Annotated in this window: 51 protein-coding genes (2 of these 51 running past the window's edge); 14 read left to right on the top strand and 37 right to left on the bottom strand. The window is 66.6% G+C overall.

Annotation, left to right across the window (positions count from 1 at the left end; translation table 11 throughout):
• Positions 1-428, bottom strand: the 5' portion of a protein-coding gene (locus BW971_RS02510) for a sugar transferase (RefSeq protein WP_327200236.1). The gene continues 967 nt to the left of window position 1, outside the view; only the first 428 of its 1395 coding nucleotides appear in the window; its start codon is at positions 426-428; its stop codon lies off the left edge, out of view.
• Between the two features lie 796 nt (positions 429-1224).
• On the opposite strand from BW971_RS02510, the gene BW971_RS21430 reads away from it, so the two are divergent.
• Both BW971_RS21430 and BW971_RS02505 read left to right on the top strand, forming a co-directional pair.
• Positions 1225-1395, top strand: a complete 171-nt coding sequence (locus tag BW971_RS21430; RefSeq protein ID WP_159441822.1) for a hypothetical protein — start codon at positions 1225-1227, stop codon at positions 1393-1395.
• Positions 1396-1733: 338 nt separating this feature from the next.
• The gene (locus BW971_RS02505; RefSeq protein WP_076476126.1) at positions 1734-3128 is read left to right on the top strand and encodes an NAD(P)/FAD-dependent oxidoreductase; all 1395 of its coding nucleotides are present in this window, start codon (positions 1734-1736) and stop codon (positions 3126-3128) included.
• 120 nt (positions 3129-3248) lie between these two features.
• Here the strand turns inward: BW971_RS02505 and BW971_RS02500 are convergent, their stop codons facing one another.
• From BW971_RS02500 to BW971_RS02480, 5 genes are all read right to left on the bottom strand, one after another.
• Complete coding sequence (locus BW971_RS02500) at positions 3249-4862, bottom strand: TerD family protein (RefSeq protein WP_234974190.1); 1614 nt, start codon at positions 4860-4862, stop codon at positions 3249-3251.
• 269 nt (positions 4863-5131) lie between these two features.
• Complete coding sequence (locus BW971_RS21620) at positions 5132-5782, bottom strand: DUF3761 domain-containing protein (RefSeq protein WP_200799338.1); 651 nt, start codon at positions 5780-5782, stop codon at positions 5132-5134.
• A 700-nt stretch (positions 5783-6482) separates the two neighbouring features.
• Entirely contained in the window at positions 6483-7073 is a 591-nt protein-coding gene (locus BW971_RS02490; RefSeq protein ID WP_083709181.1) for a class F sortase, read from the bottom strand.
• Positions 7073-7738: a hypothetical protein gene (locus BW971_RS02485; protein WP_143690166.1), complete on the bottom strand. Its 666-nt coding sequence runs from the start codon at positions 7736-7738 to the stop codon at positions 7073-7075. Before BW971_RS02485 ends, BW971_RS02490 begins: the two co-directional genes overlap by 1 nt.
• A gap of 136 nt (positions 7739-7874) precedes the next feature.
• Positions 7875-8300 (bottom strand): DUF2255 family protein, encoded by a 426-nt coding sequence (locus BW971_RS02480; RefSeq protein WP_076476120.1) that lies wholly within the window; start codon positions 8298-8300, stop codon positions 7875-7877.
• A gap of 194 nt (positions 8301-8494) precedes the next feature.
• Here BW971_RS02480 and BW971_RS02475 point away from each other — a divergent pair, with 194 nt between their 5' ends.
• From BW971_RS02475 to BW971_RS02460, 4 genes are read left to right on the top strand one after another with little or no spacing between them, the layout of a single operon-like run.
• Positions 8495-10219 (top strand): ABC transporter substrate-binding protein, encoded by a 1725-nt coding sequence (locus BW971_RS02475; RefSeq protein WP_083709180.1) that lies wholly within the window; start codon positions 8495-8497, stop codon positions 10217-10219.
• 5 nt (positions 10220-10224) lie between these two features.
• Complete coding sequence (locus BW971_RS02470) at positions 10225-11178, top strand: ABC transporter permease (RefSeq protein ID WP_076476118.1); 954 nt, start codon at positions 10225-10227, stop codon at positions 11176-11178.
• 4 nt (positions 11179-11182) lie between these two features.
• Positions 11183-12064 carry an ABC transporter permease gene (locus tag BW971_RS02465; protein ID WP_076476116.1) on the top strand — a complete coding sequence of 294 codons (882 nt, stop codon included), beginning with the start codon at positions 11183-11185 and terminating at the stop codon, positions 12062-12064.
• Entirely contained in the window at positions 12061-13740 is a 1680-nt protein-coding gene (locus BW971_RS02460) for a dipeptide ABC transporter ATP-binding protein (protein WP_076476114.1), read from the top strand. Before BW971_RS02465 ends, BW971_RS02460 begins: the two co-directional genes overlap by 4 nt.
• On the opposite strand, the gene BW971_RS02455 is transcribed toward BW971_RS02460, so the two are convergent.
• Genes BW971_RS02455 through BW971_RS02425 form a run of 7 tightly spaced genes read right to left on the bottom strand, consistent with a single transcriptional unit; the run spans position 13717 to position 21546 of the window.
• Positions 13717-15054: an NtaA/DmoA family FMN-dependent monooxygenase gene (locus BW971_RS02455; RefSeq protein WP_234974188.1), complete on the bottom strand. Its 1338-nt coding sequence runs from the start codon at positions 15052-15054 to the stop codon at positions 13717-13719. The two genes, BW971_RS02460 and BW971_RS02455, sit on opposite strands and share 24 nt — an antisense overlap.
• Entirely contained in the window at positions 15051-16142 is a 1092-nt protein-coding gene (locus tag BW971_RS02450; RefSeq protein ID WP_076476112.1) for an LLM class flavin-dependent oxidoreductase, read from the bottom strand. Before BW971_RS02450 ends, BW971_RS02455 begins: the two co-directional genes overlap by 4 nt.
• On the bottom strand, positions 16139-17170 hold the full coding sequence (locus BW971_RS02445) for an aldo/keto reductase (protein WP_076476110.1): 1032 nt from the start codon (positions 17168-17170) through the stop codon (positions 16139-16141). The genes BW971_RS02450 and BW971_RS02445 overlap by 4 nt, the downstream gene beginning before the upstream one ends.
• Before the next feature lie 16 nt (positions 17171-17186).
• Positions 17187-18236 (bottom strand): aldo/keto reductase, encoded by a 1050-nt coding sequence (locus BW971_RS02440; protein WP_076476109.1) that lies wholly within the window; start codon positions 18234-18236, stop codon positions 17187-17189.
• Between the two features lie 10 nt (positions 18237-18246).
• A complete protein-coding gene (locus BW971_RS02435) occupies positions 18247-19422 on the bottom strand; it encodes an acyl-CoA dehydrogenase family protein (RefSeq protein WP_076476107.1) in 1176 nt (391 codons plus the stop codon).
• Positions 19419-20342 (bottom strand): LLM class flavin-dependent oxidoreductase, encoded by a 924-nt coding sequence (locus BW971_RS02430; RefSeq protein WP_076476106.1) that lies wholly within the window; start codon positions 20340-20342, stop codon positions 19419-19421. The genes BW971_RS02435 and BW971_RS02430 overlap by 4 nt, the downstream gene beginning before the upstream one ends.
• A 10-nt stretch (positions 20343-20352) precedes the next feature.
• The gene (locus BW971_RS02425) at positions 20353-21546 is read right to left on the bottom strand and encodes an LLM class flavin-dependent oxidoreductase (protein ID WP_234974187.1); all 1194 of its coding nucleotides are present in this window, start codon (positions 21544-21546) and stop codon (positions 20353-20355) included.
• A 173-nt stretch (positions 21547-21719) separates the two neighbouring features.
• Between BW971_RS02425 and BW971_RS02420 the strand changes: the two genes are divergently transcribed.
• Entirely contained in the window at positions 21720-22793 is a 1074-nt protein-coding gene (locus BW971_RS02420; protein ID WP_076476102.1) for an LLM class flavin-dependent oxidoreductase, read from the top strand.
• A 3-nt stretch (positions 22794-22796) separates the two neighbouring features.
• Here BW971_RS02420 and BW971_RS02415 read toward each other — a convergent pair whose 3' ends face one another.
• The 3 genes from BW971_RS02415 to BW971_RS02405 form a co-directional block, all read right to left on the bottom strand.
• Complete coding sequence (locus BW971_RS02415; RefSeq protein WP_143690165.1) at positions 22797-23399, bottom strand: hypothetical protein; 603 nt, start codon at positions 23397-23399, stop codon at positions 22797-22799.
• Between the two features lie 148 nt (positions 23400-23547).
• Complete coding sequence (locus BW971_RS02410; RefSeq protein ID WP_234974186.1) at positions 23548-23976, bottom strand: DUF294 nucleotidyltransferase-like domain-containing protein; 429 nt, start codon at positions 23974-23976, stop codon at positions 23548-23550.
• Between the two features lie 485 nt (positions 23977-24461).
• A complete protein-coding gene (locus tag BW971_RS02405) occupies positions 24462-24965 on the bottom strand; it encodes a hypothetical protein (protein ID WP_143690164.1) in 504 nt (167 codons plus the stop codon).
• Positions 24966-25156: 191 nt separating this feature from the next.
• On the opposite strand from BW971_RS02405, the gene BW971_RS02400 reads away from it, so the two are divergent.
• The 3 genes from BW971_RS02400 to BW971_RS02390 all read left to right on the top strand — a co-directional run bounded on the left by BW971_RS02400 (position 25157) and on the right by BW971_RS02390 (position 27648).
• A complete protein-coding gene (locus tag BW971_RS02400; RefSeq protein ID WP_076476099.1) occupies positions 25157-25594 on the top strand; it encodes a MarR family winged helix-turn-helix transcriptional regulator in 438 nt (145 codons plus the stop codon).
• Between the two features lie 73 nt (positions 25595-25667).
• On the top strand, positions 25668-27065 hold the full coding sequence (locus BW971_RS02395; protein WP_076476097.1) for an MFS transporter: 1398 nt from the start codon (positions 25668-25670) through the stop codon (positions 27063-27065).
• 25 nt (positions 27066-27090) lie between these two features.
• Positions 27091-27648 carry an isochorismatase family protein gene (locus BW971_RS02390; protein ID WP_076476096.1) on the top strand — a complete coding sequence of 186 codons (558 nt, stop codon included), beginning with the start codon at positions 27091-27093 and terminating at the stop codon, positions 27646-27648.
• A 32-nt stretch (positions 27649-27680) separates the two neighbouring features.
• Here the strand turns inward: BW971_RS02390 and BW971_RS02385 are convergent, their stop codons facing one another.
• From BW971_RS02385 to BW971_RS02350, 8 genes are all read right to left on the bottom strand, one after another.
• Positions 27681-28934 carry an SLC13 family permease gene (locus BW971_RS02385; protein WP_076476094.1) on the bottom strand — a complete coding sequence of 418 codons (1254 nt, stop codon included), beginning with the start codon at positions 28932-28934 and terminating at the stop codon, positions 27681-27683.
• Positions 28935-29091: 157 nt separating this feature from the next.
• Entirely contained in the window at positions 29092-30381 is a 1290-nt protein-coding gene (locus BW971_RS02380) for an LLM class flavin-dependent oxidoreductase (protein WP_083709177.1), read from the bottom strand.
• 22 nt (positions 30382-30403) lie between these two features.
• Entirely contained in the window at positions 30404-31318 is a 915-nt protein-coding gene (locus tag BW971_RS02375; protein WP_076476092.1) for an LLM class oxidoreductase, read from the bottom strand.
• Between the two features lies 1 nt (position 31319).
• On the bottom strand, positions 31320-32564 hold the full coding sequence (locus BW971_RS02370) for an acyl-CoA dehydrogenase family protein (protein WP_076476090.1): 1245 nt from the start codon (positions 32562-32564) through the stop codon (positions 31320-31322).
• 22 nt (positions 32565-32586) lie between these two features.
• Positions 32587-34344, bottom strand: coding sequence for an ATP-binding cassette domain-containing protein (locus BW971_RS02365; protein WP_076476088.1), 1758 nt, complete (start codon positions 34342-34344; stop codon positions 32587-32589).
• Positions 34328-35191 (bottom strand): ABC transporter permease, encoded by an 864-nt coding sequence (locus tag BW971_RS02360; protein WP_076476086.1) that lies wholly within the window; start codon positions 35189-35191, stop codon positions 34328-34330. The genes BW971_RS02365 and BW971_RS02360 overlap by 17 nt, the downstream gene beginning before the upstream one ends.
• The gene (locus tag BW971_RS02355; protein WP_076476085.1) at positions 35188-36174 is read right to left on the bottom strand and encodes an ABC transporter permease; all 987 of its coding nucleotides are present in this window, start codon (positions 36172-36174) and stop codon (positions 35188-35190) included. Before BW971_RS02355 ends, BW971_RS02360 begins: the two co-directional genes overlap by 4 nt.
• Positions 36175-36176: 2 nt before the next feature.
• Positions 36177-37781 carry an ABC transporter substrate-binding protein gene (locus BW971_RS02350; protein ID WP_076476083.1) on the bottom strand — a complete coding sequence of 535 codons (1605 nt, stop codon included), beginning with the start codon at positions 37779-37781 and terminating at the stop codon, positions 36177-36179.
• Between the two features lie 234 nt (positions 37782-38015).
• On the opposite strand from BW971_RS02350, the gene BW971_RS02345 reads away from it, so the two are divergent.
• Both BW971_RS02345 and BW971_RS02340 read left to right on the top strand, forming a co-directional pair.
• Positions 38016-39530, top strand: a complete 1515-nt coding sequence (locus BW971_RS02345; protein ID WP_076476082.1) for an APC family permease — start codon at positions 38016-38018, stop codon at positions 39528-39530.
• A complete protein-coding gene (locus tag BW971_RS02340) occupies positions 39527-40726 on the top strand; it encodes a GNAT family N-acetyltransferase (protein WP_076476080.1) in 1200 nt (399 codons plus the stop codon). Before BW971_RS02345 ends, BW971_RS02340 begins: the two co-directional genes overlap by 4 nt.
• Positions 40727-40769: 43 nt before the next feature.
• On the opposite strand, the gene BW971_RS02335 is transcribed toward BW971_RS02340, so the two are convergent.
• The 6 genes from BW971_RS02335 to BW971_RS02310 are packed head-to-tail and all read right to left on the bottom strand — an operon-like array spanning position 40770 to position 48028.
• Positions 40770-42002 carry a lipase family protein gene (locus BW971_RS02335; RefSeq protein WP_083709176.1) on the bottom strand — a complete coding sequence of 411 codons (1233 nt, stop codon included), beginning with the start codon at positions 42000-42002 and terminating at the stop codon, positions 40770-40772.
• A gap of 16 nt (positions 42003-42018) precedes the next feature.
• Complete coding sequence (locus BW971_RS02330; RefSeq protein WP_159441820.1) at positions 42019-43362, bottom strand: acyltransferase family protein; 1344 nt, start codon at positions 43360-43362, stop codon at positions 42019-42021.
• 25 nt (positions 43363-43387) lie between these two features.
• Positions 43388-44626, bottom strand: a complete 1239-nt coding sequence (locus BW971_RS02325) for an alpha/beta hydrolase (RefSeq protein WP_076476079.1) — start codon at positions 44624-44626, stop codon at positions 43388-43390.
• Positions 44626-45351: a YveK family protein gene (locus tag BW971_RS02320; protein ID WP_076476077.1), complete on the bottom strand. Its 726-nt coding sequence runs from the start codon at positions 45349-45351 to the stop codon at positions 44626-44628. The genes BW971_RS02325 and BW971_RS02320 overlap by 1 nt, the downstream gene beginning before the upstream one ends.
• Positions 45348-46625: a lipase family protein gene (locus BW971_RS02315; RefSeq protein ID WP_234974185.1), complete on the bottom strand. Its 1278-nt coding sequence runs from the start codon at positions 46623-46625 to the stop codon at positions 45348-45350. Before BW971_RS02315 ends, BW971_RS02320 begins: the two co-directional genes overlap by 4 nt.
• Positions 46622-48028: a tyrosine-protein kinase domain-containing protein gene (locus BW971_RS02310; protein WP_076476076.1), complete on the bottom strand. Its 1407-nt coding sequence runs from the start codon at positions 48026-48028 to the stop codon at positions 46622-46624. The genes BW971_RS02315 and BW971_RS02310 overlap by 4 nt, the downstream gene beginning before the upstream one ends.
• A 208-nt stretch (positions 48029-48236) precedes the next feature.
• On the opposite strand from BW971_RS02310, the gene BW971_RS02305 reads away from it, so the two are divergent.
• Positions 48237-49667, top strand: coding sequence for an O-antigen ligase family protein (locus BW971_RS02305; protein ID WP_143690163.1), 1431 nt, complete (start codon positions 48237-48239; stop codon positions 49665-49667).
• 255 nt (positions 49668-49922) lie between these two features.
• Positions 49923-51338: a cellulase family glycosylhydrolase gene (locus tag BW971_RS02300; RefSeq protein ID WP_159441819.1), complete on the top strand. Its 1416-nt coding sequence runs from the start codon at positions 49923-49925 to the stop codon at positions 51336-51338.
• Here BW971_RS02300 and BW971_RS02295 read toward each other — a convergent pair.
• The 7 genes in view from BW971_RS02295 to BW971_RS02265 are tightly spaced (at most 20 nt apart) and all read right to left on the bottom strand, a layout consistent with a single transcriptional unit that may run on beyond the window.
• Positions 51326-52453: a glycosyltransferase gene (locus tag BW971_RS02295; RefSeq protein ID WP_076476071.1), complete on the bottom strand. Its 1128-nt coding sequence runs from the start codon at positions 52451-52453 to the stop codon at positions 51326-51328. The two genes, BW971_RS02300 and BW971_RS02295, sit on opposite strands and share 13 nt — an antisense overlap.
• Positions 52450-53655: a lipopolysaccharide biosynthesis protein gene (locus BW971_RS02290; protein WP_076476070.1), complete on the bottom strand. Its 1206-nt coding sequence runs from the start codon at positions 53653-53655 to the stop codon at positions 52450-52452. Before BW971_RS02290 ends, BW971_RS02295 begins: the two co-directional genes overlap by 4 nt.
• Positions 53652-54764, bottom strand: coding sequence for a glycosyltransferase (locus BW971_RS02285; RefSeq protein WP_076476068.1), 1113 nt, complete (start codon positions 54762-54764; stop codon positions 53652-53654). Before BW971_RS02285 ends, BW971_RS02290 begins: the two co-directional genes overlap by 4 nt.
• A gap of 20 nt (positions 54765-54784) precedes the next feature.
• On the bottom strand, positions 54785-55465 hold the full coding sequence (locus BW971_RS02280) for an acyltransferase (RefSeq protein WP_200799337.1): 681 nt from the start codon (positions 55463-55465) through the stop codon (positions 54785-54787).
• The gene (locus tag BW971_RS02275; protein WP_076476066.1) at positions 55462-56472 is read right to left on the bottom strand and encodes a GDP-mannose 4,6-dehydratase; all 1011 of its coding nucleotides are present in this window, start codon (positions 56470-56472) and stop codon (positions 55462-55464) included. Before BW971_RS02275 ends, BW971_RS02280 begins: the two co-directional genes overlap by 4 nt.
• Complete coding sequence (locus BW971_RS02270; protein WP_076476065.1) at positions 56469-57476, bottom strand: GDP-mannose 4,6-dehydratase; 1008 nt, start codon at positions 57474-57476, stop codon at positions 56469-56471. The genes BW971_RS02275 and BW971_RS02270 overlap by 4 nt, the downstream gene beginning before the upstream one ends.
• Positions 57473-57671: the 3' end of a glycosyltransferase gene (locus BW971_RS02265; protein WP_083709174.1), read on the bottom strand. It continues 1007 nt past the right edge of the window; 199 of the gene's 1206 nt are visible here — the last part of the coding sequence; its start codon lies off the right edge, out of view; its stop codon occupies positions 57473-57475. Before BW971_RS02265 ends, BW971_RS02270 begins: the two co-directional genes overlap by 4 nt.

Below are 57671 nucleotides of genomic sequence, written 5' to 3'. Positions count from 1 at the left end.
GCCGATTCGACGCCTCCCATGATCAAGACGCGTTCCAGATACCGGCGGGTCTTGCGCAGACTGGTGAGATATCGACGCATACCCCATCGCGACGCGAGTAGCACGAAGGTGCCCGCGGGAAACGCCACCGCCAGAAATCCCCGAGCGATACTGAGATTGAACAGCTGGTCGAAGATTGCCAGCCCGCCGAATGTCACAAAAGACGCCATCCACACGCGACTGTATTCGGTGGGGCCACTGCCCAACACCCGCCTGTCGGCACTCTGCACAGCACGCAACGCTCCATACCAGAGGCAGGCCAGACCCGCCGACACCACGATCGCGGGCCAGTGAGCCCGACCCACCGGGGCCGTGAAATGGTCACCGAACCGAACAAGCTGAGCCAGCAACACCGCGAAAACGACTACGAGTAAGTCGATTTGGCGCACACGGACTGAGTAGATGTACAACCACTGCTGCGACCTCGGTTTGACGAAGCGAGCCTCGGACAGCGCTTTCGGACGGCTCGCGGATGAAGGCGAACCGAAATTCCACGACAAGCTTCAAACCCCCTCACACGCTCCGCTTTGCAATCTTCGCTGCCGCGCCATGGTTGTGTTGACCAGAACTTGGCCGTCCACAGGGTTGTTTGCCCCCTACCCGAGTCAATGGACGCATCCCACGAAACCGGTACGCACGACAACAGTAAGCCAGACGTGCCGGATTCGTGCGGTCAGAAGAAGGGTTTGCCTGCGGGTATTACCTACATCACAAATCGCCCTGCAGGGCAGGGTCGCTACGTCGCGCGTAACAGACGAAAATCCCGCACTCAGGCATAAATCTGCGTGCACGGAGTTTCTCCTCAAGGACCGAGAAGAGTCGGCCGCTGCACACGCGTCCACTCATCGCACCCGATGATTTGTGGCAGGTTCGGTGAGGTGGTCGGTCGGCGCATACCCAACGCTGACCGACAGGGGCGATCGACTGCATTTGTCGCACCCGAGGCTGCCAACACCATGAAACGGAGAATTCCGGCTACTCCACATCTCGAGGACCATGTGCCAACCCGCGCCTGACGCTCGAGGTGATGTGAATCATGCTATCCGTTGCACCCATGCAGATTCGCCGTTTCAACGTGAGTGACCAGGTCGGAAGGCGAATTCAAACCTGGCAACAACACACACAATGACATCAACCGGGGTGGGAACGGGTGCCATCAGCGGTTCCCGAAGGCACCATGGAGTAGTGGGTATCTGGGTCGTCGTCGGACTTGTCGCATGGATGGCGTTCTCGCTGATCGCCGCCCTGGTTATGGGTCGGGTGTTGAACGCACGGGATACACGCGATCGTCCCGGTGACGATGCGGAAATGAGCGCTGAACACCAAGTCGTCGATCCCGAACGCTTGCTGGGGTAGGAAGCGTCGACTACGGCGCACACTGAGTAGCACCGGGCGCGAACGGACCTGTGACGGCAATCGGCGTCGTGCTGTGAAGGAGGCAACGCGCAACGAATACAGCGCGGTCACGGCCTCCCGGTTGCAGTCTGGATAGCCGCAGGCCGGTGTGCCGACGTGGAGACAGCGCATGCCCGGTTGACCGGATAGGTGAGCGAGCAATATGCCCGGTGGATGAGCGGCAGTCACTCGTTCGACTCGGAGCGCCGCAACGCATACCTGCCTTCCTGCCCGGATGGCTCACCTGGCCGCCTACCAGCACGTACCTTGAGTGCAGCCGCCAACAGTGAAGGAATCCCGTGACCACCTCATCTGTCGAGCAGACCGCTGTCCCAGCGCACCGCCACCGCGTCGTCGTCATCGGTTCCGGGTTCGGCGGGCTCACCGCCGTCCAATCCCTCAAACGCGCCGACGTGGACATCACCCTGATCTCTCGGACCACCACCCACCTGTTCCAACCGCTGCTCTATCAGGTGGCCACCGGAATCCTGTCCGAAGGCGAGATCGCGCCCACCACTCGTCTGGTGCTCCGTAAACAGACCAATGCGACAGTGCTGCTCGGCGACATCTCCGCGATCGACCTCGAACACCGCACCGTCACCTCCAGGTTGATGACGATGGATTCCGTCATCCCCTTCGACAGCCTGATCGTGGCCGCCGGTGCCCAGCAGTCGTATTTCGGGAACGATCAGTTCGCCACCTACGCGCCGGGGATGAAGACCATCGACGACGCACTGGAGCTGCGTGGTCGCATCCTGGGGGCGTTCGAGGCGGCCGAGGTCACCACCGACCTTGCCGAGCGCGAGCGGCGACTCACCTTCGTGGTGGTGGGCGCGGGTCCCACGGGGGTCGAGTTGGCCGGCCAGATCGCCGAACTCGCCGAACGCACCCTGGCCGGGGCGTTCCGGTCCATCAAACCGTCGGAATGCCGGGTGATTCTGATGGACGCCGCGTCCGCGGTGCTGCCGCCGATGGGTCCCAAGCTGGGCCGCAAAGCGCAGCAGCGCCTGGAGTCGATGGGCGTCGAGGTGCAACTGAACGCGATGGTGACCGACGTCGACTACCAGGGCCTCACCGTCAAGGAGAAGGACGGCACCGAGCGGAGGATCGAATGCGCATGCAAGGTGTGGTCGGCCGGCGTACAGGCCAGCCCGTTGGGTGTGATGCTCGCCGAGCAGACTGACGGCACCGAGACCGACCGCGCCGGGCGGGTGGTGGTGGAACCTGATCTGACGGTGAAGGGTCACCCGTACGTCTTCGTGGTCGGTGATCTGATGGCAGTTCCCGGGGTTCCGGGTATGGCCCAGGGGGCCATCCAAGGCGCCAAGTACGCGACCAAGCTGATCACGAAGTCGCTGACGGGAGAAGATGATCCGGCCACCCGCGCACCCTTCAAGTACTTCGACAAAGGCAGTATGGCGACGGTGTCGCGATTCGACGCCGTCGCGAAGGTCGGCAAGATCGAGATGGCCGGCTTCTTCGCGTGGCTGGCGTGGTTGCTCCTGCACCTCGTCTACCTCGTGGGGTACAAGAATCGGTTCAGCACAGTCCTCACCTGGCTCGTCACCTTCACCGGGCGCGGTCGTGGCCAGATGGCAATCACCAGTCAGATGATCTACGCCCGGCTGGCCGTGGAACGGTTGCAGTCCCAGCAGGCGGAGGCGGCGGCCGCGAAGGACTCCGAAGCGAGCTGAGAACGCGGGGGCGCTGATTGGGTGGCCACGTCAACACCCGAAGGTACGTGGATAAACGAGTGGCCTCTCGAGCCGACCAGTCCCGTCGGTTGGCATCGGCGTCGGTCATCTGGACTGCCGTCAGTCCTCTACATCCACTCCGTGGTCGCGCGCGAGTCCAGCAAGCCCGTCGGCCCAACCCTGACCCAGCGCGCGCAATTTCCAGTCCCCGGCATGGCGGTACACCTCACCCAGAATCATCGCGCGGAACGGTTCATTCCGCGGAGTGAACTTCCACTCAATTCCCGAACAGCTCACGCGGACTTCAAGCCTCGTTTCTGCGAGACTCCCCAATTCGTCGGAGTCGATCGCAGTCACCAGTAACGACCGAGCAACGTCGGTCGGCGCAGCGACGGGACGCAGCACGGCGCGTTCGACCGTTCGGAGCTCCTGACGTGCTTTGCCCATCAGCACCGCGACGCCGTCCGGCTCGACCGGCTGGTTGTAGAACACGAAATCGCGATCACTCCGTACCTGACCGGCCGCGTTCACCAACAGAACGCACAGATCCGTATCGACTTGTCCCGCGGCCGACACGACGACCTCCACTCGGTCCGATGCCGGCTCTGGCAACCGGACGTTCTGACCTGGCGTCAAGACGATGTGGCTCCTCCCCGCTTCGGGAGCAGGCGAGGGGGGCGGCGAGTCCACCGCAGAGTGCTCAGCGCTGTAGTAGTCACGCAGCCACAGAGGAATCGGTGTCAGGGTGAAGGGGTCGTCAACTTGTGCGGGACCAGGCGTGTGTGTGGGCGACGATGCCAGGTGGTCGTCGACGGCCTCCGGGCCGTCAGCAGCAGAGTCGCCGAGATCCTCTGCTGCGTCGATTAGTTCGGAGAGCTGAGGCAACCTGTTGAGCCGCAATGGCTTCAGTGTCGTCGAGTAGTTCCCAGCCGCCGTGACGTTGACGCTGCACTGCACATCTCGTCCCATGTCGAAGATCTTCAGCGCATCATTGCGATCGGACCACTGCGTAGTCTCGACTTCGTCACGCGTCCATGTTCCGAACGCGACCACTCCGAGTCGACCATCCGAGGAGACTCGGGTGATGACCGCTGCGGTGACAGCGGTGATCCCCGGAGCCACCGCAAGTGCCTCGCGGACGCTCGCCACGAGATTGGACGCCAGAATGTGTAACCACCACCCCATCGCCTCCCGCTTGGGGAGCGCTTTCAGCGTTGGCTGCCCGCTGCGGTCAGGACCAATTGTCTGCTGCGGCAAACTGTCGAGGTCTTGCTGACGCATCACGACCGACAGCACGCGTCCGTCGACGCCCACAGCGCAACCCGCGGCAGGGTTGTCGGCAAAGGCCGTGTTCACCGTCTCGATCACGGTGGCCTCGTCGTTATCATGCAAGGCCCTCCACCAGTCGTCGACTTCCGCGACCAGCCGGGAGCGGACCCCCTCAATACGTTGCGTCTCTGTCTGAACGTACGCGGCCGCGTCGTGTTCGGCTGCGACACGTGCCGCCGCTCGTTCGTTGCGCGCGAACCGTCCGACGCCACGCAACCGGATCGCATTCATATCCGCCCGTACCGCCGACTCCGGGATCGGGGGTGGTGGTGCAATGACCGGGTAGACGGGCGCGGGCCACGTCTGCAGGTGCACGCTGACCGATGACATGCGCAGATCGCGTAGCTCCACCATCGCCTGGTGCTTCTGATCTTGCCGCGCAGCCCGTTCGGTAGCTCTTGCCATCTGAGCCATCGAGGGGCCGGTGCGCGTCGACGACCGCCGGGTTGTGGTGCGCCGACCGCGCCCGCGGTGCGACCCACCCAGTGACTGATAGGCATAGAAAGGCCCAAAACCCGTTGAGACCCCAGACCGTCCGCTGCCCACGTGGAGCCGCGCGGCACGCGGCCCGACGGATGCGCGCAACCCCACGAGTGGAGACGCGCACCCGCATCCCGGGGACGCCGACACGAAATCCTAGGGACACGGACTGGCCTGGGGTAGGTACGACTCCGTCAGTACCATTGCGCGACGCCACCGTGGTGTGAGCACGTTCCACTGCGATGCCGACTGTAGCTGACGGACCCGTCCTCGCACAGCGCGCTGGGTCCGCCCGAACTGATCTCCCCTCCTGCGCTGCTCCCCGAATCCGACCCCACAGGTGCGGTGTAGGCGGGAGGCGTGTACGCGGGCGCAGGGGTATACGCCGGCGCCACATGAGTATTGACGTGGTCATCGTCCCGTGGCGGCACGAGCGCCTCGACCGACGCTTCGGACGTCGTCGTGCCCTGGGAGGGCAGCGCACTGGTTTCCAGTGGTGGCTCCGACGTGGCGGTCTCTGACGATGAGGTGGGGGTGTTCGTCGGTGACGCGACGAGCGCAGCTCGAGTGGTCGTCGGCGTCACCACGACCGTCGAGGTGGTCACCGCCACGGTGGCTGCCGTCTTCTGCGGCGCCGGGTCGCTGTGCGGTGTTACCAGTGCGACCACAAGAAAGAAGAGAAACACTGCGCCCACGATGAACGGCCACTTGTGGCGCTTCTTACGCGACGGCGGTGTGGGTGGGCGATCGAAGTTGAATCCGGACAAATCGGGCGGTGGGTACGACATGATCTTGAGGCTTTCTGGATGAGTTGATGCGCACACCACCGGCGCGCCGATCTCCATATCTGTGGGTGCGATCACTCTGTTACAGAGGCACCCATCCCTCAGCACCCGAACGGCCACATGCGTCCGGTGGACAGGCGCCGAGCTGGGCGGCCTCCAGGCACCCTTCGGGGTCATATCGCTGTCGATTCCGTAATGAAACGCGGCAAAGCGCCCTCACCAGCGTGTTCGGCGGGCATCATGCATGTGTGACCGTGGCGCTGATCGCTGTCGGCATTGCCTGCAGGGTGGTGCAACACTGCTCGTTGCCCGGGTGGTCGGCCGGACGATCCACGCACGCGATGCGCTCGACAGGCCGGCGCCGGAGTTACAGCGGGTGCACTGACGCACCTCGGCGACCGCTATCGCTGTCCACCTGGCCAACAGTTGTGATCCGAAGAGACGATGGCGGCACCACTTCGGTCTCCGCTTCGATGGCGACGTGAGTTCTCGTAAGGAGAGACGGAACAAACGACTCGCTCAACGTGCGGGTGCGGCAGTGGCGGTGGGAGCGCTCGGCGTGGGAACCGTCGCGCTCACCACCCACCAGCAGCGTGAGGGGGGACCGCAGCCCGCGCAGGTCGTCGTACGAACGGCTGCCCGGGCGTCCGACGCCGGAATGGTCGTGCCATCGACACCGGTTGCGCCGACCACCACTGGCCGTTGAAGCTCGCCTCCCTGATCAGCCCCCGTCGGAGAACACAAGCGGTCTCACCAGCGGTCAGGCGGGTGTGGCCAGGGTGATGATGTTGTCCTCATATCCCAGTGGGGGTCCGATGAACGGACCACCGCAGGTGACGAGCGCAAGGGTCTCGTCACCATCGAGCCGGTTCAATTCACCGAAAGCATTACTGGGATGGGCTTTGTCGGAGGTCACCGTTCGGGTCACCCGGTAGGTGTGCTGGGCGTGATCTCGGCTCGTGACAGTGACGGTGTCGGCCGGGTGCAGGTCGCCGAAGCGGGATGCAAAACCACTGCCCTGCGCCACGTCGTCGATGTGGCCGGTGATGACGACCGTGCCGTGCCCGGACCCGGGCAACGCGGAGTCGACCCACCACCCCAGTTGATGCACATCTTGCGGCGGCGCCAGAACTCCTCGGTCATCGGTTGCCACGGCCGCGGTGCGCGCGGAGTCATGGCCGATCGTCACGACCTCCGGAGCCGACGCCTCGGTGGCCGTTGCCGCGACCGGCGCCGGGAGGTGTTGTTGCCCGGTGGCGACTGTCGAGTGCGCACCGGAATGCGTCGCGCATCCTGCGGTCAACAACACCGCCCCGCACGTGACCGTGAGCGCACCTACCGCTCGGCCCATCACCGTCGAGTGACCGAACCGGCAGGAATCGACGAGATCAACACCCGGTGGGTCACGTCGCGCGACACCACACGCGATCCGGGTGCGGCAGGATCGGATGTCGGCCGATGGTTCGGGGCTTTCGTGGAGACGCGGGTGAAGGTCACCGAGGCGTCGGTGCCCTCGCCGGGTTTGAGCGTGACGACGGATCCCTCGTGCGCCACCCGATAACCGCTCGGCGCCTGATAGACGTCGACGACGTACTCGGTGCCTTCGGCCCGCACCGGCAGTTGCACCCCGGTCGGGGCGACCACTTGCACGGCGTACCCGTTCATGTCGCTGACGTTGACGATCGCATTCGGTACCAGGGTGCCTGCATCCTGATCCCACGACTCGATGTTGAGCGTGGCCGTGCCTGCTGCGGCCGATGTCTGGACCGGCGTGGTCGGCTCAGGTGACTCCGTCGCGGTCGTCTGCGTCGGAGCGTCGGTCGTTGCCGGGACCTCGGTGGAGGTCGCAGCGGGAATCGACGTGTCCACGGGCGTGGGTGACACCGTGGTTGTGGTGACCGGCTCGGTGGTCTCCGTATCACCCGAGGCGGTGGCCGGACCAACCAGCGCACCTGCCAGCACCGCTGCCGTCATCACCGAGGCGAGCCCAGCTCGTTGTGCCCAAGCGTTTTTCATCATTCCCACCCCAGCTGTCGCCATTGTCGTTCCCGACGCCGGGAACACATCTGGACAGTCGGATATGGCCACAGGCTTCGTTAGCGGCGTTATCAAACCGTGTTGGGGAGGAGGCGATCTCGATACCCCGGCACACTCAGTCGCGCTGACTCACCGGACTCAGCTCCAGCGTGCTCGCCACGGCCTCGTCGGTGACCATGCCGCCCACCGATCGGTCACCGCCACCTCCGTACTTGGCGCGGTACGCGTCGTCGACGGACCGACTGAACCCATCCGGCCCGGCGGACAGTTGCTGCACCGTCACTTCCACGGACACTCCCGGAACGCTGATCCGCGCTCGCCGGGTCCGCACCGCATCGCCATACCAACCCGTGTTGCGGCGATGCCAGGTCCGCACGTACACCGAGCCATCGAGGCAGACCACCCATACCGGCACCTCGATCCGCCACTGACCGCTGCGTCGCTGTGTGGAGATCCGCAGTTCGGCGGTGTCGGCGATCGACTCGAGCTCCTCGGGCGTCCACGGTCGAGTGGCGACCGGACGGGCAGACTCCTCCGGCATCGGACCTCCTCTTCGTACGTCTGGTGATCCACGGTAGCGCGACGAAGCCCACCCCCTTCAGATCGTTCTGAGCACAAGCAGTGACCGAATGACCGATTCGTGGCGATGATGTTTGCCTGCGCCGCCATCGGCCGGGTGGCCGACTCAACCGGCCGCATGTGCACGCGTCCTCCGCTGCTGTCTGAAAGTGACCAATGTCTGATCTTCGTAGTTCCATCGAGAGTGCCGACAAGAACCATCGCCGCCGCTGGCCCTGGTTTGTCCTGGCGCTCATCGTCGTGATCGTTGTGGTGGTGGTCATTGTCGTCAGCGTGTCCGGTGGCAGCTCATCCGACACCGCGTCGTCCGACAACAAACCGGTCAGCGGCGGCACCCTGAATTTCTCATTGATCGACTACCAGCGCAGCCCGGATCCCCAACTCGGAACCAACTACGCCGAATCCCTCATTGCCAGCAACGTCACAGACAAGTTGCTGTGGCAGGACCCGAAAACCGGTGAATTGACCCCCTGGCTTGCGACCAAGTGGCAGTACAACCCGCAGCTCACCGAGTTCACCTTCACCCTGCGTGATGGTGTCACCTTCAGTGACGGCGCACCTTTCAACGCCGAGGCGGTGAAGCTGAACTTCGACCAGTACATCAAGGGTGATGCAGCGTTGGACATCAAGCCCAACGGCGCCCCACTGTTTCCCGGTTACCTCGGAACCGACGTGATCGACGATCACACGGTCAAGCTGCGGTTCTCCAAACCACTGGCCAGCGCGCTACAGGCGACGTCTTTCACCGGTAATGCCGGCCCGGGGTTCCTGTCCCCCAACACACTCAAGCTGACCGGCGCACAACGCTCCGCCGATGTGACCAAGGTCGTCGGTACGGGCCCGTTCGTCTACCAGAGTTGGAAGCCGCAGGTCGAGACCGTGGTGGTACGACGCAAGGGGTACAACTGGGCGCCGCCTGCGCTCAAGCATCAGGGCGAGGCCTATCTGGACAAGATCGTCTTCCGCTCCATCCCCGAGTCCAGCGTGCGTACCGGATCGCTCACCTCGCACGCTGTCGACGCCACCCTCGACGTCGGGACCACGGACGAGAAATCCCTCTCCGCACAGGGATTCAAGATCATCTCCCGACCGGTGTCCGGCACAGCGATCTTCTTCAACTTCAACTCACAGCTCTTCCCCACCAACGACATCGCGGTGCGCAAGGCCATCCAGCTCGGGTGGAACCGTGACGCGGTGACCAAGACCGTGCTCACACCGTCGTATTCGGTGGCCACGTCGGTGCTGCTGCCGTCGGTTCCCGGTTACGTCGACTACAGCAAGTCCGTCCTGAACTACAAGCCGGAGGAAGCAGCGAAGCTGCTCGACGACGCCGGATGGAAGACCGGCCCCGACGGGATCCGGGTCAAGGACGGCCGCCGCCTGGCAATCAAGACGCTCGGGATCAACAACCTGGTGGTCAACAGCCCGGCGTATCAATCCATTCAGCAGGACCTCAAGAAGATCGGCATCGACCTGCAGCTCACGGTTCTACCCATCCCCGACTACACCGCCCAGCAGGCCAAGGCCAAGGCCGATTGGAACATCGTCGCGGCCAACCGCTCCCGTGACGACGCCTCCGTGTTGAACCTGCAGTACAACCCGCAGAACGGCAACGGCAACTACCTGGACGCGAACTCCACCGGCGTCAACGTCGCCGAGGTCACCGACGCACTCGAGCGCATCGAGACCACCCTCGACACCGACCAGCGCAACAAGTACACCGCTGCGGCACAGGATCTGTTGGTCCAGAAATACGCGTTGGTCAACCCGGTCTACAACCCGTCGCAGGTGATCGCCCACGCACCGTCGGTGCACGGCATCGTGTTCGACGCACAGTCCCGCAACACCTTCGTCGACACTTGGAAGGCGGGTGACAAGTAGCCACGATGACCAGATACATCGCCCTGCGCGTGGGCCGCGCCCTGTTCGTGGTGTGGTCTGCCTTCACCCTCACCTTCGTGCTGCTGTACGTGCTACCGGCCAATCCTGTCGACCTGCTGTTCGACCCCGCCTCGATCAACTCCATCCCGCCCGAGGTGAAGGCCAAGGTCGCACACAGCTACGGCTTCGACAATCCGATAGTGCTGCAGTATTTCTCCCGTCTAGGGCACTTCCTGCGGTTCGACTTCGGCACCTCGGTACAGTCCGGGCAGTCGGTGGTCGGTGCCATCGGGGCCGCGTTACCGCAGACGCTGATCCTGTCGGTCTGCGCGCTCACCCTGGCCGTGCTCATCGCGTTCGCGGTGGCGATCGCGGCCACCGCCGGCCGACAGGCCTGGTTGCGGGGACTGATCGAATCCCTGCCGACCGTGGCGGTGTCGGTACCGGTGTTCCTGTCCGGGATCCTGCTGTTGCAGATCTTCGCCTTCCGCCTCGGTTGGTTCCCGGCCTTCGGCAACGACGGCTGGCGCAGCCTGGTGCTACCGACCATCACCCTCGCCGTGCCGGTGTCCGGGCCCATCGCGCAGCTGCTGGTCCGCAGCTTCGGCACCGAACTGCAGTCGGGATACGTGGTCACCAGCTACGCCAAGGGTGCCGACAAGATACAGGTGTTGACCAAGGACGTGTTCCGCAACGCCAGCCTGCCCGCCCTCACCATTGCCGGCATCACGTTCGGCAACCTGATCGCCGCGTCGGTGATCACCGAGACCGTCTTCGCCCGCAGCGGTGTGGGTCGGTTGACACAGTCGGCGATCAGTACCCTCGACGTCCCACTGGTCCAGGGTCTGGTGGTCCTGGTCGCGCTGATCTTCGCGGCCATCAACCTGGTGGTCGACCTGGTCTATCCGCTGCTGGACCCGCGCCTGCGGACTCCGCTGCTGACGGCGGTGGCGAGGTGACACGATGACCGCATCTCAGGTGGAGACCCTCGCCCTGACACCCCCGCCCTCCCCCGTCGGTGCAGGGCTGCGCACCGCGGTGACGGATCTGACCCGTAAGCCGGTTCTTATCATCGCCTGGGTGGTGGTCCTGACCGCGATCGGCTGGGCCGTGGTTCCGGGCCTCTTCACCCACTACAGCCCGTTCGACGGTAACCCGGATGCCAGCTTCCTCGCACCGTACGCGCAGCACTGGTTCGGCACCGATCGGCTGGGGCGCGACATGTTCGCGCGCAGCGTATTCGGGGCCCGCACCACGCTGGCATCCACCTTGCTGGCCGTTCTCATCGCCTTCGGCGTCGGCACCCTGCTGGGACTGGTGGCCGGGTTCGCCCGCGGTGTGGTCGACACCGTCATCATGCGCTGCGTCGACGTGTTCCTCGCCATCCCCAGCCTGCTGCTGGCGATGGTCGTGGTCTCGGTGCTCGGTTACTCCACCTACAACGTCGCGCTGGCCGTCGGGATCTCGTCCATCGCGTCGTTCGCCCGGGTGATGCGCGCGGAGGTGATGACCGTCGCCTCGCGCGACTACGTCCAGGCCGCATACGGGCTGGGGGTCCGGCGGCTCGCGGTGGTCGTCAAACACGTGGTGCCGAATTCGCTGAACTCCGTGCTGGCGCTGGCCGCAGTGGAGGTCGGCACCGCCATCCTCGCCGTCGCGAGCCTGGGTTTCCTCGGGTACGGCGCACCACCACCGCAGCCCGAGTGGGGCCTGCTGGTTTCCGAGGGTCGTGACTACGTCGCGTCGTCGTGGTGGGTGTCGATCCTGCCAGGGGCGTCGCTGGCGATCGTCGTGATCGCCACCCACCGCATCAGCGTCTCCTTCCGAAAGGCCAGGGTCTCATGACCGATCACACCGCCGAACCGCTGCTCGATATCTCGTCGTTGTCGGTGGACTACCGCACTCGACGGCAGTGGGCGACCGCCGTCGACGACGTGGACATCAGCGTGCACGCGGGAGAGTTCGTCTCCCTCGTGGGCGAGTCCGGGTCCGGTAAGACGTCGGTGGTGTTGGCCTCGCTGGGTCTGCTCCCAGGGAACGCGCGTATCCGGCAGGGTCGCATCGCCTACGACACCGTCGACGTCACCGGGTGGAACGAGCGTCGGATGTCGCTGGTACGCGGCAACTACGTCGGCTTCATCCCACAGGATCCCAACACGTCGTTGAATCCCGTCAAGCGGATCGGTCGTCAGGTGGTGGAGGCGGTCCGGTTCAATCAACCCAAACGTCGACCCACGCCGCTGAGGGGCGAGGTGGGCAGGGACGAGGCCCTGCAGGCACTGCGTACGGCCGGTCTGGCCGACGCCGAGCGCGTCTTCGACCAGTTCCCGCACGAACTCAGCGGCGGCATGAAACAACGCGCCCTGATCGCCATCGCGCTGGCAGGCAACCCGAAGGTCATCGTCGCCGACGAGCCGACCAGTGCCCTCGATGTCACCGTGCAGCGTCGCATCCTCGACCACCTGGTCGGACTCGGCAGCGACCTGGGCATCGGCGTGCTGCTGATCACCCACGACCTCGGGGTGGCGTTGGAACGCTCCGACCGGATCCTGGTCATGCGGCACGGCCGTATCGTCGACTCCGGAACCCCGGACGCCGTGGCGACGCAGGCCACCGACGACTACACCCGCCGGCTGCTGGCCGCCGCACCGGCACGACACTCCGGACGGTTACAGCCGACCAGCGGGCGCGCCGACTCCCGTGTCGAGACCGACGACATCCTGGTCGCACAGGGCATCTCGCGTACCTATCGGTCCCGCGTACGTGGGGCCGAGCACACCGTGAATGCGCTCGCCTCGGTCGACCTCACGCTGCGCCGCGGCACCACCCACGCGATCGTCGGTGAGTCGGGGGCCGGGAAGTCGACACTGGCGCGCATCGTCGCCGGGTTGGCGACTCCCGACGCCGGATCCGTGCGGATCGACGGCAACGAGCTGACCACCCTGCGCGGCGACGACCTCCGTCAGGTCCGGCGCAACCTGCAGTTCGTGTTCCAGAACCCGTTCACCTCGCTCGATCCCCGGTATTCGGTGGCGCGGATCATCTCCGAACCCCTCGTCGCCTTCGGTCTGGGCGGTGGCAAGGACGGCCGTAGAGAGCGGGTCGGCGAACTCCTCGATGCCGTGTCCTTGCCCCCGGAGGTCGCTCGGAGGCAGCCGGGCGAGCTGTCGGGCGGCCAGCGGCAACGCGTCGCCATCGCCCGGGCGCTCGCCGTGCAACCCGAGGTATTGGTCCTCGACGAGGCGGTCAGTGCGCTCGACGTGTCGGTGCAGGCGCAGATCCTGCAGTTGCTCGTCGATCTCCAGTCCGAGCGTGGACTGAGCTACGTCTTCGTCACCCACGATCTCGGCGTGGTGCGAATGATCGCCGACGACGTGACGGTGATGAAGGACGGCCAGGTGGTCGAGACGGGTTCCGTCGGTGCGGTGTTCGACGGTTCCGAACACGCCTACACTCGCGAGCTGATTGCCGCCATTCCCGGGACACCGGTGGAGACTTCAGCCCACCTGCGCTCCGCCTGACACCGCCACGCCGCGCGCAGCAGGCAAGCCGAGGCGGCCCCGTAGCGTCGGCTCGGTGTAGTCACGCCGGAACAGGCCACGCTGCTGCAGGATCGGCACCACCAACCGGGTGAAGTTGGGCAGGTCGACGGCGGTATCGGCGGGCATGATGGTGAAACCGTCGGCAGCACCGGCGGCGAACCACTCCTGCAGATCGTCGGCCACCTGCTCGGCGGAACCCACCAGCAGCCGATGCCCCGCACCCCCGGCGCTGGCCACGATCAGTTCCCGCGGGGTGTGCGGTCGTTCGGCGATCAACGCGCGCGTCGACACGGCGAAGCCCGTCGAGAACGCCGACGGCGGGAGGTCGGCGGGCAAGTCGTCCGAGGTGATCGGGTCGTCGGGACCGAAATCGGTTGCCGACAGTCCCAAGCCGTCCACGAGTTGTCTCGCCAACCGTTCGATGGGCAAGGTGTCGGCCAACTCCGCAAGGCGCCGTTGGGCGGCCTCCGCGGTCTCGTCCACCAGCACCACCACACCCAAGGAGACCTTGACGTCGTCGGGGTGCCGACCCGCCGCCCCGGCACGCGCACGGATGTCCCGACGGAAAGCGACAGCCTTGGAACGGGTCTGAGCCACGGTGAAGACCACGTCGGCAAAGTCACCGGCCAGCTTCAATCCGCCCTCCGAACCACCGGCCTGGACCAGGACCGGTCGACCCTGCGGACCGGCGGCCACCGGGAGCGGGCCCGCGACGGAGAAGAACTCACCGTGGTGGTCGATGCGGTGCACCTTCTCCGGGTCGCCGTACCGGCCCGATCCCTTGTCGGCGACCAACCAGTCGGTCTCCCAGCTGTCCCACAGTTTGGTCACCACGTCCAGGAATTCCCACGCACGCCGGTACCGGGTCACCTTGTCGGGATGGTCGTCGAGACCGAAGTTGGCGGCCGCGGCGGGGGTCCCGGTGGTCACGATGTTCACCGCAGCCCGACCCTTCGTCACGTGGTCGAGGGCCTGGAATCGGCGGGCCAGGTTATAGGGCGAGTTGTAGGTGGTCGAGCTGGTGATCACCACACCCAGCTGGTCGGTGACCGCGGCGATATGACCCAGCAGGATCAACGGATCTATACCGCTGCCCGGCGCGTCACCGATCTCTCCCCGCAACGCGGGACCGTCGCCGAGGAACACGGCGTCGATCTTCGCCGCCTCCGCCAACCTCGCCAGCCGAACGAAGTGGTCGATGTCCAGGTAGGCCAACGGGTCGGCGTGCGGCAGTCGCCATGCCTGGCGAAAATGACCGGGTGTCATCAACGACAGGTTCAGGTGCAGACTCACGGTGTTGCCCTTCTCCCGAGGTCCCCCTCTGACCGGGGCGTCCAGCCCAGCGCGGGTGCGAGATCTCTGGCTCCGGCCTCCAGCAGGCGCAGATGTTCGCCGAGATCGGGAACACCGGGTACGAAGCTGATCAGCAGATCGGTGGCATGGCGCAACGCGGGATCCTCGGACAGCTCACCCGCCAGCTCCTCGCTCGGTCCGATCAGGGCGTGATCGGCGACGAGGTACTCCTCCACCGAACCTGTGTGACTCGGCGCCCCCGTGGAACTCCAGCTCTGCCAGCGGCGCACACCGGGAGTGACCAGTCGGATCGCCTCGTCACGATCCTCGTGCGGGTACACCGCCCGCGAGACCTGCACGCGCGGTTCCCGGTCGGTCGGCGCCCACGCCTCCCGGTACGCCTCGACCCACTCCGCCTGACGTTGCTGCGCTTCGCGGGTGGTGCCCCCACCGAACGTGTGCGCACGTGACAGCTGCAACCCGTCCCCGGCGCGGGCCGCCGCCTGCGCAGCCGACTTCGCGTGCTCGGGAGCACTGGTGGTGGCCTGCCACAACCGTGACCGCAACCCCGGCGCGGGTGGGTGCAGGCGCTCGTGCAGCGAGTTGAGCGGGCGGCCGTCGAGGACGTCGTGCAGTCTGTTCACCGACTCCTCGTACAGCTGATGCCGTGCGGTGAGGTCCTTGCCGAAGGCTTCCCAGGCACCGGTGAACGGACCGGACCCGATTCCCAGTTCCAGTCGTCCACCAGCGATCTCGTCCAGGGTCGCGGCATCCTCGGCCACCCGCAGCGGGTCCTCCAGCGGGAGCACCAGCACACCGGTTCCCAGACCGATCCGCCGGGTGTGCTGGGCGATCGCCGCGAGCACCACCAAGGGTGCGGACACGTGCTCGTTGCCCTGCCGGAAGTGTCGTTGGATCACCCACCCGGAGTCGTAACCGAGGTGTTCGGCGGCGACGAACAGTTCGATGGCCTGCCGGTAGGCGGTCGCCGGGTCCAGATCGTTGTCGAGATGCAGGAGGAAGTTGAGGCGGAAGGGTCGTCCGTCGGGCACCCCCGCCCCGATCAGCGCACCGGCGGGTGCGGTCACCGGTTCAGTCCGGTGCCGTCGACGCCGTGCTCGTCGATGATGGCGAGCTCGGCGTCGGTCAACGGCGCGAAGTCCAGCGCGCGCACGTTGTGGTCCAGCTGCGCGGTGGAACTCGCCCCGACCAACGCCGAGGTCACCGCCGGTCGCCGCAACACCCACTGCAGGGCCAACTGTGCCAGCGACTGTCCCCGTGCCTCGGCGAGCTTGTTCAGTTCGGCGGCCCGGCTCCGGTAGGTGTCGGTGATCACGTCCGGGCTGAGGAAGGTGCTGTTCACCGCACGCGCACCGTCGGGGATCGTCTCGAGGTACTTGTCGGTCAGCAGACCCTGCGCCAACGGTGAATACACGACGAGACCGAAACCGTCGCTCTCGGCGAGATCGAGTAGTCCGTTGCGTTCGATGGTGCGGTCGAAGATCGAGTAGCGGGGTTGGTGGACGAGCAACGGGACACCGGCCGCCGCCAGCAGGTCGGCGATCCTGTGTGCTTGATCGGTGGGGTAGTTCGAGATGCCCACGTAGAGCGCCTTGCCCTGTTGCACCGCCGCGGCCAACGCCGCGACGGTCTCCTCGATCGGCGTCGTTTCGTCCGGCCGGTGGTGGTAGAAGATGTCGACGTAGTCGGTGCCGAGGTCGCGGAGGCTGTGTTCCAGCGAGTTCAACAACGTCTTCCGGGAACCGCCCTTGAGATAGGGGCTCGGACCGATGGGGTTGCCCGCCTTGGTCGACAGCACGATCTCGTCGCGGTGCGGTGCGAGGTCGGATGCGAGCACCTTGCCGAAGTTCTGCTGTGCGGCGCGATGCGGCGGTCCGTACCGATCCGCGTTGTCGAAGTGGGTGATGCCGAGGTCGAAGGCGTGCAGGATGATCTCGCGCTGCGTCTGGAACGGGTAGTCCGTTCCAAATTTCTGCCACAGTCCGAACGAGAAAGCCGGCAGGTCGAGACCCGACTTCCCGGCCCGCCGGAAGGTGCTGCTCTCATACCGGTCCGGTGCGGCGGTGTAGGTGGTCTCGAATGTTCCGTACGACATGTCTCGGTTGAACCTTTCAGAGGGTGACGGGTTGCGTCGCGGGATTGTGACGTAGCGCCTCGGGCTGTAGCGACGGGGTGTCGACGCCGGTGTCGCGTTCGACGAACTGGGTTCCCGGGGCCACGATCTCGTCGATGCGGTCGAGGGTGTCGGCGTCGAGCACGGTGGATGACGCCCGCACGTACGCGTCGAGGTGTTCGGCGGTGCGCGGGCCGATGATCACGCTGCTCACCGCGGGATGTTCGGTGGCGAATCCGATGGCCAGGTCGACCAGGGTCAGCCCGCGGTCCTCGGCGAGACGGGCCAGTGCATCCGCCGCCTCCAGCTTGCGTCGGTTCTGCGCCGCCCCGATGTCGAAGCGACCCGGGATCAGCGCCGCCCGAGCCGATTCGGGTTGCTGCCCGTCGACGCGGTACCTACCCGACAGCCACCCCGCGGCGAGCGGACCGTAGGACAGCACCCCCACGCCGTAGGCGCGGGTCACCGGGAACACCTCACGCTCGGCACCCCGCACCAGTAGCGAGTACGGGAGTTGTTCGGTGTGCGGTCCGATGAGTCCGTACTTCTCGGCCAACCAGTGCGCCTCCACCTGGCGGTGGGCGGGGAACACCGAGGTGCCGAAGTACCGGATCTTGCCCTGCGTGATCAGGTCGTTCAGGGTCTGCAGGGTCTCCAGCAGGTTGGTCCGCGGGTCGGGTCGATGCGCCTGATAGAGGTCTATGTGGTCGGTGCCGAGCCGACGCAGACTGTCTTCCACGGCACGCACGATCCACCATCGCGAGTTCCCCGCGTGACGCGGATCGTCACCCACCTGACCATGGAATTTGGTGGCGAGGAACACGTCGTCGCGACGACCGCTGATCGCCTTGCCGACGATCTCCTCAGACCGCCCGTCGCCGTAGACGTCGGCGGTGTCGATGACAGAGATACCCGCCTGCAGCGCGGCATCGATGATCGCGAGACTGGTCGTCTCGTCCTGCCACCTGCCGAAGTTCATGGTGCCCAACGTCAGTGGCGTGACACGCACACCGGTGCGGCCGAGCACCCGGGACGGTGCGATGGTCATGATGTCCTCCTCAGAACAGTCCGGTGGTGGGCGGCTCGGCACCGCTGATGTGATACGCGCCGGCGACCGCGGCCTTCCACTGCCGTGGATTGTGGTTGGCCGCCGTCCGGGCGTTGCGCCAGTGCCTGTCGAACCCGAGAGCACGGTCGGTGATCGAGCCGCCCGCCACGTCGAAGAGCAGCTCCGACGCACGCAGTGCGGACTCGATCGCGATGACGCCGGCCTCGGCCACCTGCACCGCGGCCGCCGCGGCCGCGGATCTCGCCACCTCACCGGTCGGTCCGCGGCGATCCTGCAACGCCTCGGCGGCGAGAAGGACCACCGCGCGCGCGGTCTGTGAACGGGCGCCGATCTCCCCCACCGTCTGCTGCACATACGGGTCGTCCGAACTCGACTGCGCGGAACTGTGTTTGATCGGTCGGGCGCGTTCCCGGACGAACTGCACGGCGTCGTCGAGGGCACGTACGGCGATACCCGCCTGCACGGCGGCGAGGTAGAGCTGCGCAAACGATCCCGGCCACGGATTATCCGACCCGACATCCGCGGCACGATAAGACTCCTCGTCGGCGACGAACACCTCGTCGAGATGGGTCGAACCGCTCTGGGTCAGTCGCTGCCCTATCGCGTCGAAGTCGTCGAGGCGGCGCAGACCCGGGCGGTCGACCGGGATGGTGAACCGCAGAGCCTCACCGTCCTCGGTCAACGCCTGTGTGGAGAAGTACGACGCGTACAGCCCACCGGTCGAGTAGTACTTGACACCGGTGACGATGTGGCCGCCCTCGACGCGTCGCGCCGTCGCGGAGATGCTGCCACTGGCACCGCCGGTGCGCTCGTTGGCCGTGCCCGCGAACAGGGCACCGGCTCGCAACCGCGCGAGGTTGGTGTCGCGGAACGGTACGTCCTTCCGCTCGGCGATCTGCTGGGCGACCAGGAAGGTGGGCCGCAACGCCTGCGCCACATTCGAATCCGCACGCGCGATGTCGATGACCACCTCGACCACGTCGCGAACGGAGCCGCCCGCACCACCGTCGGACCGTGCGACCCCGGTCAGCGTGATCCCCGCCTGGGCGAGTTCCCGGACATCGTCGATGGCGTAATCGCGTTCACCTTCGCGGGCCGCTGCGGTCTCGGCGAGGTGAGCCAGGACCTCCGCGACCGACCTCCGCTCGATCGGCAGGGCGGTCACGCGGTCACCGTGGCCGGCTGCGGAAGTCCCAGCAGTGAGCGCAGCGTGCCGCCGGAGTCCGGCGACTGCAGATCCTCCAGCCGACGTATCGCGGCGTGCACTGTGCGCGCGTCACCGGTCGGCGCGACAACCCAACCGTCGACCCCGGCACGAGAAGCCCGCGCCGACAATTCCTGTGGGTCGTCGACGGTGACGGTACGGGCCAGCACCGCGATGTCGGTACGCGTACGCCCGGCGACGTCGGCCGCGGCCGAGACCGCCGCGGGTGCCGTGTCGAGGTCGGTGATCACCACGTCGGCGATGGCGAGCACGTTACCGAGGTCGACCGGATCTGCGGCGACGACCGCCAGCACAGGGCGGCCCTGCACCGATGACGGGCCGTCCAAGGGGCCCGCCACCCGGTAGAAGCTCCCCTGGTGATGCACCGGCCTGATCAGCGCGTCGTCGGCGACGACGGCCCGCTCTTGATCGCCGCGTAACGCGTCGCGGGGGAATGACTCCCACAATGCGGCGAGCAGCTGTGCGTACTCCCGATGCCGTCGAGCCGGGTCGTCGGTCGGCGGACGCGGTGTCACGGCGTCGCTGACCTCGTCACCGCGACCGGTGCGCAGCACCACGCCCGCTCGCCCGTCGGTGGACCGATCCAGGGACAGGATCCGGCGGGCCAGGTTGTACGGCGAGTTGTGGGTGGTCGGCGCGTCGACCAGGAAGCCGAGCCCCGGATACCGTCCAGCGAGGTACGCGGCGGTGATCGACGGATCCACCACCACGGCACCGGGTGCGGAATCCACCAGGCGGATGCCCGTCACGCCCACTTCGTGCGCCACGTGGGTGAGGTGGTCGGCCTCCGTCAGGGACACCACCGATGCCGCGGTATCCGAGACCCGCTCCCCGACCGTCAGTTCCAGCAGAATGCTCATCGGTTGCCCCTCACCCCGCGCTCAACAGATGGCGGTGGGTGATCGCCGGTATGCGTGGTAGACCCAGCCCGAGGTGACCGCGCAGGGTGTTGTGGTCGTACTCCCTGCGGAACAGACCACGGCGCTGCAACTCCGGGACCAACTGCTCGGCGAAGTCGTCGAAACCCGAGGGCAGCACGTCGGGCATGACGTTGAATCCGTCGGCGGCGCCGCGTCGGAACCAGAGCTCGATGTCGTCGGCGATCTGCTCGGGGGTGCCGACCACGATCCGGTGCCCACCACCGCCCGACAGCGTGCGCAACAACTGCCCGAGCGTGGGGTTCTCGCGGACGATGATGTCGTGAACCACGCGGTAGAACGTCTGTGATCCGCCCGCGGAATCGGGATCGTGCAACAGCTCCGGCGGGATGGGTTGGTCGTCGTCGAGACCGTCGAGCGAGAAGCCCAGCTGTCCTCCAAGGCGGGCTCGTGCGTACGCATCGGGCAGCAGGTCGTCGAGCAGGTCGCGTCGGGCACGAGCCTCGGCCTCGGTACTCCCCAGCACGGTGGACAACCCCGGCAGGATCACCAGACCTTCCGGGTCACGACCGAGTTCCGCTGCTGCACCGCGCAGTTCTGTCCGGAAGGCCACCGCCTTGTCGACCTCTTGTTCGGCGGAGAAGACCACCTCGGCGACTCGGGCCGCGAGTTTCTTGCCGTCGGTGGACCCCCCGGCCTGTACCACCACCGGTCGACCTTGCGGGGACACCAGCGCGGTCCGCGCATCCCACGCCGCCACCACGTGCTCGGTGAGCTCTGCGGCGCGGCGGTAGCGGATCGCGTGATCGGGTTCGGCGGAGCGCCCGAAGTTCGCCGCGGCCGCAGCCCCCGCCGTGGTCACCACATTCCACCCCAGACGCCCACCGCTCACGACGTCGAGATCACCGAGACGGCGCGCGAGTTCGTCGGGGTCGTTGTACGACGACGACAGCGTCCCGATCAATCCGATCCGTTCGGTCTGCGCCGCGACACGGGCCAGCACCACCGACGGTTCCAGATTGTTCCCGGTGCGATGTCGGATGCTGGGGTCGAGAACAGGGCTGTCGGCCAGGAACACCGCGTCGAGCGACGCCTCTTCGGCCTTCCGAGCGATCGAGGTGTAGTGGTCGATCGAGTAGCTCGCGAGGCCGTCGGTACCCGGGTATCGCCACGAGCCACCGAACACGCCCGCGTTGAGTATGTTGACGTTGAGGTGCAGTTGCCTGGTCAGAGCGGGATCCTTTCGCTGCGAAGAGCCGCTCGCACCGAGTCAACCAGTGGGCCCTCCGAGCGTCACCGCTTGCGCTCACGGTGAATGCAAGATGACCCGACGGTGATGCCGCCAGTATGTTCGCTGGAATGACGCCATCACCCGATGTCCTCTGGTACATCCCCAACCAGAACGCACCCGGGCACCGCGGTGACGACGCGACCGAGGGTCACAACAGCCTGGCGACCCTGACCAGCCATGCGGTGGCGCTCGAGCAGAACGGGTTCATCGGCGCGTTGATCGGCACCGGATGGGAACGACCAGACACCTTCACGGTCGCCACCGCGCTGGCCGCGCGCACCACCAGCTTCGAGCCGTTGATCGCGATCCGCCCGGGATACTGGCAGCCGGCCCACTTCGCTTCTGCGGCAGCGACTCTCGACAACCTGACCGGCGGCAGGGTTCGGGTGAACATCGTGTCGGGGATCGACAACCTGGCCGCGTATGGCGATCACCACGTCGACCGCGAGGCCCGGTACGCGCGCACCGCCGAGTTCTTGCACCTGGTGCGTCGACTGTGGACCGAGGAGAACGTGACCTTCCACGGTGACCACTTCCACGTGGACGACTCGACGGTCACCCCGCGGATCACCGAACGTCCCAGGCGGCGCCACCCCACGCTGTACTTCGGCGGGGCGTCCGCCGAGGCCGAACGAGTGTCCGCCGCCGAGGCCGACGTCCAACTGTTCTGGGGTGAGACCCTCGACGGTGTCGCCGACCGCATCTCCCGATTACGTCAGTTGAGCGACGAGGTCGGTCGCCGTCATGCCCCACTCGAATTCGGGCTGCGGATAACGACCTTCGTGCGGGACACCACCGAAGAGGCGTGGTCCGATGCGGAGGCCAAGGTCGCAACGATGGCGGCGGCGCGCGGTACGGACTCGTCTGCCACCAATCCACATCGACGCAACGCGGTCGGTCAACAGCGATTGTTCGACCTCGCCGAACGCGGTGACGTCCTGGATGACAACCTCTACACCGCGCCCGGACGGTACGGCGGTGGCGGTGCCGCGACCACCTGGCTGGTCGGGTCGGCGCACGACGTCGCCACGTCGCTGCGCAAGTACCAGGACCTGGGCATCACACACTTCGTCCTGTCGGACACCCCGTATCTGCGCGAGATCGAACGGCAGGGCAACCAGCTGCTCCCGTTGCTGCGGTGAGTCTCAGACGGTCAGGACCCTGGGCGCCGGCGTCAGATAACCGAACGCTTCGGGGTTCAGCGGGATGAGGCTGGTCTCCGACGGCACCCGCCCGTAGACCAGGATGAGCACGGGACCGGCACCGGTGTTCAGCACCGCGGTGCGGTCGGTGGTGGGGTAACCCGTGGGGCGCTGATCCGACGGCACCACGTTGGGGAACCCACTGACGCCGGAACGGCCGTTGCGCAGGTTGACCCAGGCCACGGACAGTTGTGACTTCTCGTTCTCCATGTAGCGTTGGATCACGGTGACGGTGCCGCGCGGATGGTCGATACGGGCGTCGATCTTGTTGCCCAGGAACCCGCCTCGCGGATTCACGATGTTCACCGTGTCCAGTGCCGCCGCCGGGGTGGCCGTCACGGCCGTCGCGGCGACGTCGGCGGGCACCCCGGCTCGGGTCAGGGTGCCCACCACGTCGACCGGTGGTGCGGCCTCGGCCGGAGCCGAGACGCAGATCGAGATGAGGAAGGCGCCGACGGCCGACAGCGCGGCCATCATGAATACGGTGCCACGCCATGCACTGGCGGGCGATGCGGTGGTCATGGTGAAGTCACGCGGATGTGCCATGACCGGTCTATCTGCGAATCAGCTGTGAGTGTTACAGCTCACCCATCCGAACGGCGTGTCGCTACGAGTTTCTGCGTCACCGGAGCATATCTCGACAAGTTGGCCATCGTCCGCTGCACACCGGCGATCTCGTGCACGCCTTGCGCGATCATCTTGCGGTCCATCGGCGAGAGCCGCCGTGCGACCAGAATATCGTTGCTCGACGGCAGGCCGATCTGAGGCGGCCAGGGTCCACCGAATCGGCGAACGACGCGGCGGAGTCGATGTCGGATCCGCGCACTGCTTCGCGACGTGCGTTGCTACGCAGCGAGAGCCAGGCCAACTCCGCACCGTCGAGTTCTTGATGCCGGTTCAGCACAAGCTCCAACGCCCGACGTACCACCGCGTCGTGCACCAGCGACAGCACCGTGGTCACATCGAACGACGGTTGCTCTCGTCTCACCAGATCGGTGACCAGGTGAGGCATTCGGCCGGCCTGATGCTGCAGATCCTCCACCGTGCGCGCATGGTCGATCAACCCACGCAGCGACATACTCGGACCGGCCGGCGCGGCGATGAAGTCGGATGGCAACACCACTCCACGCACCTCGCCCGACGGGTTGAGCACCGGTAGTACGTGCAGCCGCGTCGGTCAAGATGCCGTAGGTACCGTCGGCGGTAGGGATGACCACGTAGTCGTGTTTGCGGTCGACCATCATCGCCGCGGGTGCCGTGCCCGGCGTTGGACGGGGTGCGACGACTCCGTGCGGTCAGCCGCCTGGCGAGATCGTCTGCGCCACCGGGTGTCGCGAACAGTGCGCGGGCCGTGGACACGGGGATCCGACACAATCGCACTGGTCCCACCGCGACGGCCAGCGGACCGTCCTTCCCACCGGACAGCAGCGACGAGACACCGACGATGCCACCTGGTCCGGGCGGCTCGTCGGGACCGTCGGGCGCGAAACTCTCTGTGTTCCACAGCTCCACCGTTCCCTGCGGAACCACGGAGAGGTCCTCGGCGGGTGCGCGGAAGCCGTCGAAGATCTCCGCACCGGGCGTCACCCCGGCTCAGGGTGCCCGCCGCTACCTCAGAGTGAACGTGGCGCGGCCGGGGATATTGGGCAGCGGGGTGACCGCACCCTCGTCGTAGCGGGCGTAGGTCGTGATGGTGGACTCGACCTTGCCGACACCGGGGCCGTAGCCGAACCCGTCGAGGACACCGTCCGGCGCGCCCGCGATGGAGCCATCCGGCAGCACCGTGTCGATCTGACCGTCGTGGGAGCCGGTGGTGGTGTTCTTCCAGTCGACACCGACCTTGAACGTTCCGCAGTTGAACCCGAACCGCTGCACGTGCGCCTTGACCCGGTAGGTCCCCTTCTGCGCGCCGGGGATCTTGGTGGCGTCGATACGGGCGCCACACAGGAATCCGGGTGTGACGGTGAAGGTGGGTGAGTACTGCACGGTGTCACCGGGGGCTGCCTGTGCGGCACCCGTGCCGACCACCGCCGCCCCGGAAGCGGCGGCGACGCATACGGCCAGGGTGGCGGCACGTCGTCCAAGGGCCCGTCGAGCCGAAGTGTTCGTCATCGTGATCCCTCTGTCGAATGGATGGTCATCACCGGGCCCGACTCCCGATCACAGACGGACTATCGCAGGGGCCTGACAGGTGGTTAGCAGGGTTTACTAAGCGGTTATGCAGGAGAGGCGCGATCGTGATCGGCGGTCGTGAGGACCGACCTCGATTGACAGGTCAGACTTGCAAGTCTAGCGTTCTAATCATGGCCGACCACGACGACGACATCCGCGAGACCGCTTTCGCTGTGCGCTCCGCGGTCAGCCTGATGTCGCGGCGCGCACGGGAGAGCAACAAAGCCGAGCTGGGCCTGCCGGAGCGCGCTGTGCTGTCGCGGCTCAATCGTCACGGACCCGACACCACGGCCGGCCTGGCTCGGTGGGAGGAGATCAGCCCGCAGTCCATGGGCACGCGCGTGGTCTCGCTCGAGGCGCGGGGGCTGATCTCGCGCGACCCCGACCCCGACGACGGCCGGCGGATCATCGTGACCATCACCGACGAGGGGCGAGACGTGGTGCTCGCCAGTCGCGGCCAGTTCACCGACCGCCTGACCGAGGTGTTGGCCGAACACTTCAGCCTCGAGCAACGAGAGCTGATCGGCAGAGCCGCACCGCTCATCGAGCATCTCGCCGAACTGCTCTGACCCACATCGCCTGGCGCGACGCGACCATCGCAGGGTGGCCGTGAGACCTCGCACGCCTGCCGAGGAGGCACCCATGTCGTCATCGACTATGTCCGCCGTGACGGAGAGACCGTTCTCCTGGCGGTTCACCACTCCGCTGTATTTCGGTTCGACCCTCAACCCGATCAACAGCGCCCTGATCGCCACCGCCCTGGTTCCCATCGCCCACGGCGTCGGGGTGCCCATCGGTGAGACCGCGGCATTGGTCTCCGCGCTCTACGTCGCCACGGCGATCGCTCAACCCACGGCCGGCAAAGCCGCCGATGTCTTCGGGCCTCGACGGGTGTTTCTCACCGGTCTGGTCATCGTGCTGCTCGGTGGGCTGGTCGGCGGTTTCGCTCCGAACCTGGCGACTTTGCTGGTCAGTCGAGTGATGCTCGGGCTCGGCACGTCCTGCGCCTACCCGTCGGCGATGTTGCTCATCCGGCGACGTGCGCAGGTCGCGGGGCTGGACGCGCCACCGGGTAATGTGCTCGGCCGTCTGCAGATAGCCGGGATCGCGACCGCATCGCTGGGCCTGCCCATCGGCGGTCTGTTGGTGCAGCTGTTCAGTTGGCGTGCGGTGTTCTTCATCAATGTGCCGGTGGCCATCATCGCGCTCATCCCCGCACTGCTGTGGGTCCCGAAGGACGGTCCCATCACCAATCGCCGTCCTCGACAGGTCTGTTCGGCACTCGACGCCACCGGCATCGTGGGCTTCGCCGCCGGGATGGTCACCCTGCTGTTGTTCCTGTCGTCGCTACCCGATCCGCGGTGGCTCTATCTGATCCTGTCGATCGCCGTGTGGATCGTGTTGGTGTGGTGGGAGCGCCGCGCGGCCACCCCGTTCCTGGACGTGCGGTTGCTGGCCGCCAACATGGCCCTGAGCCGGACCTATCTGCGATTCGCACTCACCCAGCTGTGCGCCTACACCGTGCTCTACGGCATCACCCAGTGGTTGGAGGCCACCCGCGGACTCTCCGAGCTCAGCGCCGGCCTGCTGCTGCTCCCGATGACGGTGATCTCCGGACTGGTGGTGGCCGCGGTCTCACGGCGCAACCTGATCCGTCCGACGCAGATCCTCAGCGCGACCTGCTGCATCGTCGCCGGCGTCGCCACCCTGTTCCTCGGCGGCCCCGCGTGGTTGGCGCTCACTGTGGTGGTGGTGGTGATGCTCGGTGTCTCGCAGGGCTGCGGCACCACCAGCAACACCATGGCGCTCTACACCCAAGCGCCGGCCGAACAGCTCGGCACGGCGTCGGGGCTGCTCCGCTCGTCCGGTTACCTCGGCTCCATCGCCTCGTCGGCGGTGATCGGCATCGTGTTCCACGAGCACCCCAGCAACGCGGGCGTCGGCAGCATCGGCTGGATCATGCTGGGCACCAGCGTGCTACTGCTGACGATCGTCCTCGCCGACCGCACGCTGCCCTGGCGCGCCGAGTCCCAGTCCTGAAACACCCACTCATGAAGGAGAAGAAGTGACCATCACGACCATCGACCCCACCGCCGCGCTCATCGTCATCGATCTGCAGCAGGGTATCGCCGGTGCACCGACCATCCACCCGTCACACGAGGTCGCAGCTCGGGGTGGCGAACTCGCAGCCGCCTTCCGCGAGCGCGACCTGCCGGTGGTGTTGGTGTCGGTTTCCGGCGTGGCTCCCGGTCGCACCGATCAGGGCGGCGGCACCACCCGCACGTTCGGTGCCGACTTCGCCGATCTTCTTCCCGAGGTGAACCAGCAGCCCGGTGATCACACCCTCACAAAATACCGATGGGGCGCCTTCGAGGGGACCGACCTGCTCAACACCCTCCACGACCTCGGCGTCACCCAGGTGGTGGTGGTCGGCATCTCCACCAGCGCAGGCGTCGAGTCCACCGCACGTTCCGCGCACGGCCACGGTTTTCACGTCACCATCGCCACCGATGCCGTCACCGACACCAACGCGAGCGCACACGAGAACAGCCTGACCGCCATCTTCCCGCGGATGGCGGAGACCGGCACCGTCGCCGAGATCATCAACGCGCTCCCACGGTAGGTGGGGGTACACGAGCGACGTCCCGCTCCGGGCTACTCCAAGGCTATCGGCACGATCGCAAGCATCCCCGGTACGACGATGGCCAGGAACACCGCGATCGCCAGCAGCCTGCGGAACAGGATGTCCTGATAGTCGATCGTGCTGTTGGCGATGATCAGGGTGCCGGCCACGTGGATCGGGTTCATCACCATCAGCGCGGCGGGCACGCACACCGCGGCGGCCACCCAGAACGCGATGCCCTGGTGACCGAAGGTGCCAAAGGCGATCGGGGTGATCAGCCCCAGCACGCCGAGGGTCGAGCTCTCGATGTTGCACAGCAAGGCCGTGAGATACGCCAAGACGAGGATCAGCAGGGCGCCGCTACCGAGATGCCGGAGGATGTGCGCGATCGAGTCGATGGTCCCGATCTTCTGCATCAGCCCCAGATAGGTGAGCAACCCGCACAACAGCAGGATCGACTGCCACGGAATTCTCTGCAGCAGGGCACGTTCGGAGGGCCGGAAGGCGATCTGCAGCAGCACCGCGAGGCACATCGCGGTCACCCCCACGTCGTACTTCGCCAGCACCACCAATAGCAGGAAGGCGAGCAGGGCGATCCCGCACGAGGCCATGTACCACGGGTTGCGGGCGGCCTCGTCCTGCTCGGTGTCGGCGGGAGCAGGGGTGGCCTCGAACGGTGTGCCTCGGCGTCGGGCGATCGCGGTGACCACCTGCAGCAGAGCCACCACCACGAAGGCGACCGCCACGGACACCGCCCACAGACCCCACTGGGGGTAGCTGACGTTCAGCTTGGACGCCGCCGATCGGACAACGGCACCGGTGGGGTTCAGCGGGGACAGCCCGGCACAGTTGGCGGCGATGATGACGGCCAGCTCGCAGAGCAGAAAGGTACTGCGCGAGCGCACACACATGTGCGCGACGATCGGTACGAGGAAGGCGATGGGAGCCGTGGAGAAGGCCCCGGCGGTCGAGAGCGCACCGGCGATCAGGAATCCGGCCCAGGGCAGGAGTGCATGCCGGTCACCGATCGCGCGGTAGACCCTGTCGACGAGGAACCCCAGGGCGCCACTGCGCTCGAGATGGGCGAAGAGCAGCGACACCCCGGCGATGAGCACGAACAGATCGCCAGGAAACGCCTTGTACATCTCCTTGGCGTCCAGACCGGACAGTGCCAACACGGGCAGCGCGGCAGCGAGCGCGAGCACACCGATGTTCATCCGACGCCAGATCGCGAGGACCAGGACCACGACCAACAGAACCAGTGACAACGACTGCGCGACGGACACCGACGTCCCCTCCCGACCAGGCTCAGGCCACCGCGCGGATGCCGACGACCGCCTCGAACTTAACCCCGTCGACTCGTCGGGCGGCACGATTCCTCGCCGACGATCCGACGCCGCGCCGGTTCTGCCGTGATAGTCCCTTAGGGAGTCGGCCGCCTGCTCAGAATGTGGGAGTCGGCGACGCCGCCTGCAGATGCCCCCGCAACGTGAACGTCTCGTATTCGTGGCGGTACAACCCACGCCTGCGCAGGATGGGGACCAGTTCGTCGGCGATCACCTCGAGCCCGTCGACCAAGATGTCCGGTTGCAGATTGAACCCGTCCACCGCACCCGCGTGGAACCAGTCCTCGATGCGGTCGGCGAGTTGCTCCGGCGTCCCGACGAAACCGGCGTGACCCGAACCGGTGTACCGGGTCTGTTTCAGGTACTCCCGGACAGTGGGGCGCGTCCGGCGGATCTGCGCCACGATGGACTCGCGGAAACCGAGGCTGCCCACGAAGGTCTGCGGATCCGCGGGCGCGGCCAGCACCTCCTCCGGGAACGGTTCGTCCAGTTCGAGTTTCGACGCGTCGAAGCCGATGGCCTGGGACAACCACTGCACCGAATACGACGCCGGGCTCGCGTCGTGCAATTCATCGCTGCGCCTGCGGGCCTCCTCCTCGGTGCTACCCAGGCTGAGCAGCAGGCCAGGCAGGATCTTCACCGCGTCGGGCGACCGGCCGTTCTGCACCGCAAGCTGTTTGACCAGCCGGTAGTGTTCGACCGCCTTGTCGCGGGTCAACTCGGCGGCGAACACCCCCTCGGCGACGCGGCCGGCCAGCGCCCGACCCCGTGGTGACCCACCGGCCTGGAAGACGACGGGATGCCCCTGCGCCGACGGCGGCACCCGAAGCCGGCCCTCGAGTTCGAAGAAGCCGCCACGGTGGCGCACCGTCTCCCCTGTCGCCGCGGACTCCCACAGCGCCAGGGCTACGTCGACGAAGTCGGCCGCCCGTTCGTAGCGGTCGTCGCGGAGGGGGACGTCGGGCAGCCCGAAGTTGCGCGCGGCGGCCGCCCCCCGGGTGGTGACGACATTCCACGCCGCCCGACCACCGGACAGGTGGTCCCAGGACAGCAGCCGCTCAGCCAGCTCGAAGGGGTCGTTGAAGGTGGTGGATGCGGTGGCCACCAGGCCGACGTTCTCGGTCGCGGCGGCGACGTGTCCCCAGTTGACGGTCGGTTCCAGGCGGATCGGGTTCGCGTCGTAGCTCGGGTCGCCCAGCAGCGGTCCGTCGGCCAGGAAGACCGCGTCGAGCGTGCCGCGCTCGGCGGTGCGGCCCAGGCGCACCCAATAGTCGGGGTCGACGAAGGCGTCGTCGGACAACAGTGGTGACTGCCAGGCCGAGGGCAGGTAGCCCAGCACCAGGGCGTTGATCCCGAGGATGACGTGCCCGTCACGGCGATCGGTCATCGGTGTCTCCTCTGCTGCCGGGTCACAGCGCCGGATGTGGTTGCGGCACCGGGAACGCCGCCCGTACGGCAGCGGGGCGTCCTGGCGCCATGGGTAGGTCCACGGCCGCACGGATCGCGGTGCCGAGCCCGATGGGACGCAAACCGACCGACAGCAGTCGCTCGGCCTCGTCGAAGACCACCCGCAGTGGGTCGGTGGGACCGGGGCGTAACAAGATGCCACAACAGTCACCGGAGGGCAGATCGGCACCCAACGCGACCTCCCGGACGTACCCGCCGGACCCGATGCTGAGATCGATGCCGGGGTCCACCGGTGCGTCGTCGCCGTACCACCCGATCACCGACACCCCGGCCGCTGGTGTCGGCGCGTTCAGCGGGCCGGCGATCGAGAAGACGTCGTCGAGGTCAACGTGCGCGATCCGGTCGGCCTGTATCAGGATCCCGGTCTCGCGGTCGGCGACGATGGAATCGAACGGCCAACTCTGCTCCAGGGCACGCACGGCATGCGCGGCGGCCAACGCGGTGTCGGCGGTCAGCGCGACGCCGTCACCGGTGGTTCCGCGCCAGGTGCCGCGGACACGATCGGTGCTCGGGGCGTACCTGTCGCTCTGGCCGATCACGAGACCGCTGCGTCCGCCGGACAGGTGACCCAACGACGTGACCCGACGGGCCAGGTTGTACGGGTGGTCACGGTGCGCGGCCGCGGCGATGAGGAACCGCGCGCCGCTGGTACGCGGGCCCAGGATCGCACCGACCGCGCTGGCGTCCAGGGTCTGCTCGGCCGGCTCGACGAAGGGGTCGATCCGGTCCAGACCGAGGACCGTAAAACCCAAAGGCAGGGCATCCCATCGACGCAACAGCGCGTCATCGGAGGTCAACTCCACCAACTGTGCGCCGTTGAGCCCCAGCGCGAGATACGGTTCGGCGTGACCGCTCATCTCAGTCGCCCTGCCCACCGCGGCCGAGGGCGGCGAGGTTCGGCACCGGGTCCTTGTCGTTGACGATCCAGTCGCCGAGGATCCTGGCCTTGTAGACCCGCGGATTGTGTGAAGACAACGTTCGGGCGTTGCGCCAATGTCGGTCCAGCAGCAGGTTGTCGGAGACGCCCGACGCACCGAGGGCGTCGAACACCTCGGTGGTGGCCCGCAACGCGGCGTCGATGATCACCAGCTGCGCCTGCGCGGTGGCGACCTCGGCGGTCAGCACCCGCTCGCCGGGTAGGTCGCGGTCACCCGCGGCGTGCGCCTCGGCAACCCGATCGAGGGTACGGCTGGACCGATCCAACGCCGCACCGGCGGAGAACGCGTAGGCCGAGAGCTGACCGACGATCTGCAGCAGTTGTGGGTCGAGCGCCGGGGTGGGATCCAGGGCCGCCGGGTAATTGCGCCCACGGGCCCTGATCGCGGCAGTGCCGTCCCGCAGGACCGCTCGGGTCACGCCGGTCAACACCGACAGCATCGCCGTCTGATAGAAGTGACCCTGGTAGACGAACCGATCGGTGGCCGGGAAGACGTCGCCGTCGGCTGCCGGAACGTCGCGGTAGTTCGCGGTGCCGCTCGCGGTGGTGCGCTGGCCGAACCCGGTCCAGTCGTCGACGAGTTCGACGCCGGGGTCGGCGCGGCGGACGAGTGCCGTCAATGGGGTGCCGTCGTCGTCCTTGCCCAGCACGTCGAGCCAGTCGGCGTACAGACTGCCGGTCGCGTAGAACTTGGCGCCGTTGACCACCCAGCCGTCCCCGTCCCGGCGGACCGTCGATTTCAGACTGGCGAAGGTGCCGTTGTTCGCCTCGGTCCAGCCGCCACCGACGAATTCCCCGTCGAGGAAGCGGCTGATCCACCGGTCGTTCGCCGGGCCTGCGGTGGCGTTCAGTCGGTCTTCGACGAATGCGAGATGGTTACGCCAGATGTGTGCGACGTTCGCGTCCGCCTCGGCGAGATCGGCGAGCAGCGCGAACGTCTGCTGCAGCGACGCCCCGAACCCGCCGAACTCCACCGGGATCCGCACGCGGCCCAGACCTGCCCCCTTCAACCACTCCACCTGTTCGTGCGGGAAGGTCCGCTGCCGTTCACGTTCCACGTTGCCGGCGGAGATCTCGTCGAACACCGACCGGAACCGGGCCGACAACGCGTCGTCGGTCGCGGTGGGTGTGCGCAGGTATGTCTGTGCGGTGGCGGTCGCGGTCATCGGTCAACCCTTCGTGTGCGGTTCATCGGGTCAGGGCGCTGGCGAGAGCGGGGGTGGAGCTGGTGGCGTGACCACCGATGGGTAGTACGGAATCGAGGAGGGCACGGGTGGCCGGATGCCGATCGTCGGCGAACAGGTCGTCGGCGGCGAACGTCTCGAGCAGCTCGCCGTCCTGCATCACGCCGATGCGATCGCAGACGAATTCGACGACGGCCAGATTGTGGCCGATGAACACGTAGGTCAGGCCGAGCTGATCACGCAGGTCGAGCAGCAGGTTCAGGATGGATGCCTGGGTGGTCGCATCCAGTGCGGAGGTCGGTTCGTCGAGGATCAGCAAGTCGGGTCGCAGGCCGATGGCTCTGGCGATTCCCACCCGCTGCCGTTGTCCGCCGGAGAGCTCACGGGGGTACCGCTGGGCGAGGTCGATGTTCAGACCCACTTGTTCCAGGGCCTCCCCGGCCAGCGCGGCCGCCGCACGGCGGTTGCCCGCCCTACCGAGTCGCAACAGCGGTCTGGCGATCTGGTCGCCGACGGTGATGCGCGGATTCAGTGCGGTCGTCGCGTCCTGGAACACGTACTGGAAGCGCCTGCGGAGCTGACGTCGGCTCTCCCGTGCCTCGACATCAGCACCGTCGAACAACACGGTGCCACCGTCCCGTGGGATCAGCCCACCCGCCACCCGGGCCAATGTCGACTTGCCCGAACCGGATTCGCCGATCAGGCCGAGGACCTCTCCGCGCCGCACGTCGAGGGTGACGTCGCCTACTGCGGGCACGGTCGACGACTTGCGGCCGGTCCCCACCCCACCCACGACGAATTGCTTGGTCACCCCGCGCAGTTCCAGCAACGCCGTCGGCTCGTCCGATACCCGGTCGTCGGCACCGGATTGCGCAGCTACGGACCGCGGCTCCTCGGACCCGGTGAGCAGGCGTCGCGGTGACCCCGGCTCGCTGCGGTGTCGCAACCCCACCGACGGTACGGATGCTATGAGGTTCCTGGTGTATTCGTGCTGCGGATCGGCGAGGACATCGGCGGTGGAACCCACCTCGACCACTCGACCCTGATTCATCACCGCCACCCGGGCACTCGCGTACGACACCACGCCGAAGTCGTGGGTGATGAGCAGGATCGCCGTGGAGGTCTCGTCGGAGAGGCGGAGCAGTAGGTCGAGGATGCGTTTCTGCACGGTGGCGTCGAGTGCGGTCGTCGGCTCGTCGGCGATGAGCAGCGCAGGGTGCGCGATACCCGCCAACGCGATCATCACCCGCTGTCGCATACCCCCGCTCAGTTCGTGCGGGAACGAGCGCAGCACGCGCCTGGTGTCGGTGATCCCCGCCCGCTGGAGCCAGTCGGCGGCCAGGTCGTGGGAGTCGCGCCGGTTGGCTCCCTGATGCAGGTGTGCGACATCGCCGAGTTGCTCACCGACGGTGAACGACGGATCCAGTGAGGTGACCGGGTTCTGGAAGATCATTCCCATCCCGGGACCACGGTGCGCGTTGAGCTGTCGTTGACTCAGTCCGATCAGCTCGGTGCCGCCCAGTCGTACGCTGCCGCCGGTCACCTCGGCGTTGTGCGGCAGTAGACCGGCGATCGCCGATGCCGTCGCACTCTTGCCCGACCCGGACTCACCGACAAGGGCGACCACCTCCCCCCGGCCGATGTCGAGGTCGAGATCGCGCACCGCGTGCACCCTCACACCGGGCAGCCGGAAGTCGACGCCGAGGCCGCGTACGGTCAGCAGTTCACCCATCAGACCGCTCCCATCACGGGTTGAGGACATCGCGGAGTCCGTCGCCGAGCCAGTTGAACGCCAATGCGACCAGCAGGATCGCCAACGCCGGGAACGTCGCGACACCGGGGTTACCGGTGACCAGCACGCGTGCGCCCTCGGCGATCATGCGACCCCAATCCGGTTCGGGTGGCTGCACTCCCAGTCCGAGCGCGCTGAGGCTGGCGGTGAACACGATGTTCACACCCACCAGGCTGGTGCCGTAGATGACGACGGAGGTGATGAGGTTCGGTACCACCTCGCTGCGCAGGATCGTCGGGCCCGAGGCGCCCAACGCCCGTGCCGCCTCCACGTAGTCCTTTTCCTTCTCCACCTTCGCCTCGGCGAACACGATGCGGGTGACGTACGGTGTGGCCGCGAAGATCACGGTGCCCATGAGCACCCAGGCACCGGGCTGCACCACCGCGGCCAACGAGAGCGCGACCAGGATGACCGGGAACGCGAACAGCACGTCCACGATGCGCATCAGCACGGCCGAGGTGCGACGCCCGGCGAAGGCCCCGAGCAGCCCCAGAACCGTCCCGAGCAGCAGAGCCACCGCGACGGCGACGACAGCGACGACCAGGGCCTCACGGCCGCCGTAGAGCAGCCGGCTCAGCACATCCCGGCCCTGATCATCGCTCCCGAGCAGGTGACCGGGGGCGCCGATCGGGGCGAGGACGTCGTCGGGATCGGTGGCGTTCGGATCCTCCGGTGCCAGCACGGGTGCAATGACCGACACGATCACCACCATCGCGAGCACCACCGCGCCCAGTACCGCCTCGCGGTTGCGCACGAACCGGGCGAACCCGGAACGGTGGAGTCGAGGAACGGTCGCGACAACCGTCGCCGCGATCATGCCGGACTCCGTCGTGGCAATGTGATCCGCGCCTGTGTATGACGCAGTCGCGGGTTCAGCAGATCGAGGACGACATCGGCGATCAGGTTGACCAGTACGAAGGTGATGGCCACCAACAGGATCCCCGACTGGATGACCGGGTAATCGGAGCCCGCGATCGCGTTGAGCAACACCGTGCCGATCCCCGGCCAGGAGAAGATCGCCTCCACGAAGACCACCCCTGTGAGCACCGAACCGATGGTCAGGCCGGTGATGTTGACGATCGGCGGCAGCACATTGCGCCCGACGTGTTTGCCCAGGACCGCAGCAGGTCCGAAGCCCTGTGAACGGAAGGTCCGGATGTGATCGGACTCCAGGTTCTCGATGACCGCGGCGCGCACGAACCGCGCGATGATCAGCGTGGACACCAGTGCGGCAGCGACCGCTGGGGCGACGATGTGGCGCAGCAGGTCCGGTGCCCCGCCCTCACCGCGCAGGTCCTGCTTGCCTCCCGCGGGCAACCATCCCAGCTTCACCGCGGTGAGCCAGATGACGATCACACCCACCCAATATGTGGGCAGATTGCTGCCCACCTGCACCAGCAGCATCGCGACCCGGTCGACCAGGCGGCCGTGCCGGACACCGGAGACGAAACCGATGGTCACGCCGACCACCAAGGTCACCACCGTGGCCGCCGCGACCAGCAGAAGCGTGTTGCCGAAGGCCGGGAACACCATGTCGGACACCCGCCCCCGGGTGGTGAAGGAGGTACCACCACCGTTGGTGAAAAATGCGGTCAACCAGTTCAGATACTGCTGCCAGGCAGGCAGGTTCAGACCGTAGGCGCCGCGGATCTCCTCGATCTGCTCCGGTGTCAGCTTGGCACTCAACACACTCTTCACCGGGTCGGCAGGCCCGGCCTTCGATATGACGAACACCAGCACGCTGATCACGAAGAGCACGGGGATCAGCACGGCGATGCGCCAGAAAATCTGTCGATACACTCTCAGCCCCCCACCCAGACACGGGACAGGTCGTAGTGGTTCTGTTGCGCCCAGACGAAGCCTCCGACGTGCCTGGACACCGCGTAATAGCGGGTGAAAGACAACAGTGGGAAGATCGACGCATCCTGAGCCCATCGTCGCTGCGCGACCTGCCACAGTGCGGTGGACCGCGCCGCGTCGCCGTTGGTGGCCGCGGCGGAGATCGCCCTCGCCGAACCGCCGTCGGGGTCGGCGTACTGCTGCGCGGTCTTCGGTATCGCCTTGGTGTTGGCGATCTTCAACCAGTTGCTCGCGACATATCCCCACTCGCCCAAGTAGATACCGTCGTCCGGGGTGAGGTTCGACTGCCGCGTGCCGTAGGTGATCCACTCGAAGGACTGCACCGAGGCGTCCACTCCGACGCCCTTGAGAGCCTGTTGGATGAATTCGGCGGTCGGCTGCCCCGCGGTGTCGGTGAGGATGTTGAATTTCACCTGTCCGGGCCGATAACCGGCCTCGGTGATCAGTTTCCTCGCATTGGCCGGGTCGTACGGCTGATCGACAGCGGTGGGGTCGTATGCCTCGTTGCCACGGTTGAGTATCGCGGTGACGGGTTCGGCTGCCTTCTTGTAGATCTTGTCCGCCAACTGCTTCCGGTCGACGGCCTGGATGATCGCCTGCCGCACCCGCTTGTCCTGCATGTACTGGTTGGTGAAGTTGTAGTTGTAGTACACGAGTTGCGGGGCGTTGCGGTTCTCGGGCAGCGAGTACCCCGTCTTCTGCAGCGCGGCGGCCGAATCCGACGGGACGCGGCTGATCACGTCGACCTCCCCGGTCTGCAGCGCGGCCACCCGGGCCTGGTCGTCGGTGACGGGTTTGAACACCACTTTGTCGAGATGGGGGCGCGGACCCCAGTAGTTCTTGTTGCGCACCAACGTGGTGTGGTCGCCACGGACTCGCTCCCGGAAGACGAAGGGACCGGTTCCGGTCGGGTGGTCGGACAAGCCGTCCTGCCCGTACTTCCGCAACGCGGTGGGGCTGAAGAACGCCGACGGGGCGTTGCCACTGTTGGGGATCTGCCGCAGGAAATCCAGGAAGGGATGGGCAAAGGTGTAGCGGACGGTGTGGTCGTCGAGCACGGTGAACGACGCCAGGTCGCCGTAGACCATGGACATCGTCGTGGCCGCGGTCTTGTCGTAGTACGCGAAGGTCGGATCGGTGAACCGCCGCACGTTGAACTGCACGGCCGCCGCATCGAACGGCGTGCCGTCGGTGAACCGCACCCCGCGACGGAGTTGGAACGTGTATGACGTGGCGTCCGGGCTCACCGTCCACGAGGTGGCCAGTTTGGGCACGATCTTCGGTACCCCGGTTGGTGAGGACAGGTCCTCGTCGACCAGCGACTCGTATATGTTGCGATCGATACGCCAGGTCTCCCAGGAGTATTGACGATTCGGGTCGAATTGCGTGACCTCCTGGTACTGCCCGACGATCAGGGCGCCACCGTCTCGTGGGGTGGCGCCCGCAGGCGGTACACGGTCGCCCGATGCGGTGCCACACGCGGCGACCAGCACGACCGCTGCAGCCGCCCCGGCCCACGACGCGGCGAGCCGAGTGGTCGAGGGCATGGTCGGTGGTTCCTCCAAGAGCTGGCGTCCGTAGTTTGCGACCCTACGAGGAATGCGTGTGCAGAACACCCGATCGTGGTGGTTGAAATCGCGGTGAATCTGACAGCGACGCGGATTGGGTCCGCAAACCGTACATTTCGGCAGGGTGCGTCTATTCCTTCTCGACTGCTCATCGCGGTACTAGCGTCGGCGTTCTCATCATCGTCACACCACCGTCCGGAGGACCAATTCGCCATGACCACAGATGAATCGGTCGCCGACCGCGCCCCCCAGGCGGCGACCGACACTCTTCCGCACGACGAGGTCTCCGGTCTCGGCGTGTTCGCGCAGGGTCTGGCCGCGGCGGCACCGTCCGTCGCGATCGCCGGGGTACCGGGCTCGCTGTTCCTGGTCACCGGCAAGGGCTCCTTCTGGGCGGCCGTGCTCGGCGGACTGATCGTCTTCGCGGTCGCCACCGTCATCACGTTCCAGGCCCGACGGACCGTCTCGTCCGGTTCGCTGGGCACCTACGCCGGCAACGGTCTGGGACCGATCGCCGCCTTCGCCACCGGTTGGTCACTGGTCATCGGGTACCTCGGTTTCGCGGCCGGTGGCGTACTCGGCGCGGTGCTGTACTTCAACTCGTTCCTGCAGGAGATCGGTTTGCCCACCGATCATCTCGCGGTGAAGGTGGTGTTGCTGATCCTCGCGACGATTGCCGCCCTCTACGTCCCGATACGCGGGGTGAACGTGTCGGTGAAGTTCGGCCTTGCCTTCGAAGTGGTCTCCCTGCTGGCGATCTCGGTGATCCTGGTCGCGTCGTACATCCAGTACGGCGCGCACATCGACACGGCTCAGTTCAGCCTGCACCATCTGGGCACCAACACCGTCCTGATCGCCACCGTGACCGCGGTGGGTTCGTACGCCGGCTTCGAGAGTGCGGCGTCGTTGGGCCACGAGGCACGCGAACCTCATCGCAACGTGCCCCGGGCCATCCGCAGGCTCGTCCTCGGGCTGGCCGCCTTGTACCTGTTCGCAACCTACCCAGAGGTGTTGGGGTTCTCCGGGGAACACAAGCTCGATCCGGATGCAGCGCCGCTGCCCACCGTCGCCACCAACACCGGCGTGCACTGGATCATCTACGTCGTCGACCTGTCCCTGGGTACGGCGATGATCGTGTTCTCCTCCGCTGTGGTCAATTCGGGTGCCCGCAGCCTCTTCACGCTGGCCGGCGAACGGGCACTGCCCTCGCCACTGGCGCGAGTGCATCCACGGTTCCGCACCCCGCACGTCGCCATCCTGCTGATCGGCGCCATCGGTTTCGTCATCGGCCTGATCGGGACGGTGAACTCGGTCGGTCGGTTCCAGTGGGACGTCTATGTCGCCATCGTCTCCAACTACGCATACCTACTCGCCTACCTGTTGGTCGCCATCGCGACCCCTCTGTGGCTGTACCGGATCAAGGCGCTGTCCGTCTGGTCCGCGGCTCTCTCTGCGATCGCCTCCGCAGCAATCATTTTCGTGATCTATCGGAACATCGTACCTATCCCCCAGGGTGCCTACCGGTACCTTCCGTACGTGTTCCTGGCCCTGCTGGCGATCGGGGTGCTGCGTTTCCTCCATCTCAAACTGACACGGCCGGAGATCGCCGCGCGGGTGGGTTCCATCCAGACCCTGTCCGACGATGAGCAACGACGGCTGGCCGACCTCGGCATCGCTGCCGCTGCTCGCGGCGTGGCGCCGACGGCCGAGCCGGGGGATCGCCCATGACTCTCACCATCCGACCGTTGACCGACAGAACCGAGGTCGATGCTGCGTTCTCGGTGTTCCTCCGCGCGATGGTGGGTCTTCCCTTACGCGACATCGACGCGGGCGAGGTGACGGAGTGGGGGCGCTACCTCGGCGCCCTCGACGACGGGGCGGTGGTGGGTGGGGCTGACTCCTACACCAGCTCACTGGTTGTGCCCGGCGGGGCGCGGCTGCCGCATGCGGCGGTCACCCATGTGGGTGTGCTGCCAACCCACCGGCGTCGAGGGATCGTCACCGGGTTGATGTCTCGGCAGTTACGTGACGTCGCCGAACGGGGCGAGGTGGTGGCCTCGTTGCGGGCCTCCGAGGCGGGGATCTACGAGCGGTTCGGATACGGCGTGGCCACATCCAGCCAATCCGCCCGCGTCCACACCGGGCGGTCGGTGCTGCGCGCCGGTCTTCCGTCGGGTGGGACGGTACGGTTGGTCGACGGTGCGGTGACGACCGACCTGTTGCGTGGTATCTACGACCGCGTCGACCGGGTCGGCTCGATCGAGCGACCGACGGGGTGGTGGGCCTTCCGGGAACGGATCCGCAGCCTCGACGGCACACCGACGTATGTGGTGGTACACAGCACCGACGCGGTGGACGACGGGTACGCGATCTATCAACCGCAGGACACCGCCGGTTGGTTCACCAGTCGCGAACGCAGTGTGCGCGTCTCCGATTTCGTGGCGTCCACCGATGCCGCGCGCGCCGGCCTGTGGCGCCATCTGCTGTCGTTGGACCTCGTCGACGTCGTAGAGTTCGAGGCGCTGGCTCTGGACGACCCCCTGCCACTTGCCGTGGTGGACCGTCGATCCGTGGAGTCAGGGCCGCCGCGCGACGAGACCTGGCTACGACTCATCGACGTGGAGGCGGCATTGCGCGCCCGGCAGCGCGGTGCCGACGACCCGGTCACCCTGCGCGTGCACGACGACCTGCTCGAGTCGAACGACGCGACGTTCGAGATCGGCAGCAAACAGGTGTTGCGGACCGACGCTCCGGCGGAGGCCTCGGTGGACGTCGCCACTCTGGCCGCTGCCTACCTCGGAGGAACCAGCTGGCAGTCGCTGGCCTCGGTGGGCCGCGTGGTGGCGGCGCGGCCGGCCACCATCGTCCGACTGGACAACCTCTTCGGTACCGCATCCGCACCCTTCGCCGGCACGGTGTTCTGAGGCCGGGAGGAGGAGTTCCACCTGGGCAGCGGCTGACGACCGTTCAGCGCTGACAGCGGTCTGGAGCCGGTCTGTCCGCGAAGCGGTCGGCCAACCAACCGAAAGCACGATCGGCGTTCACATTCGCATGGCCCTTGTCGGGCTGCATCTCGGAGTCGATCACCGCCCCCTCCGAGCAGGCTCTGGCCACCGCCCGCTGCGTCCACACCGGGTCGATATAGGTGTCCCGACCGCCATAGATCACCAGCATCGGCGCCGATGGCCGCCGCTGCGGCAGGGCATACGCCTGCAGCGCATCGGTCAGCTGCCGCGCCGCTTTGTCGGAGGTCGGTGCTATGTCGTGCGGACCGAGTTCGGCCGCGGCCTTGGTGCGCGCATCCAGCTGTGGCCCGTTGCACTGGGACAACACGTCCCAGTGCGCGATTGCGCTGCCGCTACGAAAGTCGGCTCGGTTGATGGTGGGGTTGCTGCGCGCGAGGGATTCGACGACCCACTGCAGTACCGGTTTCTGGTCGTCGGTGAGCTGCCCGTCCTGCGCCTTGCGTACCAGCCCGGCCACGTCGGCAGCGGGCGACAGCGCGACGCTGCCCACCATCGTCAGTTCCTTCGCATAGACGTCGGACTGCTCGTCGGCGGCCCAGGACGCACCCCCACCCTGCGAACCGCCGAAAGCCGCCCAGCGTGACGACACACCCGGATACACCGCACGCAGAGCGCGTACCGAGTCGATCATGTTGAGGCCCGCCGTCTTCGAATCGAGATACGGGTGAACCCCCGGCGCTCCCAGACCCTGGTAATCGGCGATGCTGACCGCGTAACCGCCGCGGGTGAGATTGGCAGCCACGGTGGCCAACCCCTTCAGATCGTCCGACTCCGACGGGGCACACGGCTCGTTGATGCCGGTGGTGCCGTGGCCGAAGGCGATCACCGGCCACCCTCCCGCCGGCGGTGCGCCGTCCGGCCGAAAGACAGTACCTGACACCGTCGTATCGTCACCTGTTGTCCCATTGGTGGAGCGGTAGGTGACCTTGGCTGCGTGTACCCGGGTGAGCCGCACCTGCCATGGCAGCTGTGGCATGGTCTGCGCTGCCACCACCGAACCCGGCCCGGAACCGGCGGCCACCGGAATGGGCTCCGGGTCACCGGGCGCGACCACCGACCACCATTTCACGACCACGGTGATCTCGATCAACATCACCGTGACGATGAGCAACACCGACACGGTGATCGCAAACTTCTGTCGCCCGGACAACGGCGGCAGGGAGAGCCGGTTCATCGAATAGCTCTACGCGTCATCGCCTGCCCGACTTGAACCGGCGCGCGTAGTTCACCGCGGGCAGCTCGACGAAGCGGTAGGTGGCTGCGGCCAGAACCACGCTCACCGCTCCCACCAGCACACTGTTGATCAGCATCCCCGACACCGTGTCCCCCCGCACCCACCCGAGGCGACCGAGCACGATGAGCACGGGGAAGTGCCACAGGTAGATACTCAGCGACACCTCGCCCAGGAAGCGTAGCGGGGTCCAATCGGCCCAGCGCGCGAACCGTGATTCCTCTCCACGGCCCAGCGGGGCGATGATGAAGAGGATCAGCATGGCCGACGCCAACGCGACCAAGGATGACTGGATCTTCAGATGCAGTGCGATGGTCAGTAATCCGACGGGGAGCACGACGATCGCGGCGACGGCGATCACATGCCGCATTCTGCGGACCATCCACCCCGGACGCGGAACGCGTTCGACGAGTACGAAGATGCCCGCCGCGATGATACCGAAACCGAAGGTGTCGGCGAGACCGAGGAAACTGCGGTTGGTCACCGCCGCCCAGTTGGGGCCCCAGGTGAGCAGCGCGGGCGAGTCGGTGCCCGCAGTGGATTCCAACAGTCCGGCAACGCCTTTGCCGAGGGTGCCCACCACGATGTAGACCACGCCTGCGGCGATCATCAGCAGCGCGGGTGAGGTGCGAAAGCGGTGATGGATGCGGTGGAGGAGTACCCCGACGATCGGCAGACTGACGTAGAAGCAGAGTTCGGTGGTCAGGGACCACGACGGGTTGATGCCTGTCTGCAGATAACGGGGGACAAATGACTGCGTCAGCGTCAGGTTCAGCAGCAGCTCCAGGGGGTCGGTGATCATCCCCATCCCTCGGTCCTGACCGGGGACGGTGACCTCGGCTGCGTTGCGCAGGTACGCGGCGCGCATGGCGAAGTTGACGATGAGGAAGATCAGCAGATAGGCGGGGAAGATCCGGAACACGCGGTGCAGTGCGTACGCCCTGGTGGCCGGCATCGCCTTGTCGGACACCAACGCTCGCGCGAAGGGCAGGAACAGCAGAAAGCCGGACAACACGAAGAAGAAGGTGACACCCTGACCGACGAGGTCGACGTGGTACTTCTCGAGAGTCGATGGACTGTAATGGCCTGCGACATGCACCACCAGCACCCCCATACACGCCACCCCGCGGGGTCCGTCGAGACCGAGGAGGCGGGTGCGCCGTGGTCGTGGAACATCCGACGGCGTGTCCGCGACGACCGGCTCTGCCACCGGTGGATTCACCAGAGGCGGCGCGATCAATTCATCGGCGACGGGAGTTCCCGTGGCGGTGTCGTGGTGTGGCGTGCGAGGTGTCGAACTCATCGCGCATCCTTGTCGCTGGCCGGTCTCATCGCCGGAGACACTGGTTGGCGGCCGGCTCATCGGCGAACCGAGCTCTGATGAAGGGGACGACGGCGGTGCCGTCGACGCTGCCGTGATCGGCGTCGGGTTGAAGTGCGTATTGGATGACGTCACCCCGATCGCAGGCACGCCCGATGGCATCGGTGGTCCATTCGGGGTCGAGGAGGGTGTCTTTGCCGCCGTACATCACCAACATCGGTGCCGTCGCCTTGCGTTGCGGCAGGCTCATCCGGTCGAGATCATCGCGCAGGGCCGCGGTGGCCGACGGGGTGGTCGGTCGCAGGTCCGCTGCGGTGAGCGCGGTGATGGCCGCGGTCCGCTTGGTGGCCTGCGTGAAATCACACGACGACAGAACATCCCACTGCGCCGTCGCGCTCCCGTGTCGGTAGGTGTCGAGGTCGAAGCCACGCTGTGAACGCTGCAACCCGTAGAGGACCCACGGGTACAACCCCCGCTGATCGAAGGTCAATGTGCCGGCGGCGGCCTTGTCCGCCAGGCCACCGATGGCGGTGGCCGGTGACAGACTGACCGAGCCCACCAGTTGCAGACCCTGCCCGTACTCGCCGGCGAGCTCGTTGGCGGCCCAGGCCGCCTGACCACCCTGTGATCCACCGTAGGCAATCCAGCGAGTGGAGCTGTCCGGTAGCAGTTTCCGCGTCGCACGAACTGCGTCGATCAGGTTGTAACCCACCGTGGTGGCATCGAGGTAGGGGTGATAGGTGGTGGTGATGCCGAGACCCTGATAGTCCGACACCACCACGGCGTACCCCTTGGTCACCAGTGCGGCAACCACCGGTGCGGCGTTGACCAGGCTGGGGCTCAACGACGGACCGCATTCGGGCTGCACCCCGGTGCTCCCGTGCGCGAAGGCGATGACCGGCCAACCTCCCTGCGGGGGTCGGCCCTGCGGCGCGAAGACCGTGCCGGACACCGTCGTCGACGACGCGTCGACCCCGGAGGTCGACCGGTACCGGATACGGGCCGCGGTGGAGCTCACCGCGGCCAACCGACGGTCGACAGTGGAAAGGGTGGTGGCGCCGACCAGACTGCCCGGCCCGGAATCACTCGTATCGGCGGCCAACGGTTGCCCGGTGTCCGACGGTAGGTCGCTGCCGGAACTGGGGATCTGGATGCCGGGTTCCGACCCGCACGCCGACACCAGCACCACACACGCCAGCGCGACGAGCGCCGCTCGCCACCACGACAGGGCCCGGCATTCGATCATCACCGCACCAGTGCTTCGACGTCGTGGTGTCGCTCTTCGTCGTCGATCACCGTGTCCTCGATCACGCTTTCGCCGACGATCCTGGCCACCTCACCGCGGGAACGTATCCGGCCGCCACCGACATCGAACATCAACAACAGCACCACCGACCACAACGCACCGACCATCACTCCGGCGACGACACCCGTGGTGACACTCGGAGCCGCGCCGGTCGCGCCGGTCGCCGGGTCGAGGCCACGGATCTGTGCGTGCGCCCCGCCCGCTCCGTCGGTCTCCACAGTGGCGACGAGATCGGCGAGGCTGTCGGCGACGGCATCGGCCATGCGAGGCGCGGTTCGCGGATCGTCCGCGGTGGCGGTGATGTCGAGCACCGCGGCTCCCGGGCTGACGATGGCCACCACATGCCCCTGCAATGCGGTGGGCGATCCCATCCCGATCCTCTCCGCGGCACGAGCCAGGTTGTCCGGCCCGACCGCCATCTGCGCATAGCTGTCGACACGGACCAGTGCGCCACGGTTGCCGTTGAGCGCCGCGTTGGTGGATACAGGGCCCGGGATCTCGATGAACACCGTGCTGGTCGCGCTGTAGTGGGTCGGGACGACGAACAAGGTCGCGAGGGCGCCGACCACCCCGGCCAGGATGGCCGCGGCCAGGATCAACCATCGCCCGCCGACGATGCGTGCCCAGTAGTCGGTTGGATGCAAAACACCCGTGGGCGCTCTCATCGTTCGGACCCGCAGGTGTTGATCGGTGCCACATCCAGGAATCTGGACTTGACCCAGCTCACCGACGCGCTGCTGTCCAGGTCGGCGTGTCCCTCGCCCTCACGGCGCTGGTACTGCACCACGCTGCCCAGATCGCAGGCTCGCGTCAGCGACTGCTTGGTCCAGTCGGCGTTGATCAAATCGTCGGTGGTGCCGTACAGCACCAGCAACGGCCCGCTGGCCTTGTGCTGGGGCAGCGCGTAATCGGCGAGGTACTCCCGGAGCCGGTCGCGGGCATCGACGCCGGCCGGCTTCAGGTCGGCCGGCTTCAGTTGTGCGAGCAGCTCGGGCAACTTCGCGGTGTCCGGGCCGAAACACTCCAGATACTGCGACCACTTGGTGCGTGCGACCCCGGAGCGATAGTCGTCGAGCTGCATGTCCGGGTGGAGTTTCGCGAGGCTGTCCAGGGTGTAGATCAGCAGCGGATACTGCGCGCGGGTGAGAGTTCCGGCCCACGCCTCGTCGGCGAGACCACGCATGTCCGACACCGGGACCAGCGACGCCGTTCCGACCAACTGTGTGTCACCGGCGGGGTAGCCGCCGCCGAGCTGGTCCGCGGCCGCCCACGCGGCCATCCCACCGAGTGACACCCCATAGGACGACCATCGTGGGCCGATGGCCGACGAGAAGTGCCGGGCGGCCTTGACCGCGTCGATGATGTTGTATCCGAGCACCTTCGAATCCAGGTAGGGGTGTACGAAACCGGGCACCCCGAGGCCCTGGTAGTCGGACATGGTGACGGCGAAACCCTCGAGGACGAAGGCGGCGAGGAGTTTGTCACTGCCGAGCAGGTTGCTGTACCGCGACGGGCCGCAGTTGTTCTCCACCCCCGTGGTGCCGTGACCGAAGGAGATCAGCGGCCAGCCCCCCTTCGGCGGGACACCGGACGGCACGACCACCACACCGGACACCGTGGTCGGTTCACCCGATGTCCCGGTGGACTGGTAGATGATCCGGGTGGCGCTGGCGCCGAGTTCGCTGATGTCCGGCGAGATGTCGGGCAGCGGTTCGACGCTCTTCAGCGATCCCGCCTGCGCGCCACCGAGGACAGGAGACCTGGCCGGTACGGAGGACGGGGCGTCCGCGGCGGCGCCGGGCGTCACCGGCGGGACGGAGCTCTCCCCGACCAACGGTGCGTCGTCGGCGCAGCCGGAGGCGAGAGACACGAGCGCGGCGCAGATCGCCACACACACCAGATGTCGGCCCGAACGCCATGCTCGGGACACGTCGATCACGGAGGAGAACCGGCGGGCTCAGTGTGTGCCTCGTCGGTCGCCGCCTCGACCGGTCGGTCGGCGACGGCATTCTCCGCGGTGGGCCGCGATGGGCGCACCGTAGCCTTGCCGTCGAATACCGTGACGTTCCCGAGAATGGTCGCCCCCACCTGTTCGAGACTGCGGATCGTGCGGCGCAACGCATCCCGACTGGTGCGTCCGATGCGGGTGAGCACCAGGGCACCGTCACCGAGGGCCGCCAGCACCGCCGCGTCCCCGTAGGACAACACCGGCGGGGTGTCGACGACGACGTAGTCGAATCGACCGCGGAGATCGTCGATGACGGCCTGGGCCCGCGTGAAGGCCAGGAGTTCACCCGGATTCGGCGGGAGTTTGCCCGACACGACCACGGCGACACCGTCGACGGTCCCGTTCTGCACCACCGTGGGTACCGTGCTGTTGCCGGCCAGCACGTCGCTGAGTCCCCGGCGTTCACCGACCTGCAGCGTGCGTGACAACGATCCGCCGCGCAGGTCTCCGTCTACCAGCGCGACCGATGCACCCGATTCGGCGATGACCGCGGCGAGGTCGATGGCGAGTGTGCTGCGGCCCGTGTCGGCGTCGGGCGAGGTGACCACGATGACCCGAGGCTCGGTGTCCTTACCCAGGAAGTGCAGGTTGTTGCGCAGCGTACGTACCGATTCGGCTATCGGAGCACCCGAACCGAGGTCGGTGACCCTGGTCTCGGGTCGCTGCGGATCGGCTGGCACGGAGGCGATCACACCACCGCGGGTGATCTCATCGACCTTGGCGCGATCGCCGATCCGCCGGTTCAGCAGCCCCAGCGCCAGGGCCAGCGCGATCCCGATCAACAGTCCGGCGACGGCACCGAGCAGGCCGAACTTCAGCGCGCTCGCCCCCGACTCCACACCCCCCGACGCGTCGTCGACGACGGTCGCGCCCGCGGCCGGGTTGCCACCGCGGCTCGGGGTCTCCAGCTCGCGGACCACCTGCACGGTCTGCGCGGTGACCGCACCTGTCAGCGCCTGCGCGCTGGCGGCACTGCTGTCGGAGGTGCAGATGTCGAGCAAGACGGTCTTCTCCACCGGTGTCGCGGTGATCCGACCCTGCACGGTGGACGGGGACACCTGCAGGTGCAATTGGTCGACAACCCGCTGGGACACCTGCTCACTGGTGGCGACCCGGGCGTAGGAGTTCACCCGCTCCTGTGAGAAGAGATTGTTCTGATACGCCTCACCGACCGACGAGCCGCCGTCGGTGGTGACGAACACCTGGGAGCACGACTTGTAGCTGGTGTCGGCGAACAGCGCATACAGGTAACCGGCGACGAGGCCCACCACCAGCGCCGCCACCACGACCCACCACTTCGCGCGAAATATCGCGAGGTACTCACGGATCTCCACCGAGCTCGTCCCCCTGCTCTACCCATCATCGACACGTCGTCGCGACGCGTCGGAAGTGTCCCGGGCGACCGGTCGCCGTCGTTACACGACGACCATAAAGGGTGCGGCGAATTTCGGCTCCTCGGAAGTTTCGAACTCCCGACAATCGACTGCCTGCGTAGATCACATTGAATAGTGCCGCGGCGAAGTATGTGTGACCATTCCGTTCATGCCCGTACGTCGCGCGACGCACATTGCGCTCGTCGTTCTGTTTCCCAGCCTGGTGACGCTGGGATTCTTCGCGACCGAGGGAATTGCTCGGTTTGCCCTCCCAGCACTGGCTTTGCTGCTGGTGGGGGCCTGGATCGGGCTGCGCCACCCCTTGGTGTTCTATTGGGCGCTCGCATTCTCACTCGGTGCCGTGCCATTCGGGTCTCTACCCGGAGTCCATCTGCCGCTGGTCTTCACGTTCTCCGTGGCCGTCATTTTCGCGGCCCTCCTCCATCCGACGGCAGTGGGAAAGGTCACAGCACTCGAACTGACCGTGGTACTGCTGTTCCTCACCTCGACGCTCTCACTGGTGGCGACGGGGTCGACCACGACGGATCTCATGGAGTACATGAAGTGGTCGGTGGCCACCCTCGTGGTCTTCGCGCTGCTGCGACTGCCGCGACACCAGCTGCGCCGCTTCGGGCAGATCTTCGTGGTCGGGACCACCCTGGCGGCGATGTTCGCGGTGGTGATCCGAGCGGCCGATCCCACCGGACGGATGATCACCGTGCTCGCACCGATCGGGTACGGAAAGGCCGCGGAGGGTTCGCGATTCGTCTACACACCGGGCGGTACCGAGACGGTCCGGTTGGCCGGTACCTTTGTCGACCCGAACGCCGCGGGGATCATCCTGTTCGTGGCCCTGCTGGTGTGTTTCGTGGTGATCGGTCACCGCATCCGGTGGGTCATGGCCGGGGTGCTGTTCGTCGCGATCGTGCTGACCCTCAGCCGCGCCGCGCTGTTCTCGTTCATCGGCGGGGTGGTGCTGGTCCTGGCGTTCCACCAGCTGCGCAAGAGCCAGCGCCTGGCGATCGTCGGGGCGTTCATGGCGGCCGCGTTGGCCGCATTCGCGGTGCCCTCGGTGCGCAACCGGGTGTTCTCGTCCTTCAGCGGCAACGATGCCGGGTCGTCGGCGCGCGGTGACGCGCTGCGCGACTTCCCCGGACTCATGGCCGGGCATTGGCCGTTCGGTCTCGGCTGGGGTCGTAAGGAGTTCGTCGACGAGGCCGCCGCATTCCAAGTCAATTACGTGGCAAATGCGCCACTCCTCACGATCTATCGAGGAGGATTCATCGCGGGTCTGGCGTTTCTCGCCGTGATGATCGTGGGCATCGTCATGAGTTACCAGTGTGTGCGATCCCGGCGCTGGGAATACGGATTGTTCGGCGGCGGCTTCATTGCTTTCTGCCTCATCGCCTTGCAACTGGATTTTCCCGTGGTGACCATCCCGTCGGTCACCACGGCATTCTCGGTCCTGCTGGTCTTCCTGGTAGTCACCTGGGAACTCGCCACCGGACGGACCACGGCCGCCCGCGGGTCGCGCAGCGAGACGCTACCGGTCGCGGCGACCACCACGACGGTGCGCAGTGCGCGCGCACCATTGAATTGACCACGCCAGAACCGGACACATTCGGTTACTCGGGTACAAATTCGATGACTGCCGGATTCGGCAGACCTGTGCTTTACTTGTGCCATCGGGGGGACCGTTGCTGCGAAAGGCAGAAAGATGCGCCGGTCCACGCTATTCCATCCTGTCCGCATTCTTGTCGGTGTCGTCGTCCTCGCAGCCGTGGTCGCGCTGCTTCTCGTGCTCGGAATCACGCGGTCGGCACATCCGGGGTCCGACGCTCGAATTCCCGGCCCCGTGCACATCACGCCGACCGCCGCCACCGATACCCCCCAGTCCATCGGGTTCTCCGATGACGCGGGGTTGCTGAGCGCCTCCAGCAGCGGCATCGCCGCCCAACTCGACGCGATGAAGAACGCCGGAGCCAAACGCGTACGGGTGTCGGTCGCGTGGAACGTTCTGCAACCCACACAGGCGACGTTCAACTGGACGCCGCTGGACAACATCGTGACCGCGGCCAGGAGCCGGAGTCTGTCCGTACTCGGCATCATCGGGTACACGCCCAGCTGGGCCGCGGCGGGTACCTACACCAACGTCACCTCACCACCCAAGCCCGCGCTCTTCGGGACGTTCGCCAACGCTGTGGCCGCCCGCTACAAGGGAAAGATCAGTGCCTACGAGATCTGGAACGAACCCAACGGTGCCATGTTCTACTCCCCCGCCCCGGATCCGGCGGGATACACCGCATTGGTGAAAGCGGCGTATACGCAGATCAAATCGGCCGATTCGTCGGCCACGGTCATCGCCGGTGCGCTGGGCTCGGCGGTGACCCGCAACACCACCATGAACCCCGTCGAGTTCCTCTCCGGGATGTACACCGCGGGGGCGGCCAACTACTTCGACGCCATCTCGTTTCACCCCTACCAGTACGATTTCCTGTTCGCCGCCGGTATGACGGTTGCCGATTCGCCCGTGCAGCAGGCCCGGGACCTCTACACCACGATGTCGGCCAAGGGTGATGGCGCAAAGAAGATCTGGCTCACCGAATACGGGGTTCCCAGTACGGCGGTGGACGACGCGCGGCAGAACGAGATGATCACCAATCTGATGGTCAAGTGGCAGGAGGTCCCGTATGCGGGCCCCATCTACATCTTCGAGCTCCGCGACAAGAGCACCGGATCGTCCGACGCGGAGAACACCTTCGGGCTCATGAACAGCGACGGCACCGCCAAGGCGTCGTACATCGGATACAGCTGGGTCCAACAGCACGGTATACCGCTCACCGACGAAGCGAACCGCTTCGCCAAGGCGTCCACCACCGGGTTGGGAACCGTACTGTCCCCGGTCTTCCCGGTGTCGGGTATCTGGGCTCAACAGTTCACCGGGGGCTGGTTGTGGGAGGTGTCGTCGGGAAGCTTCCTGACCTCCCCGACCGCGGTCGGCACCAAAATGCTGACCAGTGGTCTGATCCCGACCACCGCCTTCGCCAACGGCTACCAGGATTTCAACAGCCCGTACGGACTGCGGTGCTGGTACTCGGCGGCCACCGGCGCCCACATCGCCGGGGGTGGCATCGTGTCCGTGTGGACCAGTTCGATGGGGCTGGCCACCAGTGACGAGACCGCACTGACCGGGGGCGGGGTCAAGGTGACCTTCCAGAACGGCTACATCACCTGGACACCGACGGCGGGTGCCAAGGCCTATCCCAACTGACCGGGACTGATGAGTTCCTCCACCGAACGCTGCGGGAGTCCGTCGTTCCAACGCTGGGCATTGCGCTCGTAGAGCAGGTCACCTTGTGTCCGAGCGTGTTCGCGATCGAGTAGGTAGCGTCGACACTCCTTGACGAAGGTCCATTCGTCATCGAGGGGTTCGAGACCGAACACCGGTCCCAACGACCCGATGGCCGCCGAGGTCCCGATCACCGGCAGCCCGCGGCTCGCCGCGTCGAGGATCTTGACCCGCACCCCGCCACCGGTCTCGATCGGGGCCATCAACGCCCGACAGGTGGAGAGGAACTCGTGGAGGTCGTCGACGAAGCCCAGATCGCGGACGCCCGGCGGGTAGACCGGGTCCTTGTGTCCCTTGGCCTTCGCACCGATGATGCACAGTTCGGCGTCGGGAATCCCCGCACTGATACGCGGCCACAGGCGCAGGGCGATCTCGAATGCCTCCTGATTCGGTGGCCAGTCCCGCGTCCCCATGAACACCAACCGTTGCGGCGTCTCGGCGAGGTCGAGCTTCTTCTCCGGGGGCAACGTGAGGTCGATCCAACGGGCGCCGAAAACGCCTTCTGACCGGTAGAACTCGGCTTCCTCGGCGTCGTAGGTACCCACGGCATCTGCGGACTTTGCCACTCGCACCTCGTCGGCGAGGATGCGCGGCGCCTCCACCCGACCGAGTATCCCGCGGGTGACCTTCCACACCTGCGACTCGGTGTTGACGGTGTTGATGACGAAGCGGCGATCCGGAACACGGGCACGGAGGAAGCTCTCCGCCATGTAGCTGTGCTCGGCGACCCAGATGTCCGGTGCGTCATCGGCGTGAGCGGCGGACTCGATGGCCGCGCCGAGAGTGTCTATGTCGTAACGCTGGTGGCAGATGCTGCGTCGTGTGCGTGCGCTGCCCACGAGCAGCGACGGAGACACCTTGGGTTTGGCCACCCGCGTCACCCCCGGAACCGGAGCGCGATCGGGTTCGGTGGACAAGCAGATCGTGCGGACATCGGCGAAGTCCCTGGTGATGTCCATCATCAGGCGCGACAGCGCGATGTCGCCACCATGGTCGAGGGTGGGGTCCTTGGACAACAGATAGGTCACCCGGGTCATCGCGCCGCCTCGCTTCTCGTCACATCGGGCACCGGTGCCGGTGCGGACGCGCGCCGACCGTACAGCGCACGCAGGTAGATCACGGTGAGCAGGGTGTCGGCGACCACGGACGCCACCGCCGCCCCGATGGCCCCGCTGGCGAACAATGCGGCCACCAGGGCGAGTTTCGCCATCGCCAACACCAGCGCCGCGGTCACCCGGATCCGGTCTCGGCCCTGGAGATACAAGATGGTGGTGAAGACGTAGTTGGCCGATCGCTGCACCACGAACAGCGACATGATGACCACCGACACCGACAGCTGATAGGACACAGGCGTGAACAGCATGACCACGCCGGTGCCCAGCATCAGAACTCCGGCAACCACACCCACTGCATAGGTCTGGCGCAGCGACGGCCCGGCGGTCACCGCGCCGCCCTCCGCGCGCAGCTTCTCGTGATAGGTGGAGCCGAAGGACAGGCCGATGGACGCGACCGCCCAGGCCAGCACCGATGCCACCGAGTAATAGCCGGCGATGCGGGTGTCGGTGAGGGCGCCGATCAACAGCACGTCGCCTTGCACGTAGACCGCGTTGGCGAGGTTCTCGGTGAACAGCATCGCGATCTCGCGCGGCCCACCGGGCAACGCGGGAACCGATGCGCGACAGCGGAGCAGGGTCGCGACCGCGATGACGAGGTAGGGGATCACATAGATGGTGGATGCGATGGTGAGGGTGGGGTCGGACGCCAGCAGCAGATACGCCGACGCACCGACGATGCTGACGGTCTGCCGCAGGGTGTCCAGTCGTTGCACGACATGTGGATCCCCCACTCGCAACGATCTGCTCTTGTACGCGTTGAACACGATCTCACCGCCGCCGTAAGCCAACGCGAACCACAGAATGTAGTCGACCGACATGGTGGCGGCCGCGGCGATCAGCAGGGTGATGCCGAGCAGCGCCCGGCAGGTACGTTCACGCAGGAACCGGTCTTCGCTCTCGCGGATCGACCGGACGGTGAACGGGTGGTCGAGCGGAGCAGCGACGATGGCGCCGAGCGCGAAACCCATCGCGTACAGTCCGTAGTCGCCGATGCCCAGTCTGGCGATCAGCGCGATGGTCCACAGCATCCCGATCCCGCGGCCGCCGTACATCCACACCGCGGCGACACCCGCCTTGACGAGGTTGCCGCTGACCCGGTCACGCAACCCGGCCACGCCGGTCATCGTTCACCGGCCGCAGCGGTGTCACCCGCTCGCGCCGACTCGGACCACACCTGCGCGAACCGCCGTCCGAGTTGTTCCGGGTTGCGGCGCCCGGCCAGTCGGTCGGCCTCGACCGCGAGGTCGGCCAGTCGTGACGCGTCGTCGAGCAGACCGGCCGCGGCGCCCGCGATCTCGGCAGGACCGCCGTCCACGACCACCGCTCCACCGTCGTCGTCGAGTTCGGCCAAGGCGCCGAAACGGCGGGCGACCACCGGGGTGCGGTAAGCGTACGCGCGGGTGACGGTGGCCGACGCGGGGAAGGCGTCACCGTAGATGGAGCGCTGACCGTAGGGCACCACCAGGGCGCGGATGGAGGCGAAGAACGCGTCCTCGGCGTCCCCGTTGACCTCGCCCAGAATCTCGATACCCGGTCCACCGGGGAGCTTCTCGGTGCCGCGACCCGCGATACGGATGGTGATGTCATCGGGCAACGCGGCGCGGATCTGCTCGATCAGTTCGAAACCCTTCCCGCGGTACACCAGGCCGAAGAAGCCGATCGCGCGCGGGCGCTGCCAGGCCGGGGTGATCGGCGGCCGATCGGGGATCAGCAACCACTCGGCATGCACCGCGGCACGCGGATAGCGTTGCTGCAGTGCGCGGGCCCCGATCCGACTGAGGGTGAACAGGGTGCGGTCGGCTACCACCTTGCGTTCCACGGCCTGCGCGACCGGGCGCAACGGATAGTGCAATCCGTGATTCAGCAGCCGGTTCTGGGCCAGGAACCGCGTGCGCGCCGGCCACCAGACCATCCCCGGTGGATCGTGCACGGTGTAGGAGACCGGGGCGTCCCGCACCCCCGACGTTGCCCAGAAGGGCAGCACCGCACCGCCACCCACTTCGCAGTGCACGATGGTCGGCCACGGTGAGGTGTCCACCTGGGACTGCACCCTGCGGGCCTGCGCGGCGATCTGCCGTGTGGTGTCGGCGCCGGGTCCGGCGTGTCGATGCACCACCACGTCACCGAAATACGGGGACACGGCGGCGAGGAAGTCGTCGGCGTAGTCGCCGATACCACCGATACCCGACCGCGGGGCCAGGTAGATCAACCGATGGTCGCTGAGATCACCCATGAGGAACGCCCGACTGCGTCTCAGTAGAACAGCGGACGGTATTTGGGCTTGTACTGCAACGCGTTCGGATCGCGGGTGCTGAGCTTCTTGGCGGGCACCCCGCCGACGACGTCGAGCGCGCCCACGTCCTTCCGGACCATCGAACAACCGGCTACCACGGCACCTCGTCCGATGTGCAACCCGCTCATGATGGTGGCGCGGCTGGCGATCCACACGTAGTCGTCGACCACGGTGGGTTGCAGGATCGGTGGGAACTCCGGGTCGTTGTGGTCGTGGAAACCACCGATGAAGTGGGTGTCGCTGGCGATCACCACGTTGTCGCCGATGGTGATTCCACCACGGGCGTCGAACATGCACCGGAACCCGATCGAGCAACAGTTACCGATGGTCAGACCCTCGATGTCGAGGATGGTGGTGCCTCGCAGGATGGAGGTGTCCTCGCCGATGGTCGCACCGAACAGACGCAGGAAGTTCTGGCGCACCGAATGTGACGGCACGAAGGTGATCAGGTTGTTGAACAACAGGATTCCGATGCGATTGCGGATCTTGCGCGCCAGGCTGATGTCCTGCATCCGCAGGTTCCCGTGCTTGTCGCGGGTCAGGTGATGCTTGGGGGCCTGGGGGCCGGGATCGAGTGCACCGTCGACGCCGGGTACGCCGCCGGTCAGATCGACGTTCGCGTTCAAGAGAGGTTCACTCATCGTGCGGACTCCTCGATTCGGGACTGGCGTAGTTCGGCGAGGTCGGCGTCGACCATGTCGGCCACCAGTTCACCGAAGGTGTGGGTGGGTGACCAGTCGAGTACGCCGCGTGCCTTGGTGGCGTCACCGATCATCACCTCTGCATCGGCCGGACGGAAGAGATCTGGGTCGACCATCACATACGGCTGCCAGTCGGTGATCCCGGCGGCCGCGAACGCTGCGGCCACCAAGTCGGACACCGAATGCGCCTCGCCGGTGGCGAGCACGAAGTCGTCGGCGACACCGCGCCGACCGATCTCGAACATGGCCCGGGCGTAGTCGGGGGCCCATCCCCAGTCGCGGCGGACGTCGGTGTTGCCCAGCGCCAAGGTATCCCGGACCCCGCTCGCAATCTCGGCGACACCGCGGGTGATCTTGCGAGTGACGAATCGGTCCGGGCGGCGCGGTGACTCGTGATTGAACAGGATCGCGTTCGACCCGACCAACCCACGTGACCGGTAGATCTGCACCAGGTGATGACCGAACGCCTTGGCCGCGCCGTACGGTGAGGTCGGGACGATCGGGGTGCCCTCGTCCTGACGGTGCACGCCGGAGCCGGCGAAGATCTCCGCACTCGAGGCGTTGACCACCGAGACCCGATGTCCGGTGCGAGACTGCAGGTTCAGGCAGGCGTCGAGGATCGGAGCGATGGACACCCCGTTGACGTTCACCGACTCGTAGGTGTCTTCCCAGGAAGAGGCGACCGAGGAGTTCGCGGCGAGATGGAACACCATCGCGGGCCGGATCACCTCGATGAGGTCGGTCATGGCCCGCGCGTCGGTGATGTCCACCTCATGCACCACCGCGCCGGCACGCACGGCGTGAGCCGCGCCGTCCGGACGGCCAGGGCGCACGACCCCGTGGGTCATCCAGCCGTCGGCGGCCAACAACTCGGCGAGGTATCCGCCGTCCTGACCGCCGACGCCGGTGATGAGGGCGGCAGTGCGCCCGTCATCACTCACGGTCATCCGGCGTCCTTCAACCGTGCCGCCACCGGGGCCTGACGTTCCAGATCGTTGCGGACCATCATGCGGATCAGCTGATCGAAGTCGACGGTGGGACGCCACCCGAGGTCGTCACGGGCTTTGGTGGCATCCCCGATGAGCAGATCGACCTCGGCGGGCCGCATGAACCTCGGGTCGACTCCCACGTAACGCTCCCAGTCGGTGACTCCGATCTCGTCGAACGCGACGTCGAGCAGTTCACGGATGGAATGGGTCTCGCCGGTGGCGATGACATAGTCGTCCGCGGTGTCCTGCTGCAGCATGCGATACATGGCGTCGACGTAGTCACCGGCGAATCCCCAGTCCCTGCGAGCGTCGAGATTGCCCAGGGCAAGCGAGTCCTGCAGCCCGTAATGGATGCGGGCTACCGCCTGGGAGACCTTGCGGGTCACGAACTCCGGCCCTCTTCGGGGTGACTCGTGATTGAACAGGATGCCCGAACTGGCGTGCATGCTGTAGGACTCGCGATAGTTGATGGTCATGTAATGGCCGTAGACCTTGGCCACACCGTACGGCGACCGGGGCCACAGCAGGGTGCTCTCGCGCTGCGGCACCTCCTGCACCTTGCCGAACATCTCCGAGCTCGACGCCTGATAGAAGCGGATCTCCTTGCCCTGCAGGTCCTGACTGAGTCGGGTGGACTCGAGCATGTTCAGTACCCCACCACCGGTGACGTCGGTGGTCAGTCGTGCGTTCTCCCAGGAGTAGGCGACGAACGACACCGCACCGAGGTTGTAGACCTCGTCGGGACGTGCGACCGCGAACGCCCGCATCAGCGACGACAGGTCCAACAGGTCGCCGGTGAGCACCTGCACCTGCGGGAGGAGACTCTCCAGCAACTCACGTTTGGGGTTGTTCTGTCCGCGCACCAGGCCGAACACCTCGTACCCCTTCGCGAGCAGCAGCTCGGCGAGGTACAAGCCGTCCTGGCCGGTGATCCCGGTGACGAGTGCACGTTTGGCGGTCATGACTGCCCTTTCCTGGACGTGGAGAGGCGGTGCTCGTCGAGTAGGTCGTCGACGGCGTTGTGCAGGCCACGGCTGAAGGACGCCTCAGAGAACTGGGCGACATGCAGCGCGATCTTGTGCTCGTTCCATTCGGTGTCGTCGAGTTCATCGAGGGCGGAGACGATGTCGCGGGGATCCGGTCGATCGAAGTAGACA

The organism is Williamsia sterculiae, assembly GCF_900156495.1.
Taxonomy (GTDB): Bacteria; Actinomycetota; Actinomycetes; order Mycobacteriales; family Mycobacteriaceae; genus Williamsia_B; species Williamsia_B sterculiae.
The sequence above is the reverse complement of the archived record's forward strand: the minus strand, read 5'-3'. Positions and strand labels throughout refer to the sequence as shown.

Coding starts and splice junctions, on each gene's coding strand:
- BW971_RS02275 (WP_076476066.1), bottom strand. CDS start 56,472: ATGACCGTGAGTGATGACGGGCGCACTGCCGCCCTCATCACCGGCGTC.
- BW971_RS02490 (WP_083709181.1), bottom strand. CDS start 7,073: ATGGGCCGAGCGGTAGGTGCGCTCACGGTCACGTGCGGGGCGGTGTTG.
- BW971_RS02415 (WP_143690165.1), bottom strand. CDS start 23,399: ATGGCACATCCGCGTGACTTCACCATGACCACCGCATCGCCCGCCAGT.
- BW971_RS02320 (WP_076476077.1), bottom strand. CDS start 45,351: ATGAGAGCGCCCACGGGTGTTTTGCATCCAACCGACTACTGGGCACGC.
- BW971_RS02350 (WP_076476083.1), bottom strand. CDS start 37,781: ATGCCCTCGACCACTCGGCTCGCCGCGTCGTGGGCCGGGGCGGCTGCA.
- BW971_RS02290 (WP_076476070.1), bottom strand. CDS start 53,655: ATGACCGGCGTGGCCGGGTTGCGTGACCGGGTCAGCGGCAACCTCGTC.
- BW971_RS02295 (WP_076476071.1), bottom strand. CDS start 52,453: ATGACCCGGGTGACCTATCTGTTGTCCAAGGACCCCACCCTCGACCAT.
- BW971_RS02360 (WP_076476086.1), bottom strand. CDS start 35,191: ATGATCGCGGCGACGGTTGTCGCGACCGTTCCTCGACTCCACCGTTCC.
- BW971_RS02380 (WP_083709177.1), bottom strand. CDS start 30,381: ATGACCGATCGCCGTGACGGGCACGTCATCCTCGGGATCAACGCCCTG.
- BW971_RS02500 (WP_234974190.1), bottom strand. CDS start 4,862: ATGGCAAGAGCTACCGAACGGGCTGCGCGGCAAGATCAGAAGCACCAG.
- BW971_RS02440 (WP_076476109.1), bottom strand. CDS start 18,236: ATGACCATCGCACCGTCCCGGGTGCTCGGCCGCACCGGTGTGCGTGTC.
- BW971_RS02280 (WP_200799337.1), bottom strand. CDS start 55,465: ATGAGTGAACCTCTCTTGAACGCGAACGTCGATCTGACCGGCGGCGTA.
- BW971_RS02460 (WP_076476114.1), top strand. CDS start 12,061: ATGACCGATCACACCGCCGAACCGCTGCTCGATATCTCGTCGTTGTCG.
- BW971_RS02340 (WP_076476080.1), top strand. CDS start 39,527: ATGACTCTCACCATCCGACCGTTGACCGACAGAACCGAGGTCGATGCT.
- BW971_RS02365 (WP_076476088.1), bottom strand. CDS start 34,344: ATGTCCTCAACCCGTGATGGGAGCGGTCTGATGGGTGAACTGCTGACC.
- BW971_RS21620 (WP_200799338.1), bottom strand. CDS start 5,782: ATGGAGATCGGCGCGCCGGTGGTGTGCGCATCAACTCATCCAGAAAGC.
- BW971_RS02480 (WP_076476120.1), bottom strand. CDS start 8,300: ATGCCGGAGGAGTCTGCCCGTCCGGTCGCCACTCGACCGTGGACGCCC.
- BW971_RS02430 (WP_076476106.1), bottom strand. CDS start 20,342: ATGAGCATTCTGCTGGAACTGACGGTCGGGGAGCGGGTCTCGGATACC.
- BW971_RS02305 (WP_143690163.1), top strand. CDS start 48,237: ATGCCCGTACGTCGCGCGACGCACATTGCGCTCGTCGTTCTGTTTCCC.
- BW971_RS02420 (WP_076476102.1), top strand. CDS start 21,720: ATGACGCCATCACCCGATGTCCTCTGGTACATCCCCAACCAGAACGCA.
- BW971_RS02330 (WP_159441820.1), bottom strand. CDS start 43,362: ATGAGTTCGACACCTCGCACGCCACACCACGACACCGCCACGGGAACT.
- BW971_RS02405 (WP_143690164.1), bottom strand. CDS start 24,965: ATGACGAACACTTCGGCTCGACGGGCCCTTGGACGACGTGCCGCCACC.
- BW971_RS02475 (WP_083709180.1), top strand. CDS start 8,495: ATGTCTGATCTTCGTAGTTCCATCGAGAGTGCCGACAAGAACCATCGC.
- BW971_RS02285 (WP_076476068.1), bottom strand. CDS start 54,764: ATGGGTGATCTCAGCGACCATCGGTTGATCTACCTGGCCCCGCGGTCG.
- BW971_RS02325 (WP_076476079.1), bottom strand. CDS start 44,626: ATGATCGAATGCCGGGCCCTGTCGTGGTGGCGAGCGGCGCTCGTCGCG.
- BW971_RS02270 (WP_076476065.1), bottom strand. CDS start 57,476: ATGACCGCCAAACGTGCACTCGTCACCGGGATCACCGGCCAGGACGGC.
- BW971_RS02400 (WP_076476099.1), top strand. CDS start 25,157: ATGGCCGACCACGACGACGACATCCGCGAGACCGCTTTCGCTGTGCGC.
- BW971_RS02445 (WP_076476110.1), bottom strand. CDS start 17,170: ATGTCGTACGGAACATTCGAGACCACCTACACCGCCGCACCGGACCGG.
- BW971_RS02465 (WP_076476116.1), top strand. CDS start 11,183: ATGACCGCATCTCAGGTGGAGACCCTCGCCCTGACACCCCCGCCCTCC.
- BW971_RS02470 (WP_076476118.1), top strand. CDS start 10,225: ATGACCAGATACATCGCCCTGCGCGTGGGCCGCGCCCTGTTCGTGGTG.
- BW971_RS02485 (WP_143690166.1), bottom strand. CDS start 7,738: ATGAAAAACGCTTGGGCACAACGAGCTGGGCTCGCCTCGGTGATGACG.
- BW971_RS02395 (WP_076476097.1), top strand. CDS start 25,668: ATGTCGTCATCGACTATGTCCGCCGTGACGGAGAGACCGTTCTCCTGG.
- BW971_RS02335 (WP_083709176.1), bottom strand. CDS start 42,002: ATGAACCGGCTCTCCCTGCCGCCGTTGTCCGGGCGACAGAAGTTTGCG.
- BW971_RS02370 (WP_076476090.1), bottom strand. CDS start 32,564: ATGACCGCGACCGCCACCGCACAGACATACCTGCGCACACCCACCGCG.
- BW971_RS02375 (WP_076476092.1), bottom strand. CDS start 31,318: ATGAGCGGTCACGCCGAACCGTATCTCGCGCTGGGGCTCAACGGCGCA.
- BW971_RS02345 (WP_076476082.1), top strand. CDS start 38,016: ATGACCACAGATGAATCGGTCGCCGACCGCGCCCCCCAGGCGGCGACC.